Raw genomic sequence first — 57,671 nt, 5'->3', positions numbered from 1 at the left:
AAGTTTCTGCTGCGGATTTGCCTGTTGATGTATTTTACTTTTTAATATATACTTTTATCATTAATGATTCTTATATCATTCCTTTATCACGCACACAAGTAAAATTAAGGCATAAAAAAAGCCTTGCAATATCAATTACAAGGCTTCAAATTATAAAATCAAATTACTTATCTTTTTTATTCCCACCGCCAAATACAGAGAAATGTACATAACGCTTAGGATTGGCTTTTAAATCGATCATCAACTCATCGAGATTTTTTGAAGCACTATTCAGGTTGTTATACATTTTATCATCATTTAACAATAAACCTAAACTGCCTTTGCCATCTTTAATACCGGAGATCACACTTTGCAAATCTGCAATGGCATTATTGGCATTATCTAAGGTTTGTTTAAAATTAGCTGCTGCAAACTTATCAGTTACCGTATTGATATTGGTTAAAATATCACTGATTTTTTTGTTGTTATTATTCAGGTTTGCTGTAATGCCTTCTACATTTTTAAAAATAGCTTCGATACGGGCACTTTCAGAACCTACTAGACCATCAACCTTTTTAGAGGTTGTTTCCAATGAAGCAAGTGTTCCGGCAATACTATTGAAACTTTTATCTACATTTTTCTGAAAATTCGGATTCAATATCGAATTTACACTGCTCAGGATCGAATCCATTTTGCCTATGATCAGTTCAGCCTTCTTTTGAACAGGTTGAACCTGTTCCATCAAACCCTTTTCAACATTGGCATTTAAGGTAAAACCATCTTCAGCAATTTTCTTTGAATTTCCAAGCGACATTACGATGGCTTTACTTCCTAAAAGATCAGTACCTTCTAACCGTGCAACACTATTTTCAGGAATATCATATTTGCTATTAATACTTAAGGTAGCCAGGATTGTTCCACCCGGTTCTAATTGTAGCTTCGCCACGCGGCCAATCTGATAACCATTGATTAAAACGGGTTTGGAAACGGTTAAACCATCTACACGGGTATATCTTGCAAACAAGGTTGTTTCACTGGAGAATATGGAATTTCCCTTTAAAAAGTTATATCCGATAATTAATAAAGCAATGGCGAATGCAGCTAAAATACCGACTTTGGTTTCGTTCTTAATTTTCATGTGTTTCTATTTATTCGCTGCAAATATGATTTGTATTCATCATTTGCCTGAGCGCTATCATTTTTGTAATGCAAAGGTATTATAATTACATAATGTTTGCACCAACGTTTTTGTTTGGTATTTGTTATTATTTTAACAATAAGCTGAATAATATTTAATATTAATCAACTTCAACATCTTTCCTGTATTTTTTAATAGCAGCCAATATGGAATCGGCAATTTCACTTTGGCCGCTACTGGAGTTGATGTATTTTTCTTCTTCCTGATTGGAAATAAATCCAACTTCAGTTAATATAGCCGGCATTCCGCAACGCTGTAAAACCAAAACGCCTTGTTCTTTAACGCCTCTGCTGCCTCTTTTATCACGGTTTACGTAACTGTTTTGCACCAGTTTGGCAAATTTAATGCTTTTATCTCTGAATGTGTTTTTAAGCAATGACATTAAAATAAATGTTCCGGGTTTATTTGGATCATAGCCATCATATTTGCTTTTATAGTTTTTTTCCAGCTTAATATCCGCATTTTCCCGGATGGCGGCATCTTGTTCTTTCAACCGGTGAGAACCAGCAACCAATGTTTCTGTTCCTTTTACATGTTTATTTCCGGATGGCATGGAATTGCAATGCACCGAAATAAATAAATCAGCATTTGCGTTATTGGCAATTTCAGCACGCCTGTACAGGTCAACATCCACATCTTTTGTACGGGTATAAATAACCTTGATCCCAGGCATATCTTCCTGAAGTTTTGCGCCTAGTTTTAAAGCCACCTTAAGTGCGATATCTTTTTCTTTTGAATAACTTCCTGAAGCACCGGGTTTTCTTCCGCCGTGTCCGGGATCGATCACAATGGTTTTGATTTTATATCCCTGTGCGAATAAAACCTGAACAAAAAAGAGGGTTAAGATAAAAACTGATGTTATTGCACGTTTAATCTTCATTTATAGGATATTAGAATGAGGTTTCTGCTATGCGTTTATAGTTTTTAATTGCTTTAATAATACCATCAACAATTTCCTTCTGACCCTCAGGTGAATTCATGTAGTCTTCTTCATCAGGATTACTGACAAAACCAATTTCAGTCAATACGGCAGGCATTGCCGCTCTAGCGAGCACGGCCAGACTTTTCTCCTGTACACCACGGTTGATTCTGCCTGCATTTACATATTCCTGCTGAAGCAATGATGCAAACTTTAAACTTCTATCCCGGTTGGTTTGTTTCATGAGGGATAACATGATATCATTTTCAGGGGTATTGGCAATGAAGCCTTCATAGTTTTTCTGATAGTTATCTTCCAGGAACATGGATGCATTCTCCCGTTTGATCACCTCATCCTGTTCGCCTAAGCGGCCGGTTCCTGAAACAAATGTTTCTGTTCCTTTAGTTGAAGTGCTTTTGGCAGCGATGGTTTTGTAAACAGGAACACTTCTTCCTTTTACTTTTTTGTAATAATCCACCACTCTTGATACCCTTACAGGCATATCATTTAAGTGAATAGAGATGAAAAGATCAGCTTTTGCATTATTTGCAATATTTATCCGTTCATAAAGAGGAATAAAAACATCAGTTTCCCTGGTATATACCACTTTGATATCTTTAATACTATCCTGAAGTGCCTTTCCTAAATTTAATGCTGTTTTCAAGGCAACATCTTTCTCTTTTGAATAAATGCCATGTGTGGCGCCATCTTTACCGCCATGTCCTGCATCGATTACAATTGTCTTAATTTTATATCCCTGTGCAATTGCCTGATTATCAATTGTATTAACAAGCGCAAAGTAAATAATGAATGTTAAAATGGTTTTAAGATACATCAATGGTATATTTTTCACTAATTTTGAACGTTTTTGATTAAACATCTGTGCAAAAATAACATTCAAATACGAATTTGAAACTTCTTAAGAGCTCTATTTTACTCATTTCTGTCATTTTATTAACACATAGTGTTGGTAAAGCTAACGCGTTTTCCCGTTTTTCATTGCAGCAAATTATTCAACAGGATACTTCTAAAAGGGATACTTCTAAAAAAGCAGCAAAAAACAACAGTGGACTGGATCAAAAAGTGGAGTACAAGGCAGACTCCATGAAGTTCAGTAAAGATAAGAGTATCATTTATTTATACGGAAACGCCAGGGTGCTTTATGGTGATTTTGAACTTGATGCAGATTACATCAGGTATGATTCTGAAAAGAAAGTAATTTTTGCCAGTGGCAGAACGGATCCGAAAACAAATAAATATGTAGGGAAGCCAATTTTTAAGTCTGGCCCGGAGGGATCTGCAATAGCCGATTCTATTTATTATAATTCAGAAACCACCCGAGCTAAAGTTTTCGGCGTATTTTCAGAGCAGGAGGGCGGATTTTTCTCTGGCGGACAAAGTAAGAAACAAATTGATGATGAGCTGCACATTAAAAATGTAATGTACAGTACCTGTAACCTGCCCCATCCGCACTTTGGTTTAATGATATCTAAAGGTGTTGTAACAGAGAAGCAGATTATCACTGGTCCGGTTTATATGATTATTGAAGATATTCCTACTCCTTTAGGTTTACCATTTGCCTTTTTTCCAAAGCCCAACAAGCGTACTTCAGGCATTATTTTACCTTCACCGGGAGAAGATGCCACCAGGGGGTTCTTTCTGCAGAATGGTGGTTATTATCTGGGGTTGAATGATTACTGGGATGCCAAACTTTTAGGTAGTATTTACACCAATGGCTCTTATGAAGCCAGTGTTAATTCGCAATATATTAAGCGATATAAATATTCCGGTAACATTGGTATTAATTATGCCAGCGTTAAAAATGGCCTGGAAGGAACTGAAGCTTTCGATAATCCAAAAAAAGATTTTAGTATCAGGTGGTCACATTCTCAAAATGCCAATGCAAACCCTGGAACTACTTTTAGTGCAAGTGTAAATATCACTTCAAGCAGTTACTATAGAAATACGGCGGCCAATCAATCATATGATATCAGGGCAATAGCGAATAATACCACCAACAGTAGTATCAGTTATTCCAGAACGTTTTCTAATAATATGAACTACTCGTTATCGATGACGAGTAATCAAACTTTAAGTACCAGGGATGTTTCAATCAGATTACCTGAATTAACTTTCAACGTACCGACTTTTAGTCCATTTGATTCTAAAACAAGGGTTGGTGAACAGAAGTGGTATCAAAAGATTACTGTGGGATATGCTTTACAGGGAACCAATGCCATTGATACTAAAGATAGCTTATTGTTTCAGAATGATGGTTTAAAAAGATTGAAATCTGGTTTCTCCCATAACATACCTGTTAACATGTCATTCACTGCGCTGAAGTATCTAAACTTCTCTTTGGGTGGAACTTATAACGAGGTTTGGAACTTTCAAACCATTAGAAATCGTTACACTACTTTTGCGGATAATAGCTTCACAATCAGATCTGATACAGTTAGCGGATTTAAAAGGGCAGGGAGTTATAACCTCTCCACCAGCATGTCTACAAAAATTTATGGATTAAAAGTTTTTAAAAACCTGGGGAATATTAAGGCACTCAGGCATGTAATGACACCGAATATGTCTTTCAGTTATTCTCCTGATTTTACAAAGGCAGGTAGTGGACCATTTCTGGCTGCTGTTTCAGAAAATGAATTTGAGAGTGATGGGAGCAAGAAAATCATCAGAGATGCGAATGGTCTTCCTTTAACTTATTCTGTTTTTCAGGGAATGGCTTATCAGGGCTCTTTCCCAGGTAAAACAGCATCTATTGGTTTTGGCTTAGAAAATACCGTTGAATTAAAGGTGAAATCCAGCAAAGATACTACCGGTACAGGCGAACGGAAGATTCCGATTATCCAGGGCTTAAGCATCAGCGGTTCTTATAATTTTTTAGCCACCAGGAATAAACTTTCAACACTTGGCTTCAGCGGACGTTCACAATTTACGGATAAGCTGGGCATTAACTATAATGGTACTTTTGATGCATATGCTTTGGATTATAATCCTGCTACAGGAATCTATACGAGAAGTAACACCTTCGTTTGGAAGAGAGGCAATCTAATTCCCCGGTTAACTTCGATTGGCTTTTCATTCGATTACAGTTTAAATCCGGAAGCATTAAAAAAGAAAAATGAGGCAAATGATAAGCTTAATGAAGCGAAGAATAAAGGATTATCACCTATACAATCCGAACAACTTGCAGCCATCAGTCGCGATCCCAATGCCTTTGTGGATTTTAATATTCCATGGAACTTTTCATTCTCTTATAGCTTTCAGTACTCAAATGATTTAGGTATAAGCAGAACCAGTAATACCTTAAACTTTAATGGCGATTTAAATCTTACTCCAAAATGGAAGATTACCTATAATTCAGGGTATGATTTTCAGAATAATGGTTTAACACCAATGAACATTGGTATTTATCGCGATTTGCATTGCTGGGATATGAGTGTAAACTGGGTACCGTTTGGTGCTTATAAAAGTTACTCTTTAACATTAAAAGTGAAGGCGTCTATTCTCCAGGATTTAAAACTGAGCAAGAGACAAGGTTTTTACAATACTTACCAATAAACTTATGTTAGCCGAAATTATAACCATTGGTGATGAAATACTCATCGGTCAGATTGTTGATACCAATTCAGCCTGGATGGCTAAGCAGCTTAATTTAACAGGTGTATTTGTCAAACAAATCACTTCAGTTTCTGATGATGAAGATCATATTCTGGCTTCGCTTGCACAAGCTGAAGAACGTGCTGATCTTATTTTAATTACAGGAGGTTTAGGTCCCACCAAAGATGATATTACCAAAAAAACTTTAGCGAAATATTTTGGTATGGGTTTCCGCAGGGATGAAGGCGCGCTGGAAATGGTTACATCAATTTTTAAAAAATATAACCGGCCTTTGCTGGATATCAATATTCAACAGGCTGATGTTCCGGATGGTTGTGAGGTCATTGTCAATAAAAACGGCACAGCACCCTGCATGTGGTTTGAGCGTAATGGCAAAATTTTCGTATCCATGCCAGGTGTTCCGTATGAAATGATGTATTTAATGGATGATGAGATTCTTCCCAGAATCAGATCAAAATTTACTTTACCATTCATTGTGCATAAAACTATTCTTACAGCCAATATCGGAGAATCCTTTCTGGCAAAAGAGATTGAGGAAATTGAAGACCGCTTGCCCAAACATATTAAATTAGCTTATTTACCCAAGTTAGGGCAGGTGCGTTTGCGTTTATCAGCTAGTGGAAGTGATGAAACAGCTTTAAAAATGGAAGTTGAATCTTACGCAAAACTGATGATAGCTAAAATTCCGAAGTTTGTGGTGGTAGATGAGGATATTCCTTTTGAAAAAGCTGTAATAAATATCATGAACAGCCGCGGACTTACCTTATCTACCGCTGAAAGTTGCACAGGAGGATACATTGCTCATTTAATTACGCAACATCCGGGTTGTTCATCCGTGTATTGGGGCGGGGCAGTAGCTTATGCCTATGAATTGAAAGAATCTATACTGGGTGTAAAGGAAAGTACTTTAAATAAATTTGGTGCGGTGAGTGAAGAAACGGTTTCGGAAATGGCAGAAGGCGCAATCAAACAATTTAAAACTGATTATGCCATTGCAGTAAGCGGAATAGCCGGACCAGATGGCGGCACGGCAGATAAACCCGTAGGTACGGTCTGGATTGCGGTATCAAATAAAAATAAAACGGTAGCTAAAGTATTTACTTTCAGTAACAAGCGCATTCAAAATATCGAGCGCTCGGCAGCTTCTGCTTTCACCATGCTTTTAAATCTACTTAAAGAAGACGGGTTGAAAGAATAAAAAGCGTATTTTTGTCGCAATACCAATATAATATACTTTAATTTAATATGGCTCAATACGAATTATTGTTACCAAAAATGGGGGAGAGCGTTGCCGAAGCAACGGTAATTAAATGGGTAAAACAACCTGGTGATGCAATCGGTTTAGATGATACTATTTTAGAAATAGCGACAGATAAAGTTGATTCTGAAGTGCCTTCTCCGGTTGCTGGTAAATTGGTTAAACAGCTATTTCAAGAAAATGATGTTGCCCAGGTAGGTGACGTGATTGCTATTATAGAAACAGAAGGAAGTGCTGATCCAAAGATTGAAGATAGTCATCCTGACGCTTCAATTCCTGAAGAAAAGGCTGAATCCATTCCAGGTATTGCACAACTTCCGGCAGAAAACAAAGCAACTCCATCTGATTTTTCATCTTCAGTGCGTTTCTATTCTCCGCTTGTTAAAAGTATTGCTTCTCAGGAAAATATTTCTATTTCAGAACTAAATGATATTAAAGGCACGGGGGCTGATGGTCGTTTAAATAAAGATGATTTATTAAGTTATATCGCCCATAAAAATTCCGGACAGCAAGCTGTGAAAACAGAGGTTGCCGCTGCACCAATTGAAAATAAACCTGTAGCTGCTCCGGTTGTATCCTCAGTACCCAATAAAACATCAACCACCTCAGTTTCTGGCGGAGATGAAATCATAGAGATGGACAGGATGCGTAAACTGATTGCCGACCATATGGTGATGAGTAAAACTACGTCACCGCATGTTACTTCCTTTGTTGAGGCTGATGTAACCAATATGGTGTTATGGCGCAATAAGGTAAAGAATAGCTTTGAAAAGCGGGAGAATGAAAAAATAACCTTTACTCCAATTTTCGTAGAGGCTGTGGCAAAGGCGATCAAGGATTTTCCTATGATTAATGTTTCAGTAAGTGGCACACAAATTATTAAAAAACGTGATATAAATATTGGTATGGCAGCTGCCTTACCTAGCGGAAATCTGATTGTTCCGGTGATCAGAAATGCCGACCAGCTAAATTTAGTCGGTTTAACCAAGGCCGTTAATGATCTGGCTTTGCGAGCAAGAAATTCAAAGTTAAAACCTGATGAAACACAAGGTGGAACATTTACGCTTACCAATGTAGGTTCATTTGGAAATGTGATGGGTACACCAATTATCAATCAACCGCAGGTAGCTATTTTAGCTGTTGGCGCCATTAAAAAGAAACCGGCTGTTTTAGAAACAGAGCATGGTGATGTGATTGCCATTCGGCATATGATGTTCCTTTCCCTTTCTTATGATCACCGGGTTGTAGATGGATCGCTGGGCGGAATGTTTGTACGCAGAGTGGCTGATTACCTGGAGAACTGGGATTTTAACAGAGAGATTTAATCGTAATCAATATTTACTTACAAAGAGTCAGGCTTTCAAAACCTGACTTTTTTCAGTTAAAACCAAACTTATCATTACTTGTTTCTTAATAACATTAATATTAAAGTTATGGCGAAGTTTTCAGAATTAATAAATGGCGATAAGCCTGTTTTGGTCGATTTTTTTGCCGAATGGTGTGGTCCTTGTAAAATGATGAAACCTATTTTGTCACAATTGAAATCGCAGGTTGGCGATACTGTTTCGATTATCAAAGTGGATATTGATAAGAATCAGGCCGCAGCCGCTGCTTATAGTGTTCAAAGTGTGCCAACATTAATGCTATTCAAAAATGGAAAGCAGGTATGGCGGCAAAGCGGGGTATTACAGGCTTCACAATTGAAACAGATAATTGATACACATGCATAATTATACCTCGACAACGGTATTTGGTGTTACGGCAAAAATTTGTTCATTTGTTTTAGGGTAGATATTGTATAACCCTGTGAAGGTGCTGAAAGCAGGTAATATCGCATAGTCCTTTCCGAAATAAAAACATGGAAATTTTAACCGTTGCTTTGCCTTTCCAACTATGGTAACCCCCGGATGAATATGTCCGCTGATCGGGTATAACTCTTCTTCTGTACATTTCGGTGCATCATGTATAAAACAGAATGGGCCAAGGCAATAACTGGTGTCATGTATCTCAATATTCATGGAAGCATAATCGGCATCAGATAACCTGTCGTGATTTCCTTTTACCAGGAGCAGGTTTATATGTTTATACTGCTGTTGCCATTCCGAAAAATCATCAATATCAGTATTCAAGCCATGATGAAACATATCGCCATTAATCAGCAATGTTTGAGGTTGGTATTTTTGAATCAATAGGCCTAATCTTTGCAAATCATTTTGCGCTATAGTAGATGGTACCTGAACACCGGCTGAACGAAAATGAGCCGACTTACCCAAATGCAAATCGCTAATGGCTAAAAGTTGATGTTTCGGTAAATATAAAGCCCTTTCTTTATCTAATATCAGTTCTTCTCCGTGGCTTGTAATGGTCATTTGTATCTATAAAGTTTTACTATATAAGAAATGTGAATTCTTGGGCTTCAACCCTATAATTCTTCATATAGTCAGGGATAAATTATTTTATTTTCTCTGATTCTGCTTTCATCCGGGCAATGCGATGTTCCAATTCTTCTGAACTCATATTTTCACGTAAACTATCAACCTTTATTGGGAACGAAAGTGGCGTAAAGCTTTTAGGATTGGTGATGATGACCGCTCCGTTTTGAATACGTTCCAAGGCAGCAGCCAATCTGGGTTCTTCTAATTGCTGGTAGAAAACCTCATCGTAAGCCTGGCGCAAAAGTAAATTATGTTTGTCATAATCGCTAAAAACGTTAAAAAACAAACCTGCAGATGACTGGAGGTGTTTATTGGCGACATATTTACCCGGATACCCCTGGAAAACCAGACCAGAAATACAGGCAATATCCCTGAATTTCCTGCGTGCCATTTCGGTTGAATTAATACTTAAAGTAATATCTTCAGTTAAGTTTTTTGGTGAAAACACTTCGTAGGCTATGGATTCGTCCATTGGAATTTCAGTTTCACTGAGCAGTTCAAAACCATAATCATTCATGGCAATAGAAAAACTGATAGGCAATAACTTACTTAAGCGGTAAGCCACTAATGCGGCCAGAACTTCATGGACCAGTCTTCCTTCAAAAGGATAAGCAAAAAGATGGAAACCTTCTTTATTGTTGATCAGTTCAATTAATAACTCATCATTTCTGGGTACATGAGAACGCTTTTCCTGCAATAAAAACAGCGGATAAACAGCATCCAGCTCTTCATCCTGATGCGTTTTATCCAGCGCTTCATTGTATTTCTTTCTTAAAACAGAACCCAAATTTGAAGAAAGTGGCAATCTGCCACCGTTCCAGCTTGGTGAAATGGCATTATGCTGTTTACTGTTTCTCACAATCACCGTCATGTCTTTTACATGCACAAATTCTAAAACGCGGCCTGCCAATCTAAAATTATCGCCTGCTTTTAAACGGGTAACAAAATACTCTTCTACCATGCCGATGTAGCCGCCAGACAGGAATTTTACTTTTAGCATCGCATCACTCACAATAGTGCCGATATGCAGGCGATGCCTCATGGCCAGCTGTCTGCTTTTTACCTTCCAAAGACCATCTTCATCTTTGGTAACCTTTTTGAACTCATTGTAAGCACCTAAACTGTCGCCACCTGAAGTGATAAACTGCATCACCCAGTTCCATTCTTCAGGCAGGATTAATTTAAAAGCATGCGTATTTCTTATTTCTTCATAAATGATTTTATCGTCGAAACCATCGCCAATGGCAAGGGTAACAAGGTATTGTACCAGGGTATCAAAAACCATAATAAAGGGTTCTCTGCTTTCAATATTGTTGGTTTTTGCCGCTTCTTTAATTGCTGCAGCTTCAACCAGTTCAAGCGCATGTGTGGGTAAAAAATAGATTTTTGAAACCTCATGAGGAGAGTGGCCTGAGCGTCCGGCGCGTTGAAGAAACCTGGCTACGCCTTTGGGAGACCCTACCTGCACCACTGTATCAACAGGTTTAAAATCCACACCTAAATCTAAAGATGAAGTTGCAATTACAGCCTTCAGCTGCCCCGTATGTAAAGCATCTTCAATCCAGTTTCTCAGTTCGAAATCTATAGAACCATGATGAATGGCAATCCGGCCTGCCAGCTCAGGTTCTATATTTAACAAATGCTGGTACCACATTTCAGACTGGCCGCGTGTATTGATGAAAATTAAAGTCGTTTTACTTTTTTCAATAATGGGTAAAAGTTTGTAGGCTAGCTTTAAACCCAGGTGACCGGCCCATGGTAAGGTTTCAATATCATCCGGCAGAACAGACTTGATGATAATTTTCTTTTCCAGATCTGCCTTTACTATAATTCTTTTGGCTTCCTCATCGGGTTCTAAAACATCCAATGCCTGTTCTATATTGCCAATCGTTGCGGAAATCCCCCAAACTCTTAAAAACTGATTTTTCTCAATTTTCTGCAGACCTTTTATTCTGGAAACGGCAAGTTCTACCAATACGCCACGTTTACTGCCCAACAGTTCATGCCATTCATCTGCAACAATACATTTTAAGTTTTTAAATAAGGTTGATGAGCCTTTCTGCGCCAATAGCAGGTGTAGGCTTTCAGGTGTAATCAATAAAATCTCAGGCATTGATTTCTTCTGCTGAACTTTCTCGGCTTGTGAAGTATCGCCATTTCTAACTCCAACATGCCAATCTAATTCCAATTCCAGTAAGGTTTCACGCATGGCCCTTGCTAAATCTTTAGCCAGTGAACGTAAAGGTGTAATCCAGATGAGCTGCAAGCGGTCTTTTGCTTTCTTATTACTGGCTTCTGATGCATTTAAAGCTTCAATTACCACAGCAAGAAACAAAGAAAAAGTTTTTCCAAAACCAGTTGGTGCATTTACTAAACCGCTATAGCCATTAAGATAATTTTGCCAGGCATCTTCCTGAAATTGAAAAGGCTTACGCTTATTGGCTTTAAGCCATGCTTTTATCTTTTTATAACCTTTGGTTTTGGTTTGATCCATGTATAATTCTTTATTATTATAAAAGGTTTTGAAAAAACTTATAGGTACCTAACCATTTATAAACGTCGATTCCAGCAGTTGGCGTAAATCTTCCAATGTATTAATTTCTATTGCTTTTTTGTCTTTTCGCCAGCGTAAAATCCTCGGAAACCGAAGTGCCAGGCCAGCTTTATGTCTTTTACTTTCGGCAATGCCCTCAAATGCAATTTCAAAGACAAGTTCAGGTTTTACTGTGCGTACCGGTCCGAATTTTTCTATTGCATTTCTGGTGACAAATGAATTTACTTCTTTTATTTCCTTGTCGGTTAAACCCGAATAAGCTTTGGCAATGGTAACTAAATTTTCTCCGTCGCGAACGGCAAAAGTATAATCGGTAAAGAAATTTGCTCTTCTGCCGCTACCTTTCTGTGCATAAATCATAACAGCATCTACCGTGTAGGGATTAATCTTCCATTTCCACCAGTCGCCACGTTTTCTGCCACTATGATAATGAGAACTCAGTTTTTTAAGCATAATACCTTCACTGTTAATGGAACGCGAGGTTTGCCTTAAATCTGCTAGTTCTTTCCAATTCTTGCACTTGATAACGGGTGAGAGGATAACTGCACTTTCGTCCAGATTTTCAAATAACTGCTCTAAAACGGCTCTTCGCTCACTTAAAGGATGATCGCGAAAATCACGGGTTTCATATTCGAGAATATCATAAACAAAAAAGCCGATTGGTGCATCCTCCAGCTGTTTTTTATTAATTGTTTTACGGTTTAATCGCTGTTGTAGTGTGCTAAAAGATAAAACCTGTTTATCTTGTACGGCCAGAATTTCTCCATCTAGTACAACCCCGTCAGGCAAAACATCAATTAAAAAATGGAGCTCCGGAAATTGTTCTGTTACCAGTTCTTCTCCGCGGCTCCAGATAAAAAGCTCACCATTTCTTTTCACTATTTGCCCACGAATGCCATCCCATTTCCATTCGGCCTGCCATTCAGATAGATCACCTAATTTTTCCGGTTCCTGCTCCAAGGCATAAGCCAGGCAAAAAGGATAAGGCCAGGAATTATCGGTATTGACATGAACACCATTAATCAGCTCATGGAAAGTAATTTCATAAGGATTCCACTTCCCCATAATGCTATGCATGATTTGTGCACTATCTAAACTGCTTTGTTTAGCCAGGGCATTCACCAGCATTTTATTTGAAACACCAATTCTAAAATTTCCTGAAATAAGTTTGTTAAAAATGAAACGTTCCTGGGTTTCCAGATGGTTCCAGGCATTTAAAATAAACCCTTTTTTAGTTTCATCATCTTTGCCTTCCAGATCATGCAGGTCTTCAATCCATTTATGCAATTGAAAATCAGATGTGTTTTCGGCAGGGGGCAGGAGCAGTGCAATGGTTTCACTTAAATCACCAACGTTGGAATAACTTTCTGAAAATAACCATTCAGGTGTTTGTGTGATGTCAATTGCCCAATATTTGAGTAAAGCGGATTTGATCGGGCGCTTAGGTTTTTTACCCGTAAACAAAGCAATTACCCAGATTTTATCTTTATCGTCAGCATAATTAAAGTAATCTACCAATGCAGCAATTTTATCATTGGTTTTATTGCTCAGTTCGAGTTGCTGAATCAGTTTTGAGAAACGTTTCATTCTGACTTTTTATTTTCTGTTTCAACATGATGATTTTCAGCATCGGCCAAATCAACTTTATTTTCTTCGTCATCTTCCTGCCCAAACTTGGTCATTACTTCTTCTGATTCAATCCCTTCGTCATTTAAAAACCGACTAAAAGCAGCAGTGAAGCCATGTGTAACATACACCTTTTCTGCACCAGTTGCAGTAATGGCATCCATTAAGCCCGTCCAATCGGCATGGTCACTCAAGGCAAAACCTGCATCGGCACTTTGCCAGCGTCGATGTGCGCGAACCTGCATCCAGCCTGAACAGATTCCTGTTACAGGATGAGATAAGTTCTTAATCCAGCGGCTATCCCTCATGGCTGGCGGAACAATAACAATTCCTTTTTGCAACTCATCTTTTGTAGTTTCTGGTGTAATTCTAATGGTTTCAGGAAGGTTTACACCAGCATCAATAATTACTTCATTTAAATTCGCAATGCTGTTATGAACATAAATAGGAACGTCGCCCGCAAGGTTTTTGATCAGGCGCTGTGCTTTACCAAGGCTATAGGCAATTAATACACTTGTTTTTTGCTGCTGAATATTATCATTCACCCAGCTTTTAATTCCATTGAAAACCACTTCTTGCTTTTGCCATTTATAAACGGGTAAGCCAAAAGTACTTTCTGATACAAAAGAATGGCATTTAACAGGCTCAAATACATCACTAATGCCATCATCTTCGGTTTTATAATCACCTGATATGACACATATTTCCCCTTTATATTCTAAACGGACCTGAGCAGAACCAATAATATGACCTGCCGGATAGAATGAAATGCTTACACCATTCCGGATGATATTTTCACCATAATTTAGTGTCTCTACATTTAAATCTTCACTGATGCGCCTCTTAATGATTGGTTTGGTTAATGTATGACATAAATAATGTTTATTACCAAAACGAACATGATCGCTATGCCCATGTGTAGTTACGGCATAATCTACAGGCCACCAGGGATCTATATAGAAATCTCCTTGTTTGCAATAAATACCCCTTTTCGTAAATTCGATTAGTGCCATAGTAGGTAAACAATAAATCAGAATTTAAGTTTTGAAACAATATCGGCTAATTGTCCGATAAAATGAAATATCGGGTAATTAGCCGATAAAATGAAATATCGGGTAATTACCCGATAATTTTGTTAAATTGAATAATTTCAAATATCTTAGTATTATGATTTGCATTATAACGGGTGATATTGTAGGTTCCAGAAAAGTGAAGGATAGTTGGTTGTCAAACTTAAAAAGCGCACTGAAAGTGATTGCAGGACAATATAAATGGGAGATTTACCGGGGAGATAGCTTTCAGATAGAAGTTGAACCTGAAAATGCAATCAAAGCAGCAGCTTATTTAAAAGCCTGCATCAGGATTAATAAACCAGCTGATGTTAGAATGGGCATAGGAATTGGTGAGGTTAAAATTAAACGTAAAAAGCTTTCTGAATCAAATGGGGATGTATTTGTGAATTCAGGAATTGCTTTTGATAGCTTAAAACAAGCAAAAGTCAATTTGGCTATCAAAACTGATTTTCCAGGATTTGATGAAGATATTAATGTCATGATTAGGCTTGCCTTAATTGCGATGGATAGCTGGGGAATTGTTGCTGCAGAGATGGTAAAACTTGCATTGGAACATGAAAAACTATTGCAAAGTGAGTTGGCTACACTTTCAGGTAGAACACAATCATCTGTTAGTGAGGCTTTAAAGCGTGCGCATTACGCTGAGTTAATGGATATGGATAAACTGTATCGTAAAAAATTGAATCAAATATTTGCTAACTGATGGACATCTATCTAATTAAGCTCATCCTTGTACATTTAATAGGCGATTTCTTTTTGCAACCAAATTCTTGGGTGAAGGATAAGGCGACTAAAAAACTAAAATCAGGAAAACTATATATACATGTAGCAGTACATATAGCATTGATTTTTTTCGTCTTTTTGAGTTTTAGTATATGGAAGATAGCACTTTCAATAGGATTATTACATTTGTTTATTGATGGAGCGAAAGGTCTTTTCCAGACTCGAAAAAATGCCCGCGCACTATTTTTTATTGATCAGATATTTCATTTTTCATCCATTGTTTTAGTCTGGCATCTTTTTTTCAAAGGACACCTGGATGTGAGTTATCTTCATGATATTAGGTTCTGGATTTTAATTTCCTGTGCTTTGTTTTTAACTATGCCCACTTCCATTATTATGAAAGTAATTATTGCAAAATGGTTACCCGAAAGTGATGATGAAAGCCCTAAATCGTTGCAAAATGCCGGAAAGTATATCGGAATTTTAGAACGATTATTAATTTTTATCTTTATTACAACCAATCATTTTGAAGCAGTAGGATTTTTACTTGCAGCAAAATCCATCTTTCGTTTTGGTGATTTAAAAGAGGCGCATGATTTAAAGTTAACAGAATATGTTTTAATCGGAACCTTATTAAGTTTTGGTATAGCCATTATTGTTGCACTCACCATAAACACCTGGATAGGCCGGCTTCTGCTTTAATTCAAGGGTTTAAACTGTTTGTCTAAAAAGTTAATCATGAGGGTATGAACTTGTTCAAACCAAGGGTTAAATAGCCAAAAAGGATGGGGTGTATCAGGTAATGTATGAATTTCTGAATAGATTCCGAAGGGTTTTATTTTGGCAATTAAATCATCTCTTCCGGCATGAAAGCGTGGTAAAGAACTATTTATAAATAACATGGGGACTGTTTGTTTACCGGCATGATAAAGTGCAGAAGCATTGTGCCATAATTCAGGGGCTTGTTTTAAATCAGCACCAAGCCATATCGCAGCAACAGATTTCCGGTTTGGATCTGTACTGACTTCAGCAGACTCAGGATGGTCAAAAGCCAATACGCCATCTACATCTATTACAGCCTGAACATTACTAGAGTGTTTATTAATTTTTTCCTTTTCAAATTGAGGATCATTATTTGTAGTGCCAATTAAAGCTGCCAGCTGCCCGCCGGCCGAAAATCCTGTTATGGCAATTTTGTTGGTATCGATATTAAACTTTGAAGCATTCGCTTTTATCCATCGAATGGTGTTTTTCAAATCATACACAGCTGCAGGAAACTGTGCATGTGTAGATAACCTGTAATCGGCAGTAATAGAAACATAACCACTTTGGGCGATTTTCTGTGCCAATGGAATGTTTTGGCTGCGATGACCTGATCGCCAGCCTCCGCCAAAAACAAATAATACCGCCGGTAATGGTTTACGGTTGTGTTTTGGATAAATAACATCAAGAGATAAATCACCTGTTGGATATTTAGCGTATACCATGTTACTTTTGATTTTGAAATCACCTTTAACCAATGGTTGTGCTATACTGATGTATGGCCGCTTTTTGTGCTCCTTAAGGTAGGTAGTATATACACTAAAGGAGGTATCTGGCAGGATTTTTTGAGCCTGAGTGCTGGTATAAAAAAATAATAGAAAAATGACAAGGCGTTTCATTCAGGTAAATATATAGAATAGTTAGTCGGGGTTTGATCTTATATTTGATTAATTTTAAACCTTCATGCATAACACGATTAATGCGAAAATTTTTACAGCACTTATTTGGGGATTGGGTAATTCGAATGTCAAACAAATTTGGTTCAAGACCTGATCTTCACCGTATTCATGAAGCTTTAAGTAAGCTTTTTAATACTATAAGTAAGGAGCCCGGAAAACGCGGACTGGTGTTTGAAATTTCGGAAAAAGATAAAATCATTATTTTTTCGGATCAGCATAAGGGGGCGCGTGATGATGCCGACGACTTTACGCTGGCGGAAAAAAACTATCTGCAGGCACTTGAATACTACAATGCCAGTTTTTTCCATTACATCAACCTGGGAGATAGTGAAGAACTTTGGGAGAATTTGCTGGAATCTGTAATTCAGCATCATAAGCAAACCTTTGAAAGAGAAAAATTATTTATTCATCGCAATGCTTTCACAAAGGTTTTTGGAAATCATGACCTCTACTGGGACAATGATCCGTTGGCCGGTTTTAACCTGAATCGCATTTACGGTAAAAAGATTCCGATTTATGAAGGCGTAATTTTAAAGGTAAAGTTACAGCATAAAGTGCTGAATATCTTTCTCACCCATGGTCATCAGGGTGATTTGCAAAGCGATGGGAATTGGTTTAGTAAATGGTTTGTCAGCACTATATGGGCACCACTGCAATCATTCTTAAAAATTAATCCCAATACACCGGCTTATGATAACCAGCTAAAAACCATGCACAACAGCATGATGTATAGCTGGCAGGCAGAACAAAAAGATACGGCACTAATTACTGGCCACACACACCAGCCTGTATTTGCATCGCTTACTCACCTGGAAAGAGTTTATTTAAAACTTAAAAATGCAACTATTGCGCATGATCAACCTGTAATGGATAAATTAAATGAAGAACTAAAAAAAAGAGTAAAAAAAGGAGATGAGGTACCTGAATTTAAAGCATACAAGCCTGGTTATTTCAATAGCGGCTGCTGCTGTTTCAGCGATGGTGATATTACAGGTATCGAAATTGAAAATGGTATGATCCGGTTAATTAAATGGTCTTTTCAAAAATCAGGTGATCCGGAAAGAGTTTTACTGGAAGAAATGAAGCTGGCTGATTTACTGGATGCTATTTAAGGGGCAGTTCTATAAAAAAAGTTGTTCCTTTATCTTTGCCCTCACTTGTTGCCCAGATGCGGCCTTTATGCATATCCACAAACATCCTTGCGGTAATTAATCCCAAACCATTAACATTTTCATGTTGGGTTGGCGCAGAACTTAATCGGGAAAATTTCATAAATAAGCTTTCCAGATCCGATTCATTCAGACCTACGCCATGATCTTTTATGGCAATGGTTACCCTGTTTTCTGCCATTTGATGAGAAATCCGGATTTCGCTATCTGCATAAGAGAATTTAACCGCATTATGAAGCAATTGGAAAAATAGCTCCTGCAGTTTAATCTGATCACCAAAAATTTCTACCGCTGTATCAATATTGATGGTAAATGCCTGGTTTTTATTTTTAGAAATAACATTCAGATCTTTTACGGTTTTAGATAACAATTCGCGGAGATTTATTTTATTTTTCTGCGGTTTGAAAGATCCGGTCTCCCTTCTGGCTGAACTTAGTATCTGGTTTAGATTGTCAACCATCCTTTTAGATTGACTGTTGATTTTTTCTGCGATAGTTATAGTTCTTTCATCTGCACCAGGCATTCTGCTTACCAATTCAGATTGAAGGGATATGGTGGTCATCGGATTTTTCAGGTCGTGGATAAGCACATGCAAGCGATCATCCTGCGCCCTCAGCGTTTTTCTGAAGGCCATCCGCGTTTCCAGTTTTTCTGATATCATCACGGCCAGCCTGTTTAACATGTTCAGTTGGTTTTGAGTAGCAGTTTGAAAATGCTGGCCATGTATAATGATGGCACCCAGATTTTGTCCTTCTGCAGATTTAATCACTGCTCCGGCAAAAAATTGGAATAAAAAAGATTGATCATTGGCATGTACAAATTCCGATGCATTGCCGGTAACCACATCTTCATCCGCTGTTTTAATCAGGTTAAAAAGATATGGATTGATTTCTGGCGCTGCATGCTTACCAATTAAAGCTTTTATGAAAGTACCGTGCTTGTCAAAAAATCCGATAGCGGCATCAGTTACTTCAAAAATCTCAGCGGCCAGTTTTGCAAAGTTGTTAAAGCTTTCTTCAGCAGGTGTATTTAAGATCTCATATTCATATAATTTTTGCATATGCAATTCTTCATTAAAACATATATTTTGATCTGAAACCTGATGTAAATGCATTTAAAGGTATGATTAAAGTGGGTAATGGATTAAAGGTAAAGATTCTCATTAAAAGGATAAATAATATAAACAATTAAGTTGTAACTTTAGTTACTATAGCTAATGTCATCGTAAGATGAACATTATAATTATCAAAACATTATTCAAAAATGAGATTATATATAGAACGTAAGCCCGTTAAGGTTAATCCAGATACGAAACGTGTAATTGCCCGTTTTTTTTTTAACGGAGAAGAAAGAGCACTGGAAGTGATCAGAAAAGTTTTGGAGTTTTCTGATGATAAAGTATTTTCACTCATCTCTCCGATTTTACAGGAGTATTCTAAAAGACACCGTAACATTACGAAAATTTTAAACCGGCATTGTAAAAAGCTGAAAAAGCAATTTGCTGTACTTGGAACGGATATAGAAGACCTTGATCCATATACCAGATTACTTATTGGTGCGTATTTTACGCATGAATATTCTATTGAATCGGCTGCGTTTTTTAATCCAAGTATTGTTGACGATCCCGATCAAACTGATCTTGTAGAAGGAGAGAAAAGGGTGATCATCAGTTTCAGGGCAGTAGGTGAAGGACACATTTCATCTATCGTTTTCCGTCGTGCATTGATTGATAAGAATAATAATATACAGGTTTTGCCGGTAGGCAATTATGTGGATGAGGCAGAGGTAGTGAAGAATGCAATTTATGTAAAGAAACTGTTCTTCAAAAAAGCTGCCTATGCACAGATTGATCCATCTGTTATTGAAGAAATAGAAGCAAAACTAGATGATCGTTTTGAATACACCAGTTTGAGTAATATTATTAAAGATTCAAAAAGCCTGCATAATGAAAATCCCTCGCGCCTGGTAGAATATGATAAAGTGCTATGGTTATCAGATACTTATCATACCATTTCTTTTTCTAAAGATACCGATATATCAGACCGGGTAATTTTTCCAATTTCGGAGTTCGAACGAAAAGGTATTGAAGATGCACGCTTTGTAAAATTTGTTAAAGATGACGGGAAGGTATTATATTATGCCACCTACACTGCTTTTGATGGTTCGCTTATTATACCAAAGTTGGTGCAAACAGAAGATTTCTATGAGTTTAAAGTAATCCCTTTATATGGAGATGGTGCCCAAAATAAAAACCTTGCTCTTTTTCCCCGCAAAATAAATGGAAAATACGTGATGATGAGCAGAATTGATGGATGGAACAATTACCTGATGTTTTCTGATAAGGTAAATGTTTGGGAAAATCCTATTTTGCTGAAACAACCGCGTTACGACTGGGAATTGGTACAGATTGGTAATTGTGGCTCACCAATAGAAACTGAAAAGGGATGGTTGGTAATTACACATGGGGTTGGTCCAATGAGACGGTACTGTATTGGAGTGGTATTGCTGGATCTGGAAGATCCGAGCAAAGAAATCGGGCATTTAAAAGAGCCGCTGATTATTCCAAACAATGATGAACGTGAAGGTTATGTGCCAAATGTAGTGTATTCCTGTGGTTCTATTATAAGCAATGGCGAACTGATAATTCCTTATGGATTATCTGATTACAGTTCGTCTTTTGCCACTGTAAACTTGGAATTGTTGCTAAACAAATTGCTTGAAAACGGGAAGGGATAAATAGGATAAAATACTTTTCTATTATGAAACAAGAAGGGCTGATTCAAATGAATCAGCCCTTCTTTATTATTTTGAATTTTGATGTTTTACAAACTCTTCTTCTTCTTCAAATAGCGAAGGAGAAAGCGTTTCATATTCAGCCTCTGCCGCTTTCAAAACGGTAAGATGAGAAACAAAATAGGCTAATGTACTTTCAGCACCCTGATTTCTGTTTACACTATTAAACTGTAAGCCATCCGCACAGCCATGTGTTTCAAAATCATATAAAGGAATGTGCATACTGTTTTTGCCTAAAAACCACTCATAACTGGTATACATTAAACTCAGGTATTTACTGTCTTTGGTAATTTCATAAGTTTTACCGTAAAGCAGTACCATTGCCATGGTTTCAATGGCTTGCTGGTCATAAATTGGATTTTTTCCATGCTTCCTCATCCAGCCCGCATTTCCAACAGGGTTTAAATAACCATTTTCAAAAGAAAAACTATTCAGGAAATTAATGCTTTCCATCGCTATCTGGTAAGATTCATTGTCGCCGGTTGCTTCATAGTGATGTAATAATGCCAGAGGTAAAATCGCATTATCGTAAGTCAGTATATCTTCAAACCAATGCCAGTCTCCATCTTTATTGGCTTGATAAGATAGCTTCAAACTTTCTGCCAGCTGGTTTCCCTCATTTATAATCGGTTTATCGCCGGGATGCGCAAGTAAATAATAGGAAATTCCGATGAGTGTATTTGCCATCCCACGCAAATGCTTTAAGCCTTTAAAATGAGGTACTGCATTAAAGAAAAGTTCTCTTCCAAACTCGCGGTACGAGTTATTAGGCGCAACACCAATTAAATAACCTAAAGACCATATTGTTCGGCCGAAAGCATCTTCAGAACCAATTTCGTCCAGATAATTGCGGTTAAAACTTAAGAAATTTCTAAAGTTTCCATCTTCTGTATGCATGTATTGAATAAAGCTCAGGTAAACAGGCATCAACTTTAATGCTGCCTGATTTTTATTTTGCTCATAAGCCATTAAAGCCATAATTAAGGCTCTGGCATTATCATCAATGCAATAACCTTCTTTCAGATTCGGAATGCCAAAACGTGCATGTTGAATAATTCCGGTATCATCTGTAAGCAAGCTAATATGACTCAAGTTGAGTGCCGGCATGCTTTCCACATCTATAATAGGAGGGGTTACCCTTTCAGGTTTTTCTCCGTCTGCTATGGCTTGCTGTAAAGTAGAAAGATATACATTGCCTATTGCTGGCCATCTTAGTTTTAAGCCATATTGATAAGCATTTGATTTAAGCTCCTGATGTTTAGCTTCATCTGATAGCAATTCATTTACAATGTTGACCAGGGCCTTATCGTTTTTAAAATCAAATAATTTGCCCCGGTTATCTGCCAGTAATTCTTCTGCATGCCAATATGGTGTAGAAACAACAGCAGCACCTGCACCAACAGCATATGATAATGTACCACTTGTAATTTGTGCTTCATTTAAATAAGGCGTTATATATAAATAACAAGCCGTTAAATATTGGTGAAGTTCATTTTCAGATACAAACTTATTGACGAAGGCAATATTATTTTCTACGCCTAAATCTTTAGCCAGTGCTTTTAAACTATCACGATATTCTTCACCGTTATGTCTAACAACTCCGGGATGTGTATTGCCCAGAATCACATATAAAACATCCGGATGTTGCGAAACAATGCTTGGTAAGGCTTTAATCACTGTTTCCAGGCCTTTGTTGCGGCTAATCAGCCCGAATGTAAACAGTACTTTTCTATTTTTAAACAATTCGCTTCGCGAAATTTCATTGTTCGCAATAGGTTCCAGGTTAGGAACACCATGTTCTATTAATTTGATAGAGGTTGAAGGAATTTGGTAAATGCTGGTTAAAAATAACACCGCTTTTTTACTCATTACCACAATTTTTGACGATTTTAATGCAATTTCCTTAATGATGGTCTGTTGCATAAAATTTGGTTCCTTTAACACCGTATGCAAAATGGTAATAAAAGGTTTTTTGAGCTTATTAATGAGCGAAAGCAAAAAAACGCCGCTATTGCCACCATAAATTCCAAACTCATGTTCAATGATACAAGTATCTACATCACTATCATTAATAAAATTAGCAGCTTCAATATAATCCTGCTGATTCTGTTGCCTGATGATGAATTTTACTTCTGAAGGATAAGCATGTTCATTAAGATCATCAGATTCGTTCATCGCAATAACAAAACTTTTATCTGCCTGGTAAGATGGATTGATACTTAACGCATTGATTAAATTGTAATTGAACGTAGCTAGACCGCATTCGCGAGGAGGATAAGTTGAAATATATGCGATTTTCATATTAATATATAAGTTAATGTCCTATTATAACGCACGGATAGCTAAAATGGTTTTGGTTCGGTATCATTTATGAAATTTTGAAACAAACAATATCAATTAAGGGCTTGTTAGTCTGGATAAATAAATGACATAATGAGATCAATTTGGAAAGGCTCAATAGGATTTGGTTTGGTTAATATACCCGTTAAATTATTCTCGGGTGTACAAACTACCCATTTGGATTTGGATATGCTTGATGAACGTGACCACGAAAAAATCCGTTATCAGCGTGTAAATGATAAAACGCACAAAGAGGTACCGTATGAAAAGATTGTAAAGGGGTATTTTCTTAAGGATAAATATATTATTCTGGAAAAACATGATTTTGAAGAAGCTGCACCTGAAAAAACCAAAATTATCGAACTGGAGAACTTTGTTGATATTAAAGACATTAATCCCATTTACTATGAAACCTCTTATTATACCGAACCAGAAAAACAGGGTAAAAAGGCCTATGCATTATTACTGAAAGCACTCCAGAAATCAGGAAAAGCAGGTGTAGCCAGGTTTGTATTAAGAAATACCGAAAATCTTTGTGTTATACATCCAATAGAGAATGTTATTATTATCACGAAGATCAGGTTTGAACAGGAAATCAGGAGCTTAGATGAGATCAATAAGGCAGATGATATTACCATAAACAAAAAAGAGATGGATGTTGGTTTGGCGCTGATCAAACAATACAGTTCTAAATTTGACCTGAGCTCATTTAAAGATGATTACAGCAATGAACTGCTTAAAATTATAAAAGCCAAGGCAAAAGGCAAGCGGGCAACAGTGAAAAAAATGAAGCCACAAAAGGCATCAAGTGATGATTTGTATGATCAGTTAATGCAAAGCCTCGGATCTAAAAAAGGTGCTTAACATTTATAGATGATGTGACTAGTCTTGAAAATTTGATACAGGATTAATAATTAAATAAAATTACAATTTAAATAGTAGTCAGTTCATTCTGGCTGCTATTTTTTCATTTATAAGTCCTGATTTTGATTTTACTCTTTCTGTGCATATATTTAGGTGTATTCATTAAACATGCATGGTGTGGCCTAATATTATTGTAAATATTAATGCTTTCAGAAACTATTTTTTCATCTCGGAGAGTTTGACCCCTTCTCTTATTGTAAGTAACTCTTGCTTTGGAATTCCATTACACGCTCAGCCACAGGTCCTTGTGTTTGCGAAACCTATGGTGAGAATTTTGTGGTAATATGGTAACTGCGCTTTGGTTTAACTAATAAATGATTCGCTTTTAATATCTGAAAGAGATTATCTCTTCAAACCGATAGGGGTTCAAGTGATTCTTTCAATATATGATAAAGTTTCTTGGTTCCAATGCGGGGCATTTTCATGCGCACACATCCATCACCAGTTTTATAATCTTTGCAGATAAATCCTGTTTCTTAGCCCTTCTCTTCTTACTCCGGGAATAGACTACTAACCCCAAACAACCCACAGATAGCACTTAAGCTTTCCTTGTAGGTTTTTTGGTATTGTTCAACTGTTCGGGTGAGGAGTTTTTTCGGATTTCGATATTATATTCCTTCTCTGCAATATCGATCATCATATCGAATATAATTGCTTTTTTATCAGCTCCTGTATTCTGAGCAGCTAGAAAGGCCTTTGTTTCTCCAGAAGCTTAATTTTGGCTTCTAACTCCAGTATTTTCTGTTCGGGTATCTTAGGCATATGAGACGGGGTTTGATTCTCCCAATCAAATTTACCATATTTTCTCAACCAGCCCACTATGGTCGAGCGAGACTGGAGGTGTCGTCCTTAATAGTCAGCCGTTTAAGCCGCTTGGTGAAATCAAAGCATTTGGATACGATCACGTGTACCACTTCGCCTTCTTTTTGCACCTTTCCCTCAACCATCAACAGGCGTGAATGAAGGATTTCTTTTCTGTATGTTTCAAAGAGCTTCTCGAACATTACAAGGTTTGAAAACCCGGTCTCGTCCTCGATGGTGATAAAAGCAGACACCACCAGCTGTTCCAGGTCGCTGTCTGACGATCACCAGTCCCGCTACTTTCGCCATTCTTCCGTTTTCGATATTGTGAATTTACTGCGAGAATTTGACGTTGGAGAGTTTCAGCTTTTCACGGACCAAACTTAACGGATGTGCTTTCAAAGAAAATGGAGTAGAGGCGTAATACTGCATAATGTGTTCACCTTTGCTCATCAGCGGAAGCTGGATCTGTTGTTCTTTGTCCGATTCTGAAGGCTGGCCTTCAAACAGTGCCATAGGTCTGTCTTTTAGTACAGATACTTTCCAAAGCACTTGTCTGCGATCTAATCCCATCGACCTAAAACATCTGCACCGGCAGGCCTTTCCAGAGCGCCCAAAGAAACTCTTGCATGCAATAACGAATGGAGGTTGTGGTCGCCAGAGCCCCGCCCTAGAACCAATGCTTCCACATCATCTTGCTTAATGCCTGATATTTGCCTAAAGCCCAGTCTTAGCACACAATGTCTAAATTGGTTAATGAATTCTGAGTAGGTTTTCCATTTAACAGTTCAATGGTCAATCGTTAGCAATGATATATTCTAAACAACTGGTGCCACAAATTATCGAATGTTGGCCAACTATCATTCAGCCTCCCCAAATAGTGCTGCAACAAGTTTATATTCTCTTATGACATAAAACCCTCAATTACAAGTTAATAAATAATTGGTTTCTAACCATTTCTATATCCTCCTCGTTTAACGGCGGAAAAGTATCATTGAATCGCCGGTTTCAACCTTTTTTGGAAAGGCATTATGATGCAATTTTGTCTGGTTAAAACAATAACAAGATGAACATCAATATTTTAAATCCTTTCATAATGAAAACATTTAAAAATCTGTCTGCAACGTTAGGCTTGGTCGCAGGCATAACCTGTTTTTCAGTTCAGGCACAAACTGTTAAAAGCTTTAATCGTAAAGACTTGAAGCTTACCTACTATAGTGCTACCGAAGCCAATTTTGGTGTTAGCTCCGTACTTGTCAGCGGTAAAACTGATGCGATCCTGTTTGACGCACAATTTTCGGTGCCCGATGCGGAAAGGCTGACCGCTGAAATTAAAAAAAGCGGTAAGCACCTAAAAGCGATTTTTATCACTTACGGTGACCCCGATTATTATTTCGGTCTTGAAGTCATAAAAAAGAGTTATCCTGATGTGCCTGTTTATTCAACAGCGCCGATCATTGAACACATTAAAGCTACTTACAAAGAAAAGTTAACCTACTGGGGAAACTTGTATAAAGATGCCGCACCCAAAACAGCCACTATTCCAACAGTCTATACCAAGGCCGAACTGACCCTTGAAGGTAAAAAGCTGGAGATCGTTAAAGTGCCAGGTGCGCCTGACCGCAGCTTTATCTGGATTCCATCGGAAAAAGCAGTGATCGGCGGCATCAACGTATTTGGTAATGACATTCATGTTTGGACCGCCGATGATGCCACGGCTGCTAAGCGCGCCCTTTGGATAAAAGCATTGGATCAAATAGCGGGTTATAAGCCGGTAATCGTCATTCCGGGACACTTTGGCAACAAAGCGGAATTAAATTTAGCTTCGGTAAGTTTCACTAAGGCCTATTTGCAAACCTATAACCAGTTATTAAAATCAAATAAAACTTCGCAATCGTTGATTACCGCACTCGAAGCAAAATACCCAAATCTGGAGAATAAAAGCGCGCTGGAACTGAGCGCAAAGGTGAGCACAGGCGAAATGGAATGGAAATAGCCGCAGTGGTAAGCCTTCTTTAGCATAAATTATTTATAATGATGTGAAAAAAACATCCTGCCGGCTATCTTTGATCAAAGATTAAACGAATCCCGATCAATGCCGGCAACTATAAAAAAATATGAATTCAAGGAAGGCTTACCTCATGAATTTGAAATTCTGGATTTGGAAACGGTATTCCATTTTGCATCCGATACATTAACCGTACCGCACCGGACTGGTTTCTATCACATCATTTGGTTTGAAAGGGGTGAGGCTGATCATTTGATTGATTTCAATCCTGTTCATGTTTCGGCTAATACCATTTTATTTCTCAATAAAGATATTGTGCATTGCTTTGATCCTGGAGGAAACTTTGCGGGAAAGATGATCTTATTTACGGATGGTTTTTATTGCAGAAACGAACAGGATGCCAGATTTTTAAAAAGTTCAGTACTTTTTAATGCCATTCATGGCACAACCCAGATCCATATTGAGGGTAAGCTGGTTGAGGTGTTAAACGAGCTTATTGTTTTAATGAACGAAGAAGCTGAAAAAAGTAAAGACTCCAGACAGTCTGAAATTATGCAAAATTTTCTACATAACTTCCTGCTGCTTTCGGAACGTGAACAGAGTCATCAACCTACCAGTGAAAGGGCTAAGGGCCCGGATTATGAACTCGTATTGCTGTTTAAGGATCTCCTTGAATGTGGATTTCTGCAACGCAGATTGATTAGTGATTATGCCAGGGAAATGTTTGTAACCGAAAAACGGTTGAACCAGGCCACATCAAAAATATTAGGGAAAACGGCAAAAGCTGTTACCAACGACCGCATGGTTCTGGAAGCTAAGCGCTTGTTATCGCACACCGCTAAAAGCGTTAAAGAAATTAGTTACAGACTTGGCTTTGAAGAGCCTACGAATTTTATAAAGTATTTCCGGAAACATAATGGTCTGACACCTGTTGAATTCAGGGAGAAATATGCAATTAAATAAGCAAAAAGGACATCATGATTAAAGTATTTATAGCAGGAGGAACGGGCTGGGCTGGTTCTGAACTCAGCAAAGCGGTATTCAAGCACCCAAATATGCAATTGACCGGTGTACTATCCCGTACGCATGCAGGAAAAAATCTGGCAGAAATGCTTGATTTGGGTACAGCACATATCCCTATTTTTGATCATATGGAGACCGCACTTCAAGAAGTCGAATTTGATGTTCTTGTAGAATATACCACACCGGCGGTGGCTAAGATCAATATAACTGCAGCAATAAAGAAAGGTAAAAGCGTAGTGATAGGAACGTCAGGATTGATTGCCGATGACTATGTCGAGATTGAAAAAGCAACGGATGAAAACAACGCTTCTGTGTTGGCCGTAGGAAACTTTGCAATTACCGTTGTCCTGCTGCAAAAATTTGCGGAGATCGCAGCCAATTACATTCCAAACTTCGAAATTCTTGATTATGCACACGAAGACAAAATTGATTCCCCAAGCGGTACGGCCAGGGAATTAGCACATCGTTTATCAACGCAACGCAGACCGAATGTTCATATTTCTGAAGACGAATTGGTCGGGGAAAAAGCAAGCCGGGGCGCTGATTTGGATGGCGTGCAAGTGCATTCCATCAGGCTTCCAGGGCATGTGATATCAATTGAAGCTATCTTTGGATTAAAAGATGAAAAATTAACCCTAAGACATGATTCTGGAACTAGTGCAGAACCTTACGTTAAAGGCGCACTACTTGCGATTGAGAAGGTTGGAACTTTTAAGGGATTTAAAAGAGGGCTTGATTCCGTAATGGACTTAAAACTATAGCCTTTGCAAGATTGAAGGCATAGTTGTATGTTTTGTTAAACTGGTCCGTTAATATCCAATTAAACTGAACATCCAAACTGGTCATTTGGCTCTGATTGGGGATCAATGATCTGTCGTTACAGCAGGCTGGTGAAGGGAAAATGGTGGAAGTTATTGCAATGGCAAATTGTAGAATACCTCAATAATTAAATGAGTTTCGGAACTGCAAAGGAGAAAGGTTGGTTTTTGCCTTGAATAATTTGGTGAACGATTGTGGATGGCCGAAGCCAAGTTCATAAGCAATCTGGCTTATTGATAAATCTGTACCTGATAATTTTTCTTTTGCTTTTTCTATCAGTTTACCATGAATGTGCTGTTGTGTACTTTGGCCGGTCAATACTTTTAATACATCACTTAAGTAATTGGGTGAAATATTTAACGCATCTGCAATGAACTGAACAGATGGCAATCCTTTTGCAATCAGATCATCATTACTGAAATATTTTAAGAGCGCGTTTTCCAAGCGACTTAATATTTGATGATTCTTTTTTTTCCGGGTAATAAACTGCCGGTGATAAAACCTTTCTGAAAAATTGAGCAGTGTCTCAATTTGCGAAATGATAATTTGCTGGCTGAACTGATCAATATTAAACTGATATTCCTGCCGGATGCTCTTAATTATATTTACGATTTTTTTTTCTTCCTTAATGGAAAGATGTAGAGCCTCGTTTACTGAATAATTGAAGAATTCATATTGCTTTATGATTTAGCCAAAGTCGTATTCCATATGAAATCAGGGTGAATCAGTATGATCCAGCCCGAAGGTTTCAGTGATTCACCTCTTTCTACCTCAATGCTGAAAACCTGACCAGGTGCCATAAAAAATAATACGCCTTCATCAAAATCACTCTCCAATTGGCCATATTTGAATTTTGCATTGGAGATTCGTTTAAGATAGATGGAATAGAAATCGAATATAAAACTTACCGGTTCATTAAAGGGCCTTTGTATAAAAGCATCAAAATTGGTTACACTTAATAATGGATGTTCAGGTCTTTGCAGTCCCGTCAAGCGATGAAATTCGGATATACTTTTAAGAACATGCAGTTTTGAATTGTTCATGCTATCGTTTTATAAAAAATGTTGAAACAAGAACCAAACATAAAAATAGCTCTGCCACAATTGAACGGATAACACCCGTATTAACCCGCCCGGTCAATAGATCTAAAATACCAGAAATAGCCAGGAATCCTGAGATCGCAGAAATCCCAATTATAATGGTCTGTTCTTTTGACATCCCTGTCAAGGATAAAAATAATAAAACTGAAAGTCCAAGGTAAATGGCACCAAGTCGCCGGGCTAAAACCCCGGTTGAATCTATTGATTCCAGCCCCCATTCCTTGAGTATAGCGTCACTTGCAAATATAAAACGGCATCCCAGACCGATGATGGCTAAAGCGATAATGATTACAACATATTTATAATACATAAGATGGTTTTTTAAAGGGTTAAGGTGTTCTTTTTAATTTTTAAAATCTAAAAAAAACTACTATAAAAGATCGCGCAAATACAATTACTAAAAGAGGTAATATTCTGTAATCCCTCCTTTTAAGACGAATCATATAATCGAAAACATGATCAAAGGAAAAACAACTTCATTACTGCTAAATGCTTGTGGTAATTAAAATATAAAAATAAATAATAATAAACCGGCTTTATTAACCGATTCTCCGAATGACTTAGCCAAAAAGGGGAATAGTGTAAAAAGGCTTGATTACAGCACTTAGTTTTGTTTATCAAAAATACCAAGCTGCTATTTTTCTTCAATTTTCCCAAGTTTATCTGAATCTTCTGAAAGCGCTTTAATTGCATCACGCCAGAATGTATCTTCAGGATGAAGTTTTGACCTGAAATAAGCATAGCTCATTTTTTGAACTAAGCCAACTCTTTCCGGGTTTTCATCGGTTGTCTCCTGGGCACCGTATCCGGTGATACCGCCCAGCATATGCTCGCCATCTGTCAGTGTTAGCAGGGCATCGGCTCCCGGGCTAAGATAGTAAGCTTCCGTAAACCATTCAGGCCCTAACACCGTAAGGGGCGAATGATCATTGTCACCAGCAGCTACAAAGGTTGGGGTCAAAAGTTCGTCGAAGGTCTGATCCAGGTAGGTAAAATGTTTTTTGGCAAATTCGCTGAGTGCGTCGCCGCCACGGCCACCCGCGCTCAGCAGTACTCCAGCCTTTATACGCTCGTCACGCAAGTTCTCACCCAACGCTCCGTCTAAACCGTTAACCCTTGAACCCAATAGCAGTCCTACGGTATGCGAGCCAAATGAATGGCCTGCCGCAAAGACCTGGTTCCTGTCAAAGCGCCCTTCAATGCCGGTCGTCGCCTTTTCAATAGCATCCAATTGATCAAGTACAAGTTTTACATCGGTTACTCGTTGCCGCCAGATAAAGGAAGATGTAGGATTGGCCAGATAGGCGTTGATCGCATCATGGTGACTGGCATCCGGTATACCCAATAATGTTTTGGAATCCAGGAAAGTGGGCTGAATGACTACGAATCCCCGCGCAGCCCAATAATTTACCAAGGGATCATACCCGTAAGCAGACGAGCCAAAGCCATGTGCAAAAAGAATCAAAGGCAACTCCGTACTGGTAACAGGTGCGGTTAACCGCACCTCAAGCGGATGTTCGCGTCCCGGAGCAGCTAAAATGATAGCATTCGTTGTTTGAATATCAAATATTGGCTCTTTCATTTTTTTAAGTTATTTAATTTGTGGAAACTGATATATGAAACTAACACCAGTGAAAGCAATAGTAAAGGCGCGATTAGATTAAATACCGGATCATGGACAAAGAAGTGCGCCAGGAATGCCGAAAAGAAATTGACAAAAAAACCGAAATAAGCCCATTCTTTAACTCGGGCAGGGATTACAGGTATGCCCAAAGCTATTGCGCCAAACAATTTAGCGATGCTCAATTCTACACGGAACCAGTCAGGAAAACCGATGTGTGCGAAGGCAATTTTTAGTGCCGGATTAAAAGTGTAGTTAATAACGGATGCCAGCATGCCTAGAACGACCAGGCCTGTGGAGATCCAATAGATTGTTTTTAGTGACTTCATTGATATTAGTATTGATTTACCAAGGCAAAACTACAGCCATAATAGTATATATTTGTAATGGGTTTACTAAAAGAAACCAGTTACCCGGAGTAAACTATGTCAACTAAATTAAATAAAGAAGATTTTGATCAAGAGATATGCGGAGCACACCATATGGCCATACGTGATACCATGGATATTTTGAATGGTAAATGGAAGATCCGTATTATCGGTATGCTCAGCTTCGGCCCAAGAAGGTTTATGGAACTCAAGAGTGGCATTGAGGGTATTGCAGCAAAGATGTTATCCAAAGAATTGCGGGATCTCGAAGTTAACGGTCTGGTTACACGAACCGTATTGAATACTAAACCGATCACTGTAGAATATGAACTGAGTCGTTACGGATATTCCCTCAAACCTGTTATTGATGGAATTGCTGCCTGGGGAATCGAACACCGAAAAACAATCATTAATATGACCAAAGGAAGGGTATCTGAACATCACAAATGTTAGCTATGACAAATAGCTGGATAGAAGCAGCCATTGGTATTCCCACGTCTTTAATTAAATGACTGCCTGAACTCAAGAGGTGAAACGTTTGTCTTTGTTTTAAAAACTTTGCTGAACGACTGTGGATGTTCAAAGCCTAACGCATAAGCAATTTCCGAAACGGATAAATTTGTAGTTGACAATTTTTCTTTGGCTTTTTCTATGATTGCATGTTGAATGTATTGTTGTGTATTCAGCCCCGTTAATGCACTCAACATATCACTTAAATAGCGTTGGGATAGCTTTAATGTTGTGCTGATATGTTTCACGGATGGTAAACCGTTTTTCAGACTATTTTCGCCTTCAAAATACTTGCCTAGAAGTTGGTCCAAAGCACTTATGATGTCATGATGGATGGCTTTCCTTGTAATAAATTGCCTGTTGTAAAAACGATTGCTATAATTCAACAACAATTCTATTTGCGAGACCAACACATCCTGGCTAAAATTGTCAATATTGTTATTTAATTCATCGGCTATTGAAGCAAATAAATTCGCTATAACTTCTTTTTCTTTTGCCGACAAAAATAAGGCTTCGGAAACATCGTAAGAAAAAAAACCATATTGATTCATTGTACTTCCTAATGGATAATTTCTGATAAAGTCTGAATGAAAATATAAAGCAATACCCTCATAGCTTTCTATATCTTCTGGTGGATAAACAATTTGTTTTGGCTTAAAAAATGCTAATCCGCCTTCTTCAAAATCATAATATGCCTGTCCGTATTTTATTTGTCCTGCAAACGTCGGTTTAAAGGAAATTTTGTAAAAATCTAAACTCGTTTTTTGGCCTTTTGGAAACCTATCGATCGAAACGTTATTGTAATCCACCAATGCAATCAAGGGCTGCAAGGGAGCAGGAAGTCCCAATACCCTAACAAGTTGGGATATGCTTCTAATCTGATTTATATTTTTTTGTCTTTGCATTTCTTTGGTTACAAATGTAATTACTTTGTTTTGATGGATATATGCTGATGTCCGCGTTATAAAATTTTATGTGCAAGCTCACTATTGGTCTTGCACACAGAATTATTTTCGCTCACAAAATGTTTTGCCTGATTATCTGTCTATTTGTTTTTCTAAAACTTCGGGATAGCGTTCGCCCACAAGTTTAATCTCATTTACTGTTGTGTTAATTTTTGCAAGTTCATCGGCGGTAAGGACAATATTTGTACTGCCAATGTTTTCCTCCAAACGATGTAGCTTTGTAGTCCCTGGTATTGGTGCTATCCAGGGCTTTTGAGCTAAAAGCCAAGCCAAAGCCAATTGGCTCGTGGTAACATTTTTATGTTTTGCTATCTCCGTGAGTGCGTCCAGTAGAGCCATATTGGCTTTTATGTTCTCTTCGCTGAAACGAGGAATTATATTTCTACGGTCGACATCAGGTAATTTTGAAGTTATTGCACCCGCGAGGAATCCTTTCCCAAGCGGACTAAACGGAACGAAACCAATTCCTAACTCTTCTAATGTTGGTATGATTTCATTTTCAGGTTCACGCCAAAACAAAGAGTATTCACTTTGTAACGCTGATACAGGTTGAACTGAATGTGCTTTGCGGATAGTTTTTGAACTTGCTTCGGACAAACCGAAAAATTTTACTTTACCTTCCTGTATCAAGTCTTTTACCGTACCTGCAACATCTTCTATAGGGATATTGGGATCAACTCTGTGCTGATATAGCAGATCAATGTAATCTGTTTTTAGTCTTTTTAATGACGCCTCGGTTACTGCCCTGATGGTTTCTGGTCTGCTGTCTAACCCTGTTGTTGGTCTGGCATCTTTACAACCAAATTTCGTAGCTATAACAACGTCTTTTCTATGTGGCTGTAATCCTTCGCCGACAATTTCTTCATTTGTGTAAGGTCCGTAGGCTTCAGCGGTATCAAAAAATGTGATTCCTCTTTCAACTGAGTCGCGCAGTAATTTTATGGCATCTTTTTTATCAAGGCCCTTACCGTCTAAAAAGTTTAAACCCATACAGCCAAAGCCTAACGCTGAAACTTTAAGCCCACTGCTCCCTAAAATTCTTTTTTGCATAATTCTTTTGAATTGTTTTTAAGACTGAATAAATATCAGGAACAAAATTCTTAATTGCCGTTCTACAAAAAGTAGTTGGATTGGTAATTGTTGTAGTCAAATTTTCAAACGTTTTTTAAAAACTATAATTTAATCGGCCACATTGATTTAATAATTTCGGAGTCAAGCCCAATCATTGGATTAAGTTCGGAAGCGTCATAATTGTCTGGTGCAGTGAAATAAAACCAGAATTATTAACAAAAGCCTCACAGCAGTTCGGTTTTCGTCTGTTTTTTCATTTGTATATTGCGCGTAAATCCTTTGGTATTTCAATTTTATATTATTCCTCTAATTTGTCCAATTGTGAATAGTCCAAAGGGTAATTAAGTTCCAAATAAAATTCAGGTCTTAGTGTCGACAATAGCTGTCTAATTGTTCGATTATTATGTCCATCCGTGTTGTTTATGTTTCGGCTTCTGCAATTGATTGGGATATTTATTGAACTGTAACAGATTTAATGCAAACAAGTTTCATTGCTTACTTAGATGGTAATCAGTTATTATTCAAGTCACCTATTTATTTTTTTTGCCAAATTAGAACTATAAAGTCCTTTACCTTTTAAGTTGCATGCTATGAAAAAATTCAAAAACACCAGCTATTTAATTTTATTGTGCATAACACCGCTTTTTTACGCTTGTTCTTCCTCAGGAGATATGAAAAAAGATATTGAAGGGAAATATGCTTCAGCAGGGGAGAATTATATGACCATTTTAAGGATACCCTACAGGTGAAATCCAATGACGAAGGTAAGTTTGATATGCAAATAGTAGCCAATTGGTCAGCAGCAAAACACGATGATCCTGAAAGGCCAAACAAAAACAAAAAAGCGGGGTCTGGAATTATTATGGTTCCGATCCGGTGGAAGTAGCAACATTTCAAGCCAGTGATACTACATTAAGGATTACAGAGCAAATAACAGGTAAAGTTAGAATATTTAAAGTCAATACTCAATAAAAGATCATCACTAAAGCTTTATTGGACGGCTCTAAAAAGATTTACAATAAAATCTCTGACTGATTTTTAATTTCACCCAATGCGTGTTGGTACATTAATTATTTAGAGGTTAGATACCATTGTAAAAAAGCATCTGCCCGCCCATGCTCATCTTGGAATCCAATCGGCCATTTTCCCGACTGAAATAATTTTAATTATATAGGTGTTACAAAATGAGTCAGGTAGGTTGAGCCTTAATTGATTTGTCAGGATGGTTATCCACCCGTTGAAATAAGAGGATAATATCGACTGGCTGTAATTCCCTGGCTCCCCTTACCTGAGTTTTTGAAAAGGTCAATGGGAATGTATTTTCAAATCCTTGATCGTAGAATGCCCAAGCGGTGCCATTATCCGCTTCACGCTTTTTACGAAATTAATATCTGTCGCTTTGATCATGATATGGGTTCTTTGTTATTACTTTTTCTGGCGCTCCGAAAATCTCTCAGCGATTCTGGAATTTTTAATCCCTAAATAATATTTTATAATCCAGGTAAGCCCGCTTTTCACCTGCCTTCTTCGTATCCTTAAACAGAGAAATGACCTCGGCAGCATTTAGGATAGAGAATTCTCGTTTCGCTTAGGGTAATCTACATGAAGATTGACAAGTAAAAAAATATCCTCGGTAATTTTTGTTTTGTAGACTGTCCAGCATAATGATGCGGAACTCTGGATGCCCTTTACGTTGTAGCCTAAGCGGCAAAGCTCGTCTGCCGCATAGAATTCTCTGGCGATACCAGTCTGTATTTTTTCTAGTTTAATGGCCATAGTCTTTTAGATAGTCTTATCTATGTGAGGCATAAGAATCCCAAAACTTTAGTGTCTGAAATTTACCATTTTGGTACGCCACAAGATATTTTCTAACCTTCTGATGATGTTCAATATGCTCGATACTTTTGTTGTGCATACTGTTGCGCTTAAAAAGTTCGACAAACCATACAAGTTCCAAACCATTCTTCTTCAATTTCTCCAAAAACAGTTTTTTCTTAATGACCACCATTTCTTGAATATTGTGACTTTCATCTTTATTCGCATGCAGGAATGCAATGACTTGCTCTTCTTTATTCAAGAACTAATTCTATCTATTTACACAATATCAGATAGTTGGCTTATTAATGCAGAAGTAATTTTAAGATATTCTTCGCCATTAATTGTGTTCTTTGTCACATCGGTGAGCGAATGCATTATTTCCTGCTCATCGTCGGTCTGATCATAATAATAAGTCGCTTGGTTGGTCTCGCCGATCCAGTTTATTCATGCCAAATCTGATGGATTGCTATGTGTTTGCGTCTGTGGAGCTGCCTGAAGCTGGTCGAGTCTCTCTAAAAAAGAGATCATTAGGGTGTTGTTGAATTTGGTATATCCAATTCATCTAGCTGTCCATTTGATGATGCATGCCCTTGCTTCAAGCATCTAAACACTAACACTTTAGATTCGTGAAAACCTGAATAATTATAAATGGCCAATTGTTCTATGGCGTCTCCATCAATGTAAAAATCTGATTCGTTGAATTTCAACTATGACTTAAAATCAAAGTCAGGCTCCATTTCAATCTGACTCTTTATAAATTCTGCAGGAGATTCACTTTCCTCCAATTCTTTAATGAGGGAATCTTTCAATACCCAGGAGAGTTGTTATAACGTCGAATTTATATTTCTTAAGCTTCTATCCTGATCTTCAATGATTTTTCAGCTTCAGCATTTCTTTTTTTACCGAGGTTGCTTTGTTCTTTCTCAATTTTGGTTTGGTAATCAAAAATTTCCTTTTCTTTCTTAGCAATCTTAGATTCTATATCTGCTATTTTCTAAATTTGGCAATTCCCTAAAAGCAAAAACCCTGCTAATCGTGCGATTGCAGGGTTTTATACGTTTTGATAGTCTTTGGTGTGAACCTCACTGACATTTTCTCGAACACTTTTGTATCCGATTTAAAACACATAATTGATTTAGTTGATGAATTGGATGATAATCATTGAAAGGTGTCTACTAGAGTTTTTTGTGATTTCAATACTAGAGTGGATAAACCAATTTATTGACCCCGTTCTACCAATTTTAGCTTTGGAGAAATCAGTTGTAAGTCCGTAGGTTATTGCTCCCTTAATTTTGGTGAGATGGGATCAATGACTTCTGGTTTTTTCAAGTTAAGCAGATTTCGTTAAAAGTCTATAACTATTATATAACCTTATATTAATATTGAATAAATATCTACTCATTAGATTAGCAAACTAGAAACTAGTTGAAATGCGAAGTCTTAACGCTACCGAATCCCATATGAGCAGTGGAACGGCTAAGTAAATTTAGGCGTAAACTTTTTACTTATAATATAATCAATATTTTCTTCAGCATGTGGTATATATGGACTTCTTTAAATAATAATCGAGTAGCTTTCAAAGTACCATTTAATATAGTAGATAATATTGATGCTCCATTTTCACTGATCGTTAAAACAATCATGGCCAATATTGTTAATAAATTATTTTTTATGTAATCAAGATATGAAATCACTATTAATTGCCATAACATTACTAATCTGTACAGTTCACTATTCTTTTTGCCAGAAAAAGGTTACCAAATTCTGCGAAGTTACAACACGCATAGGGGGACTTTCTGGAAATAAATTAAAGATTGAATTTATTTACGGAAAATCAGATTCACTGACGTCAATCAAGGGATCAAAGTTTGAAGAAATGCTAAAAAAGTTAACGGCAATGTCGGCTGTTCCAGATGTATTAGATTACATCTATTCTTTAGGATGGTCATTGGTTGGTGAAACTGCCGTTGGACCTATAAGCCACTTTTACTTCAAAAAAGAATTTGATGAATCAGAACTACTTAGTCATTGATTGGGTCTTATTCTTCTTGAATGGCCATGCGAAAGGATAGTGGTATTATGCATGGCTTGTTAAAGTTTCTGGTCTGTTAACAACCCTTCTGCGTTGTTTAAAATAAACTTGGCGATATAGGCGGTATAGTGGAAATGCCGAGTTTTCTACAAAGCTCGTGGCGCAGGGGTGCTTCATTAACCATATACCTATGATCTGGTCATTTTAAATTTGTGTGCAGCAATAATAAATGGATTATTTTTTACCTAGCCATATTCCGTAGAACATCAGTATGGATCCTACAAAAAAAACAGTTCTGTACATCAGCTTGATTCCAGACTTATTGTTTAATGCGAACCTGATCAGATTTCGGCTGGTATTCACCGCATTTTCTGTTTCCTGAAAATGAAACAGTTTTCGGGTCATCACCTCTGCGGAGATCATAACCAGATTCTGTAGCATCATGACCACCAGGCTAAGCATCACTGCAAAATAAATATCCTGAAACTGTTGATCTGCTTGAAAATCAAGAAGTCGTAACAGGTAAACACCTGCCAGCATCAGCACAGGAACCATTAATAAGCTGATAGCATATGATATAGCTGCAGTTTTTGGCTTAAGTAAATTATTAACTTTAAAAATAAGGATGAAGTTGATGATGATGCAGAGTATAAAAAACAAGGTTTTCATCCATTTTTTTAGTTTGGTGCAAATTAAGGTTTAATATTCACTATTTACCAATTACCAGATCATACGGATAATGGATTGTATCCGAATCAATAGTATATTGTTTTTAAAAAAAATACGCTCTTGATTAATATCCTTTCCACTGTTACTTTCTGAGCCTTGTTCTGATTGGGCGGTGGCAGGTACCCAAATAATGAGTTTGCCCTACACAGTAAAGTAAACTTATGCAATAAGCTAGCAGAACGTATTTGCATTACCAACTGGCTTATTTAATAGTAATTGGCAACGATGCGGGAGTTAGGCCATTGGCAGTTGCTGTTATCGTTACTGTGCCTGGTTTGTTTTTAGCACCAATAATCGCCAAGGCCAGCCCATTGAATGCTTTACGATGATCGGCTTTGAACGATTCTTGGCTGGTTTGGCTTCCATTATCAACACCTGCCAAGAAGCCATCGGCCCCTGATAATTTGAATTTGACATCATTATCAGCATTAGGCACCATTATACCGTTCTTATCTACAATTTTAACCGTGATAAAAGAAAGATCATGATCGTTTGAAAGTATGCTGCTCCTGTCGGCACTTAATTCGATCCTGGCTGGCTGGCCAGCGGTTTTAACTTCAGTGGTTTTTACAACTTTTCCATTTTTGCGTGATATGGCCTTTAAGGTACCCGGCTTATAGGTTACTTTCCATGCAATGTGCAGGCTGTCTCCTTGTTTTGATTTTGTACCCAATGATTTGCCGTTTAAGAACAGTTCAACCTCATCAGCATTACTGTAATAGGCCCAAACATCAACTACTTTGCCAGGTTGCCAGTTCCAGTGCGGCAAGATGTGTAGCACTGTTTTATTTGTCCATTCAGCCTGGTACAAATAGTAAACATCTTTAGGGAAGCCAGCCAGATCTACTATACCGAAGTATGAACTGCGGGATGGCCATTGGTAAGGCCATGGTTCGCCGATATAATCAAACCCGGTCCAAACAAACTGGCCAGACAGAAAAGCATGTTTTTTATATATTTTCAGGGTTTCTTCGTGGGTGTGACCCCAGGGTGCCGAAATATTATCATAAGCATTAACGGTATTATCGGCATTCATGGTCCAGTTTATCTTTTTGCCATTCACTACCCCACCTCCCGGCCACCGTTTAATGGTATCGGGCGAAGTATTGTAAACACCGCGGCTTTCCAGCGCTGAAGCAGTTTCGGTACCAATGAATTTTTTACCGGGGTAATCCTTCTGAAAAGCTGCGAGTTTATCGTTATGGTAATTGTAGCCTAAAAGGTCAACAGCGCCCGATTCGACAATTTTATTACCAGGGCCGGGTTCGTTATTACCTGTAGTGATTGGCCTTGTGGTATCCAATTCGTGGATGATACCGGCAAGCTCGCGGGCTATACGTGTCGCGCTGGTATCTCTTTGCTCGGGTATTTCATTTCCGATACTCCAGATCATTACTGAAGGGTGGTTCCTGTCGCGCAGTATCTGATCGGTCAGATCGCGCTTGTGCCATTCGTCAAAGAAAAGATGAGAATCATATTTAGGTCTCTTATGAATCTGCCATACATCAAATGCTTCATCCATAATTATAAAGCCCATGCGGTCTGCAAGGTCTAAAAACTGGGGTGCGGGTGGGTTGTGCGAGGTGCGTATCGCATTTACGCCCATTTCCTTTAGTATTTTAAACTGCCTTTCCAGCGCGTGCACATTAAATGCGGTGCCCAGCGCACCCAGGTCATGGTGTTGGCAAACGCCATTTATTTTCATGTAAACACCGTTTATGCTGAAGCCTTTATCCACATCAAAATTGAAATAACGAATACCCAGCGGTGTTTCATACTGATCAACAACAACATTATCCACCAATATTTTGGTTTGTACTTTATACAGGAATGGTTTGCTAACCGACCATAATACCGGGTTATTCACACCGAAATTTTGGCTTACAGTAGTAACTGTATCCTTTAAACTAATGCCTGTAAGGGTTTTGCTTGCTACCACTTTACCATTGGCATAAATGCTGCTAACAACAGTGGCAAGTTTAGTGTTACCTGCAGCGTTTTTGACGCTAACGCTCAGGTTAACATCGGCATGGCTGGCGCTTACCTTTGGTGTGGTTACAAAAGTGCCCCAATGGCTAACGGCAATTTTGTTGGTGCTGATCAGCCAGACATTGCGGTAAATACCAGAACCGGAATACCAGCGTGAATTTGGCTGCAATGAATTATCAACCTTTACAGTTATCACATTTTTTTTATCGCCATAATTTAAATGCGGTGTAAGCTCATATCTGAAACTTATATAACCGTTTGGTCTATAACCTAAATGATGGCCGTTGATCCACACCTCGCTTTTTTGATACACACCGTCAAAAGCAATATAAATCAATTTGCCTTTATCCGTTTGGGGGATGGTGAAGGTTTTACGGTACCAGCCTATACCACCTGGTAAAGCACCGCCTTCCACGGTGGCCGGGTTTTCTTTTTTAAATTCTTCTTCTATGCTCCAGTCATGAGGTAAATTTAATTTTCGCCAGCTGGCATCATTAAAATCAACATTTTGGCCGTCGGGTACGTCGCCCAGGTTAAACGTCCAGTTTTGATCAAAATCCATAACAGACCGCCCACTTTGCGCATGCACAATGACTGATAAACTGATCAGGATAAACAGGTATAATAATTTTTTCATTTTGGTTAGAAATAGTTATTAAATGTATCTATAACATTTATACTAACAAGTATTTTAGCGTAAATTATGTGTTATATTAGATTCATGCTTCTTGACCACCTTTTTCCGAGAAATAGAAATGCCAATTCTACAGCGGGGAAAACTACTCCTTAAAGCCTTACTGGCTGAAAAAGGAAGACAAACAAAGATTTAGCAGATGCTTTAAATATAGCAGCCGAAAGTGTTTCCAGTTGGTGTACGAATTCTGCTCAACCTTCAATAAAGAAATTATTTGAAGTTGCTACGCATTTAAATAGTTAGGAGGGAGATTTACTAGATTCTTCTAAAAATTATAATGTTATTAAAATTGTTTCTGTTTGTTATACATTGGCTTCGTTTAAAAAGAATTGATATCATTCTTCAGGTAGAAGGCAGACTGAAATTAGTTTTCATAATCGACTGATTTAAAGTTAACCTTGCAATCTAATCGTATCAAGTCGTTCAATGATTTAACTTTCTGTAAACTTCAGGGGTATCGAACAATATGAAAGCTGCTTCTTTAAATTCTCGCTTTAAGGATGAGTAACGGAATAGCAATAACAGTTAGAAAGAAATAGGCGATAAAATAAAATGCGTTTGCTGATTTAAAAAAACCTATTGCATCAAAAATAACGAGGGAAAATAGTGCAGAGGTTATAATAGCGGTTATAGCTAGAAAAATTTGCATTTTAAAATAGGCAGATTCCTTATTTTTATCTGTGATATCGGCAGGATAGTTTAACATTTCAGGCCTTTTTAACAGGTAGCCAATGGCACCGACGATCACTATATTGAAAACAATTGGTACCCAGATGAAACTTTTTTCGGTATAACCATCAATTTTGCCAGAGAGGTCCCGGTGGCCAACGATGATTTCAGGTAGTCGAGGGTAGTAATATAAGTAGATAATGGTGTAGCATAGAATAATGGAAGGACTAAGCCAAAACACCACGTTTAAACGTTTTTTCATAAATATGTCTGAAATTGATAGGTGTGTAAAAAGGATAAAGATAGATGACTAATCCTGAGCTTATGGCAAAAAAGAAAGAGAATATCCCATGATAGAAAATAATCAGGATGTGAAATGTGATCGCAAATACTAATAGGTTTTTTTTGAACCTACTCCCAGCAAGCAAACTCATGCACAATATGATTTCAAAAAGAATGGAACCGTAAGTCAGCGCTGAAACAAAAAAAGAATTTTTTAAGAGTGGATTAGTAATGTGTGACAGCCATAAGGGCATACCGAATGCGCTATGGTTAAGCCAATAATAGATTGCTGTTCCGTTGATCCATTCAGTTACATTAAGTTTTCCTACAGCGGCATGAAAATAGATTACAAAAACCTGAAGTCGTATTAGAATAATTGAAGTGATGCCTATGATATTAGATGGACGTGGAACTGCTTCTACTTTCGTCCAGTGACTTTTCCTGCTATCAGTGAGGCAATGCGGGATTAGTAAAAGAGTGATAATGGCTCCAATCTGGTCACCACCGTCAATGATTGAAGCAGACAGCATAAAACTGGTGGTTACCCACCAGTGCAGTATGCCGCTAATTCTGATGAATCTTCCGGAGATTACTAAAATTAATATTAGAATAGCTGCGACTTTCGTATATATAACATTCTCAAAACCAAATAAGGTGAAAAAATTATAATCATTAATCGGAATGTCTCCGCTTAAAAGTGGGTTGACTACCTTCCCGTTTTTGATTGTATTAAAGAGTGTATATACCGGATTGCAGATCAGGGTAAGCAGTGTACCCACAGCGATTAACGTTCTAGCGAGGCCGATAACATTGGTGTAGGGAAAATAGTCTACCGTAAGCGACTTAAGCTTTTTTTCTAAACGTTTAATCATTTGGTGATATTGAGTTTTATTATTTTAGCGGGCATATCAATATTTTCATTGGATCTGTACCAGCTCCAGGGAATTGCTTTCTGGTATACAACAACATATTGCCCCATCAATATGGGATAATCCATCTGGTTCTTTACTTCGACCACATGACCAGGTACACCTTGAATTTTCCCAGACTGATAATTAAACTTGGTGTCCGCATATTGATAGTCTTTGATTTGTCGTTTTATAAACTGGAGCTCGCCAAATAATTTTGTCACCCTTCTGTTCAATCCCAGAAGATTTCTATAAGAGGAATGACGGTGTTCCAGTAAAGTGAGTTTATTTCCCTGACAAGCATAGATCAAAATCTGTGCTTCTCTGGGACTGCGTGTAAAAAAAGCCCAGCCCTCTGGAACCAACGCTAAAAACGCCTTTGGTCTTTTAAGAGCAAGATTCATTGGGTTGCTTGGTAGGGAAGAGAAAAAAACGGTAAGGATAAGAAGTCCAGCACATAAAATGGAGCACAAGGTTATTAGGATGTACTTATACACACTAAGCTGCTGTTGCGATGTTATCTATGAAGACCTCAAATTCCAAAGCGGGATTAACCATACCTGGTTCAACAGGCTGAAAAATTTTATTGGTATCAATTCTTAACGAATCCGGATCTACAGGAACTGGTACATCACTACCTCCGCCTTTGTAAGAGCTGATATTAGGACCCCAGAAACCCACTTTTAAATAAACAGATAGTGCAACTGCTACATTTGCGGTAATCGCAACGGTATTGTGTATGGCAAGTGCTGCATAGTATACACATACAACTGCCCAGGAACATGCAACTAAGGGATCATCAACATCAAGACTTAGCGGTTCTGGCTCGGATTCACTGGATATCATATTTTGATGAATCAAATCCTTATTAATAACGGCAAGTTGTTTATTTTTCAGTAGGCTTAATTTTTTCTCGCTATTGAAATTTGCACTTGTTAATTTACCTTTTTTGATATCGTCTTTAATGGAATTAATGATGCGGTCCATTTTTGGGAAAATTACCCTTATATTGTCGTTTATCAAACTAAATCCCTGGTTCACTGCGATAGCAATCACCTGGTGATTTCTGGTCATGAGGCTCAATTTGAAATCATTAAAATAATTAGGTTTGCTTGCTTTGATTGACTCTTCAAGTTTTCTGAAGTTGCTTTCACTTATTTTTTTTTGTTCCGGTGTGAACTTTTCAACGACGTCTATTAGTTCCTTATGAATAGATAACGATTTTGCAAATTTTCCGTAGCCAAAATAAATTCCTTCGAATAACTGCTCTCCAGTTTGGGTAGACATATCGCCATCTTTAGATTGTTTGTCTTTGGAACACGAGCTTATTACAGCAAAAAATAGTAGCAGGTAAATTGTATTCCTGAGTTTTGGAGCGTTCATAATGAGATTAATTTAGTTTTTATAAAGATGTGTAAATAAAACTAAATCTACAACTAGAAGTGGTTTTTTTTATGTTAAAAAATGTATTTTTTATATTCTTCCATTGAATTATTCAACATGTTGATAAATGGAGGATTATGGGATATCGATGTATGTCATTGAAGTCAGTTAGTCAGCTGTAAAGAGCCTGCAGAATACCTCCGGTAATGGGCACAACAATGTAGCGGTCTGGTGATCAGCTTGATAATTTTAAAGAATGTAAATAAGGATGCTGGTGAGGCCTATGGAGAGTCTTGTTTGACCCCCCTGGACTTTTAAAGCTGTGATTTCATGAATTTTATGGATACACTATTTAAATGTTCTGCTGGTTCGAAATGATGTGATGATTATCAGGTCGGTTTTGTTAGGCTTTACGGGATTTCTGAGTTTTTAGTATGCCGAAGGGTTGCGTGCTCTGACAACCTTGAAGCAACTTGACAGATGTGGAGAAATGTTTTTTATTTGCCTGAGTTGTCTGCTGTTGAGTGTATGATGCTGTTGAGTGTATGATGCTGTTGAGTGTATGATGCTGTGGTTGTTTGGGTTAAGGTTTACTGTTTTGTGCTGTGATCACGACCTGTTGGATAAGGGCAGGGGGGGCAGGCGAGGGTTTGATGTTGAATTTAATTTTTGGATTCATGAATAGGATGGATGCGCTTTTGGATCTTTTGTCTAAAATACATCAGATTCTGGTGTATAACAGTAGATATCATGGGAACATTGCTTTTGAGGAAGATCCGCAAATGAACCGCCAGCAGGTGAAGGACTATTTGGGCATTAGTGAGAGTACGGATAAGCGGATGGTGAAGCAGGGCCGGCTAAGGCCGATGAAGCTTCCCGGCGGGGATAAGTTTTATAAGAGTGAATTGCCTTCGGAGTATCAGGAAAGCAGGAGAAGGGGCAGGGTATGATGTTGATCGTATCGTAGCTTTCCGGTTGGTTGTACCGCCCTGGAGATTCCTGATATGCATTCCAGATATCCCTCATTTGATCAGTATGGCAAAAGTAACCTTGATATTTTCCGTTTTCTTATTGCTATCATCAGGTCATGGACAGGAAAATTCAATTAGTCGGATCACTGATTATGACTCGCCTGAAAATCTGGCCTATATAGAACATGAGCAAGGGAAGTTTTTGGTCAAAAATAACTATAGCTATTTTAAGAATGTAAAAAATACCAGGCATATGTTCGCAAAAGGAACAATCCAGTGGCTTGAAATCATCAGGCAAACAAGGATGCAAAATTTATCACTAAAACTTAAATCATCAAAATTAAAAATACCTCTTTCTTGATCATGGGGCAATATGATCAGGATGAATTTGCATATAATATACTTTCGGAAACAAAAGGTAACACTGATTTAAGTATTCAAGTGCAATTTGAAAGGGATCAGAAAGAGGGTGCTGAAAAGCTGATGATGTAATTACTTACCGGAATCAGCTTCCACCCGCCTGCGATGTTTAACAATTGACATTTAAGCATTCAAATTTAAAAGGTCTGTATAATGAAGTGAACCTCAAAAGAAAATAATGTGATGAGCTTGATTCGCTATGGGGCTCATTTCATATAGGCCAGGTTTAATTCATTCATTGCTGTACCTGTTTTAATGTCTCTATTTATCGCTAATATTGTTTTATTGACGCCGCGCTTTTCTCTGCAATTTCTCATGAAATGAGGCAAAACTACTTTTTTGTTTTTTATTCTAGCAGATTAGATAAGATTTGGGTTATGTCCTCAGAAGAGTTTTGCAACGAAAGTAACCTGAATAAAACGGGTAAGAACGCCGGTAAACGATCAATATGGTTTAATGGAAGAAGTAAGAAAACTATGACTGAGCACGCATACCCAAGGTTTGACAAATATTTTGATGTTGATTTTTCACGTTTTAGATAGATTATTTATGAAAGGGATATGCAAAACTTTAGTATAAAACTTCATACAAAAACTTAATCTCCTCCCCCCGAGAGGTTTTAAATAACAAATAATTGATTTATAATTATTATGTAAAAAACCGACCAATAACAAGCAATTTAGACCACCGCAATTTGAACTATATTGCTATATAATTGTCAATTTGCGATAGTCAGACTTCTTAAACACTTCTATTTTTGTCTCTAACCATTTATATAAACCGAGTTCAGAAAGAGTGAGTAGGAATTAATCAGTGACTAATTGCCTTACTTCGAAACCGACTTTTTAAAATTTTTTAAAGGCCTTTCATCCGCTGCATTAATCGGTTGGCAAACTGGCAGGGTATGTTTGTAGCCGTACCCGTTTTGAAAGGGTTAGGCAAAGGCAATCTGTGTTAAAATAGAGTGGTTAAATAGAAAATGCAATTTTTTACACTTTTAACACAAATGCCTATGTAAATTATCCACAAGACTAAAGCGGATAACCGCGAGAATCCAACTTGATAAAGTGACCACTTTAAAATTAATAGCAAGTTGTTGAAATAGCGACCTGCTACTATTTACCTTAGAACAAAAATTATGAAATTTTTTATATTCTCCAGGAATGCGGGGGCTAAATATCACCTATTTAGGCAGCCGCTAACCATGGCATTTACCATACTAAACATTTTTTTTTTTAACGCCACCGCATTTGCGGATATCCTTTCACCTAAATTAAGGGCAGCAAAAAAAATATCCCATGTCTTTAGTGAAATCGTTATAGAAGCCCGGGAAAATGCGCGATTGGCTGATTGGAATAACGGCATCCATAACGCGCAGCTAAAAGCTACCGGAACGGTGCTTAATGAAACGGGGCAGCCGCTTCCAGGCGCTACTGTTACTGTTAAAGGAACGCAAACCAGCACGGTAACAGATAAAAGTGGGCGCTTTACCTTAGAGGCGCCTGATAATGCAATATTGATTGTAAAATTTTTAGGATATGTAGCTCAAGAGGTTGCTGTTACGGCCCAGCCTATGACAATACAATTGAAAGCTGCAGGAACTGATTTGGGCGACATTGTTGTAGTGGGTTACGGAACGCAAAAGAAAGTTGACCTGACTTCAGCAATATCAACGGTGAATACCAAGGACCTTGTTAAAGTTCCGGGTGGTTTTCAGGCTGCGTTGCAAGGCACTGTACCCGGTGTGCAGGTTACAAATGGTACCATTCGTATAAGAGGCGTGGGTTCTATCAACAGTACCGATCCGCTATACGTTGTTGATGGTATGATCGGCGGGGCAGTTCCTGATGATAACAACATCGCCAGCATACAAATACTTAAAGATGCTGCATCAGCTGCCATTTACGGTTCAAGGGGTGCTAACGGTGTAATTTTAATTACCACTAAACGCGGGCAAAATGGGCCGGTTAAAATAGACTATTACGGCTTTGCAGGGTTAAAGGATCTCACCCATAAAATTGATGTGCTTAACGGGCAGCAGTTGGCAGAACTAATTAACGAGGAAATGTATAATCAGAACCCTGCCCGTACCGATTATCTTCCGGCTTTATCAAACCCGGCAGCAATAGGCGAGGGGTATAATATGATGGATGCTGTGATGCGTAAAGGTAACTATCAAAGGCATAACCTTTCTGTTAGCGGTGGGTCGCAAAATGCCAATTTCCGTTTAAACGGCATTTACGGCACAGACAAACCAGTTTTTATCAGAGACGGTTCAAAAAACTACGGCTTACAATTTTTATCTGATTTTACAAAAGGCAAGTTAAAGGTTGGCGAAAGCATGAGTCTTAACCTTTCTACACGCAACTGGAGTGACAAAAATGTAATAGATGCGCAGCGATGGTCATCAACTTTGCCCTTATACGATCCTAACAGCACTACAGGTTTTGCTGGCGCAGGTAACGGCACAGACGGTGCCAGCCCATTGGCCAACGCTTATCTTAACGAGAATAATAACGAGTCGCTATCCCTTAACGGCAACGTATGGGCATCATACGAATTTATACCTGGATTAAGGTATAAAATCAACGTCGGTATTGATTTGAACAGAACTCGCACGCAAAACTATAACTCTGCCTATTCTGTTGGTCAGTATCAAAACCATGATCCTGATGAGTTAAACATATCAACTACTCAAAATAACCGCTGGTTAATTGAGCACACGGTAAATTATGACAAATCATTTGGTAAGCATAATTTCAGCGCTGTAGCTGGTGTAACCTCAGAAGAATCAAAATATAAAGCACTGAATGCAGGCGCCAGAGCTTTGCCAAGCCCAGACGTTTTGATCCTTGGCTTAACTACATCTCCAAATTCTAAAGTAATAGGCTCTGGAATAGGTCAATCGGCAATGTACTCTATATTGGGCCGTATCAATTATAGTTACGACAGCAAGTACCTTTTAACGTTCAACTTCCGCCGCGATGGTTCAGCCAACTTTAGCGAAAAGTACAGATATGGCAATTTCCCATCTGTATCAGCCGGATGGAGACTAAGCCAGGAAGACTTTATGAAAGATGTATCTTTTATAAGCGATTTAAAGCTAAGGGCCAGTTATGGTGCATTAGGTAATTCTGATATCGCGCAATACCAGTACCAGAGAACAGTAAGTTTTGATCACGTATGGTATTATTTAAATGGCGTGAAAGTAACGGGGGCATTACCGCTTACTCCATCAAACCCGAGTGTTAAATGGGAGAGCCAATACTCAACGGATTTTGGTTTTGACCTTGCTATGTTTGATAATAAACTCTCATTGACTGTTGATTATTATAACAAGAAAACCGAAGATATGCTGGTAAATGTACCTATCTCCTATACAACAGGTTATATAGATAACTTTCCGGTTTTAAATTCGGGCAGCATACAAAACCGGGGTGTAGATGTATTATTAGGTTACAAAAACAGCTCAGGCAAATTTACCTACGGAGCATCGGCTAACTTCTCGGTGGTAAAAAACAAAGTATTAAGCCTTGGTAACAATAACGAAATTTTGTGGGGCAATGTAAACCCTAGTGGTTCAAACGTTTCAAGAACAGCAGTTGGGCATTCTATTGGTGAATTTTGGGGTTATACAACCGATGGACTTTATAAAACAAGCCAGCAATTAGAAGCCGATAAATCATTTGCTCCAAATGCACGTTTAGGAGACATACGCTTTAGGGATATTAATGGCGATAAAGCCTTGAATGATCAGGATAAGGCATTTATTGGTAGCCCTATACCATCTTTTAGCTATGGTTTCAATTTTGATGTTAGCTATGCTGCTTCATTCGGTACGCTTGATATGTCTATGATGTGGCAAGGGGTTCAGGGCAACGAGATCTATAACAATAGTAAATATTGGGGTGAGGGTATGTATCACTACTATAATAACTTTGCTTCAACCCTTAACAGGTTCCGCGAAGCGGATTTAACTTTCGTAAACCCGGCATCAGGAGTGACAACCTTTTATCCTAAAAACACCGAAACCAATATTCCAAGAGCTGTGTTGGGTGATCCTAACCAAAATTTAAGAGCTTCTGACCGTTTTATAGAAAATGGATCTTACCTGCGTTTAAAAACCTTAAATATAGGTTATACCTTGCCTGCAAACACGCTGCAAAGATTAAAAATAGATCGCTTGCGGGTATTTATTGGTGGCAAAAACCTGCTGACATTTACTAAATACAAAGGTTTTGATCCCGAAGTTGGATCAGGCGATAACAGATATAACCTGAGCCGCGGTATTGACGCAATTACACCATGGGGCCTAACATTTTCTAACACCAGGGAAATATTTATAGGAACACAGATCACATTTTAATAGCAACTGAAATAATTATGAAAAATATATTTAAAATAGGGACACTATTCATTGCTACATTGATAGCGGTGCACTCTTGCAAGCCTGATTTAAATCTGGTAAATCCGCAAGAATTATCAACCGATACATATTACAAAACAGCAGACCAGTTAGAGGGTGCAATAATACCCGCTTATGAGGCATTGATAGGAAGAGTACAAGGCGGATATGCACGATCATTCTACTATGAATTACTTGCGCCGGGCGATGACTTTAATCATACATTTAAGTGGGAGCCGATGTACTATGATACTTATAACACGCCTTCCAGCGATGGCATGCTAGCAGGAACATGGAAAGATATGTGGAACGGTGTATTTGCATCAAACCTGGCTATTTCTAAAATAAGCGAGTTTACCGGACCAATAGACCCTGCCCGAAAAAGCAGGATGCTAGGCGAAGCTTATTTTTTACGTGGTGTTTTTTATCTGCACCTGGGCATGATGTTTGGCGAAACCATCCCGCTTATTGATAAACCGGTTACTTCTGATGCTGATTACTATTCCAGCAATTCACAAAAAGGCCAGATATATGCTTTGATAACAAGCGATTTAGCTAAAGCAGCAGATTTGCTGCCCCTTAGAAGTGCATTGTATGCTAACGCTGCTTTTAAAGGACGCGCTACAAAGGGCTCTGCTCAGGCTTATTTGGCCAAGGCATACCTATACAGGCCAATACTTGAATTAGGCCAGCCTGCTAATTTTGCCGGTGCTGAAGCTGAATTGAAAAAAGTAATTGATAGCAAAGAATATCAATTGGTAAGTGCTTATAAAGACAATTTTTCTGAAGCGACAGAAAATAATGCTGAATCTGTTTTCGAGGTACAGATGTTTAACGGCCCCGGGTGGTTGGGCGACGATTTATCATGCTCATGGCGCTGGCAAGAAATAGGTATGTTTGACGGTACTGGTGGAGCATGGTGGAACCTTGCGCCGAACAAAAAAACTTATGATGAGTTTGAGACAGGTGACCCGCGCAAGTTTATGACGCTTTGGTGCGATAACGGTGCTAAGTTTACGCAAATTGATGGTACAGTTACAGATTACGTCTACTGGATGAGCAAACTGGCCACCAACAAAGATCTGTACGGAACACGTAAATACTGCCCTGATGTGCAGGTTTCTGATTTTGATAATGGCATAAACGACAGGTTAATCAGATATGCTGATGTATTGTTGATGTATGCTGAATGTTTGAACGAAAAGAGCGATATAGCTGGCGCAAAACAATACATAAACATGGTTAGATCACGTGCCAACAACGTAGTGCCATCAGAACAGCCGAGTTTATGGTATCAGCATTCTCCTGGCACCATACCTGATGTTGATGGACTATTGGCGCAAAATATTACTAAAAACGGCGTGCCACTAAACAATATCAAAAGCATAATAGTGCACGAGCGTTTTGTTGAGTTAGCCGGTGAATATCTTCGTTACTTTGACCTGTTACGCTGGGGTATGGCTGATGCTAAATGGCTTGAGCCGCTTAAGGCGATAGGTTGGACGCAGCGTGCAATGTACTATCCTTTCCCACAAGCGGAGTTGGATAACAACAAAAATCTGCGTGGCAATGCCATGAATAATTAGAAATTAATTTAAAGGGTTGTTTTCGTCATAGGGAACAACCCTATTTTGAAGGCTATGGAAACTTAATTAAATATTATACATTTTTGTTTTTATAAGGCGCATTATAAAATGCATTTACTGGCTAATAAAATAAATCCGTTTCGCCTTATTCATAAGTTGCCGTTTCAGAAAAAAAGATATGAGAAATTGGGCATAGATATTAATAAGGAGATAGACCGGTCCTCTGGAGATAAAAAATTCGGGCTGAGTATAATGGCAGCTGGAGGAATACTCTGGGGAGTTTTGGGTATTTTCTTTTTCTCTCTTCTTATCCTATTTAACTTAATAAGTTATGCAGCCATGCCACATATTGTTATTTGCAGTGTACTGTCAGGTATTGTTTGCTATTTTTTTGTATTTAAAAACGACAAGTATCTTAAATATTTTGATGAATTTGAAAAGCGCTCAAAACTGGAAAAGTGGAAATACGGTTGGCTCACTTTAGGGTCTATTGTTGCCCTCTCTCTCCTTTTTTATATACGCCTTATAACTTGAAATAATCCCTAAGCTGTTGTAAGCATAGCCAGAATGCTAGTTCGAGTTCTGTTATTCGGAAGAGAATGAACCTATTGAGCAATTTTTAAGAAAGGTTAGTTCGGCTGAAAACAGATTGGTATCTTTCAATCACGAAATAGGTTTTGATCCGAAGTGGAAGCAAGTTAATACCTAATTAACATATAACCTATTTTGGTTTTATTGAAGATATCAATAAATAATTGAGCCCCAATACCTAAAAAGAGCGATTATACTATGAAAACAGAAATCGACATTTTATCTGATAGAGAATTAGAAATTTGGGACTATGCTGAATCTCAAAATGGAACAATGGACTTTGTAACCGAAAAACTTTCCACAGAAGGAATATTTGAACAATATCGAAATATCCATAGATCTTATCTTGAACTTTATCTTCGTATTGATAATGAAGCAGCAAAGCTTGAAATCTTAAAGCGGCTAATATTTTTAAATTGGTACGCTCTCGTGGAGCCAAATTGTTATACAAGGATTGAAGATCTTGACAAGGAAACGGTATCTAAATCATATTCTATTTTAAATCAATATCTAATCAATGGAAAAATCGATACCGAATTTAGGTGGATGTTGTATTTTTATTCCAGTTGGGATTACACTATACTTCCATTTTCAGAAAATAAACTTGAAGCATTAACTACATTTGTAAAAGATGTGGAAACTTCAATTTCAAGCTATCCTAAAAATCAGTTGCCAAAAGGCGTAATGGATAACAGGGGGCAAATGGGAATTTACTGGATAAGCATGTCAGTTGAAAAGAAGTTCGACAAAAGGAAGCCAAATGAATAGACCTACCGTAAGAATAATTGTACTCGAACCAAGTGATTGGAACCAAGGTAATCTGTTCGGTGAAATTCTTTCCGACCGCGGTGGTGAAAAACTCAAGGTTAAGCTCACTCAATCAATTAAAGGGGGGATGTTTTCTAGCGATATTTTGATTTTAACTCCATTCATTAAAAATGAAACCTTTAAACCATTACAGCAATATTATTCAGTGAGTATTAATGGAAGCATCATAAACGAGCAGACCAACGAACAAGAATTTGTCATTATTGGCAACGTAACTTATGATTAATTTTCCGCATAAAGTTATTTCGACTTATAGGGTCTTGATGAAAAAAGCTTTTAACGAAGATATCGATGAAATGTGGGTGGAGTGGGCTTTAGAAATGATCCAAGCAGGCTACGAATCTGATAATCTATATATACTTGCAGGAATCACCAGACCTTACCATCAGTTTGAACTTCAAAGATTAACAGATAAAGTTCTTGCTGATCTAAATCTCGATTATGAGGATAAGTTATTGATGATTAGAAATTATATCTATTATATTATTTCAACTGCTATAAACGAACCATCCAAGTACCTTTCGACCTTAAAAGATATCAAGGACATCTGTATAGCACTGGATATGGAACAAGAATACATGGACTTTTATTTGCTATATTTTGCAAAAGATGACCTTAATGAGTCAGAGGTACAATGGTACTGGGATGGTGCAGACAGGACAAATATAGACCGAATAATTGAGGAGGTATTTGAGAATTATCTAAATAGTAACAATAGCAAACAGTAAAAATCGGAAAATCGCATTCCTTCAACAGCAACTCATTTTGTCTTTTGAGCCAATTAAACTACTTCATATCTTAAGGTGCCAATTTGGTACCTTAAAATAAGATAGGTTATCACGAATTGTGATAACCTATCCCTGTTATTTGTGTAAATCTAACGACTCATCCCTCTGCCACGGTCATTTTTTTTTTGGCTATTTTTTGTTGCCTGAAGCTTACGGTACAATTCCCTGCTTTCTAATAGATTGGTGTATTCACGTACTGCCTTTAAAATGCTTTTCTGCACATCCTGCCATTTTAGCTTTGTGTCCATAAGTTTTACGGGAACATTAAAGTCGATATCGTTATGGTACATTAGAGACGACTTAGCAGTGTTAGAGTCGACATTTGGATATTTCTGGCAGTAGTAATCCAATATTTCATCTAAAGGCATTTCCATTAACAGGTAATGCATATCGATAAAATCTTTTATCCGTTGCCCGCTATTCACAATTGCATTGATCTTCATTGCCGATATATCCTGATTGGACATCATCCTTATGCCTTCGATTGTTTCTATTGGCCTGATAGATGGATACTTGTGCGAGATAAAATCAAAATCAACTTCACCAATGCTACCACTTACATAATTGCCCTTGTGGCGTTTTACATCTGCGCCATAGCTGTTCCTTAAGTGTACGGCGAGTCCATCACCATCAAAGTCCGATGAGCTGAAAAGGTCGATATCTATGGATTCCCTGTGGCCGATCCTCAGGGATAATGCGGTACCGCCTACAAGGTAAAAGGAGTTGAGCTGATGGTCTTGCATCAGTGTCTGGATCAGATCCAGTGTCCCTGGTGTAACTGTTTCTTTGTGTAACATTTGAGTTTTTCTTTGCTCAACTGAAAATATTTACAAACGGCCTCCATGGTCATATCAGAAAGGTAAGTGATGTCTTCTTTGAGGGCTCGGATTACGTTTTCCTTACCATAAAACCTGATCATCTCTTCCCAATCCATTGTATTGCCTTTATCAAGCACCCGTTCGATAACGGTTTTGTAACTCCTGCTCCAATCCAGTTTTTCGAAATCAAAGTCCCAGAACAGTACCTTTGGAAGGTCTGGTCTTCTGACTTTTTGTATCAGTGGATGTCTTTCAATTTTGATTTCATCGTTTTCGAATGGAACCTTTTTTTTCGAAAGATAGTTGTTCAATGTATGATAGTTATAGGTTGGGTAGCTGTCGCAAAATCCTTTCAGACTTGAAAACACATCGATATCTGTACTGGCAAATCTTTTCCAATGGACAACGATTACTCTTTTGTTCAATTCCTTTAACATCCTACAAATCTAACTAAAACAGGAATTAATGCCTAATATTTTTAAATATTTGTCAGTTGACTGTGATTATTAAATTTATTAGTCTATATCATAGCTAGCTTTTTCTTTAGCATTGCCATGTCTTCGCTTACCTTGATATCCAAAATTTTCGCGTAATGCTGGGTAGTCCTGATGTTGGTATGCCCGAGCATCTTTGAAACGCTTTCAATCGGCACGCCATTCAACAGGGTAACCGTAGTGGCAAAAGTATGGCGGGCAATGTGTGAGGTGAGTTTCTTTTCAATTCCGCACAAGTCGGCAATCTCCTTCAGGTATTCGTTCATCTTTTGGTTGCTCGGAACTGGAAGAAGCAAGCCTTTATTGAGGCAAACTTTGTTGGTGGAATATCTATCTACAATCTCAAGAGCTGTTGACAGTAGCGGAACCGATGACCTTGTTTTGGTTTTCTGCCGATTGGTAAAGATCCATCGGTCGCCATCAATTCCCTTTCTGATATTCTCCTGTTTCAGTTTGAAGACATCGACATAAGCCAAACCAGTAAAACAGCAGAAAATAAAAACGTCTCTTACCTGTTTCAATCTCTCCGATAAAAACTCTTTTTCTGCGATATGAGCCAATTCCTCCTTGTTCAGATAAAAGCGGTCAACATTCTTTGTTTTGCCTTTATAAGCGGTAAACGGCGATTTATCTATCCATTCATTCTCCATACAGATGCGAAGGATTTTTCCGAGGTTTTTGATGTTTTTTACCACATAGTTGTTCGCGCAGTTCTTATCACACCTTAGATAATGGTCAAATCCGTTCAGAAATGCTTGGTCGATAGTTCTAATGTCCATATCGGCTAGACCATATTTCAAAGGGATAAAAACCTTAAGGTGCCTTTCCAAAACTTTATAACGGTTCAATGTGCCACGCACATAATCTTTACCCACAAGCTGCTCCATTTTTAGGTTATGGTCGGCAATCGCTTCTAATAGGGTATGCGAATTGGTGAGCGTACCAAGGTAACTGGATTTAATTGCATCTGCTGTAATCGGTAACCCCATATCGAAAACACGTTGATGGGCATAATAAACTGCATTCTGCAAGTGGTCAAGATGGGTATTCAACACCTTGATCTCTTCTTTTGAGCCGATGGCTCGGCCGCCCTTGGCGTTCCATCGTTTGGGATCGCAGTTCCGATTGGTGGCCATCTCCGCACGGTTTCCTTCTACAGTAATCATCATTTAGATCGGCACATTTCCACTTACATAGTTCTTTTGCTTTTTCAGATAGAAAAGCAGGCTAAAATTGGTCTTCATAATCTAACGATTAAAGTGAAACAACCCGAGAACCGACTTTCGGTTCGAGAGCTGCATCGCCGTTAAAAAACAATAAATAACAGTGATGCAAACATAGCTTTGCTTCTTAAAACATACAAGATGTTCAGTTTATAACAACCTGTACAATAAATGATTATGTACAATTCGGTGAGTCAATTTTAACCGTTTTGCCTTACTCACCGAATCACTCACCAAAGTTTTGTGAATTCGTGCGATTTTTGGCAATTCCCTAAAAGCAAAAACCCTGCTAATCGTGCGATTGCAGGGTTTTATACGTTTTGATAGTCTTTGGTGTGATCCCGCTGGGATTCGAACCCAGGACCACTACATTAAAAGTGTAATGCTCTACCAGCTGAGCTACGGAATCATT

52 protein-coding genes, 1 tRNA gene and 2 pseudogenes are annotated in these 57,671 nt (G+C 38.0%); 23 read left to right on the top strand and 32 right to left on the bottom strand.

Annotated features, from left to right (window positions below; genetic code table 11):
* Positions 1-163: 163 nt before the first annotated feature.
* The 3 genes from CBW18_RS11165 to CBW18_RS11155 form a co-directional block, all read right to left on the bottom strand.
* Positions 164-1,117, bottom strand: coding sequence for an MlaD family protein (locus CBW18_RS11165; protein WP_088301422.1), 954 nt, complete (start codon positions 1,115-1,117; stop codon positions 164-166).
* A 160-nt stretch (positions 1,118-1,277) separates the two neighbouring features.
* Positions 1,278-2,057: an N-acetylmuramoyl-L-alanine amidase gene (locus CBW18_RS11160; protein ID WP_088301421.1), complete on the bottom strand. Its 780-nt coding sequence runs from the start codon at positions 2,055-2,057 to the stop codon at positions 1,278-1,280.
* A gap of 10 nt (positions 2,058-2,067) precedes the next feature.
* Positions 2,068-2,976, bottom strand: coding sequence for an N-acetylmuramoyl-L-alanine amidase (locus CBW18_RS11155; RefSeq protein ID WP_253249016.1), 909 nt, complete (start codon positions 2,974-2,976; stop codon positions 2,068-2,070).
* Between the two features lie 29 nt (positions 2,977-3,005).
* Here CBW18_RS11155 and CBW18_RS11150 point away from each other — a divergent pair, with 29 nt between their 5' ends.
* The 4 genes from CBW18_RS11150 to trxA all read left to right on the top strand — a co-directional run bounded on the left by CBW18_RS11150 (position 3,006) and on the right by trxA (position 8,717).
* Positions 3,006-5,669, top strand: a complete 2,664-nt coding sequence (locus CBW18_RS11150; RefSeq protein ID WP_088301420.1) for a putative LPS assembly protein LptD — start codon at positions 3,006-3,008, stop codon at positions 5,667-5,669.
* A 4-nt stretch (positions 5,670-5,673) separates the two neighbouring features.
* Positions 5,674-6,927: a competence/damage-inducible protein A gene (locus CBW18_RS11145; protein ID WP_088301419.1), complete on the top strand. Its 1,254-nt coding sequence runs from the start codon at positions 5,674-5,676 to the stop codon at positions 6,925-6,927.
* A gap of 47 nt (positions 6,928-6,974) precedes the next feature.
* Positions 6,975-8,312 (top strand): dihydrolipoamide acetyltransferase family protein, encoded by a 1,338-nt coding sequence (locus tag CBW18_RS11140; RefSeq protein WP_088301418.1) that lies wholly within the window; start codon positions 6,975-6,977, stop codon positions 8,310-8,312.
* A gap of 108 nt (positions 8,313-8,420) precedes the next feature.
* Positions 8,421-8,717: a thioredoxin gene (gene trxA / locus CBW18_RS11135; RefSeq protein WP_088301555.1), complete on the top strand. Its 297-nt coding sequence runs from the start codon at positions 8,421-8,423 to the stop codon at positions 8,715-8,717.
* On the opposite strand, the gene pdeM is transcribed toward trxA, so the two are convergent.
* The 4 genes from pdeM to CBW18_RS11115 all read right to left on the bottom strand — a co-directional run bounded on the left by pdeM (position 8,718) and on the right by CBW18_RS11115 (position 14,615).
* Positions 8,718-9,356 carry a ligase-associated DNA damage response endonuclease PdeM gene (gene pdeM, locus CBW18_RS11130; RefSeq protein ID WP_088301417.1) on the bottom strand — a complete coding sequence of 213 codons (639 nt, stop codon included), beginning with the start codon at positions 9,354-9,356 and terminating at the stop codon, positions 8,718-8,720. It abuts the gene before it with no gap.
* Between the two features lie 82 nt (positions 9,357-9,438).
* Positions 9,439-11,916: a ligase-associated DNA damage response DEXH box helicase gene (locus CBW18_RS11125; RefSeq protein WP_088301416.1), complete on the bottom strand. Its 2,478-nt coding sequence runs from the start codon at positions 11,914-11,916 to the stop codon at positions 9,439-9,441.
* Between the two features lie 48 nt (positions 11,917-11,964).
* Positions 11,965-13,563, bottom strand: coding sequence for an ATP-dependent DNA ligase (locus CBW18_RS11120; protein ID WP_088301415.1), 1,599 nt, complete (start codon positions 13,561-13,563; stop codon positions 11,965-11,967).
* A complete protein-coding gene (locus CBW18_RS11115; protein ID WP_088301414.1) occupies positions 13,560-14,615 on the bottom strand; it encodes a ligase-associated DNA damage response exonuclease in 1,056 nt (351 codons plus the stop codon). Before CBW18_RS11115 ends, CBW18_RS11120 begins: the two co-directional genes overlap by 4 nt.
* 127 nt (positions 14,616-14,742) lie before the next feature.
* Here CBW18_RS11115 and CBW18_RS11110 point away from each other — a divergent pair, with 127 nt between their 5' ends.
* The 3 genes and pseudogenes from CBW18_RS11110 (at position 14,743) to CBW18_RS21670 (ending at position 16,100) form a co-directional block, all read left to right on the top strand.
* Positions 14,743-15,378: a SatD family protein gene (locus CBW18_RS11110; protein ID WP_140418667.1), complete on the top strand. Its 636-nt coding sequence runs from the start codon at positions 14,743-14,745 to the stop codon at positions 15,376-15,378.
* Positions 15,378-15,710 (top strand): annotated as a pseudogene (locus CBW18_RS21675) (DUF3307 domain-containing protein); the annotation flags it as partial. The gene CBW18_RS11110 and the pseudogene CBW18_RS21675, both read left to right, overlap by 1 nt.
* An 84-nt stretch (positions 15,711-15,794) precedes the next feature.
* Complete coding sequence (locus CBW18_RS21670) at positions 15,795-16,100, top strand: hypothetical protein (protein ID WP_253249021.1); 306 nt, start codon at positions 15,795-15,797, stop codon at positions 16,098-16,100.
* Here CBW18_RS21670 and CBW18_RS11100 read toward each other — a convergent pair.
* The gene (locus tag CBW18_RS11100) at positions 16,097-17,059 is read right to left on the bottom strand and encodes an alpha/beta hydrolase (protein ID WP_088301411.1); all 963 of its coding nucleotides are present in this window, start codon (positions 17,057-17,059) and stop codon (positions 16,097-16,099) included. The two genes, CBW18_RS21670 and CBW18_RS11100, sit on opposite strands and share 4 nt — an antisense overlap.
* 125 nt (positions 17,060-17,184) lie before the next feature.
* Between CBW18_RS11100 and CBW18_RS11095 the strand changes: the two genes are divergently transcribed.
* Positions 17,185-18,231 (top strand): metallophosphoesterase, encoded by a 1,047-nt coding sequence (locus tag CBW18_RS11095; protein WP_253249015.1) that lies wholly within the window; start codon positions 17,185-17,187, stop codon positions 18,229-18,231.
* Here the strand turns inward: CBW18_RS11095 and CBW18_RS11090 are convergent.
* A complete protein-coding gene (locus CBW18_RS11090) occupies positions 18,224-19,348 on the bottom strand; it encodes a sensor histidine kinase KdpD (RefSeq protein WP_172406501.1) in 1,125 nt (374 codons plus the stop codon). The genes CBW18_RS11095 and CBW18_RS11090 overlap by 8 nt on opposite strands.
* 203 nt (positions 19,349-19,551) lie before the next feature.
* Here CBW18_RS11090 and CBW18_RS11085 point away from each other — a divergent pair, with 203 nt between their 5' ends.
* Positions 19,552-21,024, top strand: coding sequence for a glycoside hydrolase family 130 protein (locus tag CBW18_RS11085; protein ID WP_088301408.1), 1,473 nt, complete (start codon positions 19,552-19,554; stop codon positions 21,022-21,024).
* Positions 21,025-21,090: 66 nt separating this feature from the next.
* On the opposite strand, the gene CBW18_RS11080 is transcribed toward CBW18_RS11085, so the two are convergent.
* A complete protein-coding gene (locus CBW18_RS11080) occupies positions 21,091-23,382 on the bottom strand; it encodes a glycosyltransferase (protein WP_088301407.1) in 2,292 nt (763 codons plus the stop codon).
* A 132-nt stretch (positions 23,383-23,514) separates the two neighbouring features.
* Between CBW18_RS11080 and CBW18_RS11075 the strand changes: the two genes are divergently transcribed.
* The gene (locus CBW18_RS11075) at positions 23,515-24,285 is read left to right on the top strand and encodes a Ku protein (protein ID WP_088301406.1); all 771 of its coding nucleotides are present in this window, start codon (positions 23,515-23,517) and stop codon (positions 24,283-24,285) included.
* A gap of 878 nt (positions 24,286-25,163) precedes the next feature.
* On the opposite strand, the gene CBW18_RS21865 is transcribed toward CBW18_RS11075, so the two are convergent.
* The 3 genes from CBW18_RS21865 to CBW18_RS21380 all read right to left on the bottom strand — a co-directional run bounded on the left by CBW18_RS21865 (position 25,164) and on the right by CBW18_RS21380 (position 25,883).
* A complete protein-coding gene (locus tag CBW18_RS21865; protein WP_371566750.1) occupies positions 25,164-25,400 on the bottom strand; it encodes an OB-fold nucleic acid binding domain-containing protein in 237 nt (78 codons plus the stop codon).
* A 79-nt stretch (positions 25,401-25,479) separates the two neighbouring features.
* Positions 25,480-25,662, bottom strand: a complete 183-nt coding sequence (locus tag CBW18_RS11060; RefSeq protein ID WP_088301404.1) for a hypothetical protein — start codon at positions 25,660-25,662, stop codon at positions 25,480-25,482.
* A gap of 47 nt (positions 25,663-25,709) precedes the next feature.
* On the bottom strand, positions 25,710-25,883 hold the full coding sequence (locus CBW18_RS21380) for a hypothetical protein (RefSeq protein ID WP_172406500.1): 174 nt from the start codon (positions 25,881-25,883) through the stop codon (positions 25,710-25,712).
* 359 nt (positions 25,884-26,242) lie between these two features.
* Between CBW18_RS21380 and CBW18_RS11055 the strand changes: the two genes are divergently transcribed.
* The 3 genes from CBW18_RS11055 to dapB all read left to right on the top strand — a co-directional run bounded on the left by CBW18_RS11055 (position 26,243) and on the right by dapB (position 28,938).
* Complete coding sequence (locus CBW18_RS11055) at positions 26,243-27,142, top strand: MBL fold metallo-hydrolase (RefSeq protein ID WP_172406499.1); 900 nt, start codon at positions 26,243-26,245, stop codon at positions 27,140-27,142.
* Positions 27,143-27,241: 99 nt separating this feature from the next.
* Positions 27,242-28,117, top strand: coding sequence for a helix-turn-helix domain-containing protein (locus CBW18_RS11050; protein WP_088301402.1), 876 nt, complete (start codon positions 27,242-27,244; stop codon positions 28,115-28,117).
* Positions 28,118-28,131: 14 nt separating this feature from the next.
* Positions 28,132-28,938, top strand: coding sequence for a 4-hydroxy-tetrahydrodipicolinate reductase (dapB, locus tag CBW18_RS11045; RefSeq protein WP_088301401.1), 807 nt, complete (start codon positions 28,132-28,134; stop codon positions 28,936-28,938).
* A 178-nt stretch (positions 28,939-29,116) separates the two neighbouring features.
* Here dapB and CBW18_RS21860 read toward each other — a convergent pair whose 3' ends face one another.
* The 5 genes from CBW18_RS21860 to CBW18_RS11025 all read right to left on the bottom strand — a co-directional run bounded on the left by CBW18_RS21860 (position 29,117) and on the right by CBW18_RS11025 (position 32,046).
* Positions 29,117-29,440 carry a helix-turn-helix domain-containing protein gene (locus CBW18_RS21860; protein WP_371566744.1) on the bottom strand — a complete coding sequence of 108 codons (324 nt, stop codon included), beginning with the start codon at positions 29,438-29,440 and terminating at the stop codon, positions 29,117-29,119.
* Positions 29,441-29,676: 236 nt separating this feature from the next.
* The gene (locus CBW18_RS21855; protein WP_371566741.1) at positions 29,677-30,039 is read right to left on the bottom strand and encodes a hypothetical protein; all 363 of its coding nucleotides are present in this window, start codon (positions 30,037-30,039) and stop codon (positions 29,677-29,679) included.
* 1 nt (position 30,040) lies between these two features.
* Positions 30,041-30,406, bottom strand: a complete 366-nt coding sequence (locus tag CBW18_RS11035; protein WP_088301400.1) for a hypothetical protein — start codon at positions 30,404-30,406, stop codon at positions 30,041-30,043.
* Positions 30,407-30,730: 324 nt separating this feature from the next.
* Positions 30,731-31,678: an alpha/beta fold hydrolase gene (locus CBW18_RS11030; protein ID WP_088301399.1), complete on the bottom strand. Its 948-nt coding sequence runs from the start codon at positions 31,676-31,678 to the stop codon at positions 30,731-30,733.
* On the bottom strand, positions 31,675-32,046 hold the full coding sequence (locus tag CBW18_RS11025) for a DoxX family protein (protein ID WP_088301398.1): 372 nt from the start codon (positions 32,044-32,046) through the stop codon (positions 31,675-31,677). Before CBW18_RS11025 ends, CBW18_RS11030 begins: the two co-directional genes overlap by 4 nt.
* Positions 32,047-32,142: 96 nt before the next feature.
* Here CBW18_RS11025 and CBW18_RS11020 point away from each other — a divergent pair, with 96 nt between their 5' ends.
* Positions 32,143-32,538, top strand: coding sequence for a helix-turn-helix domain-containing protein (locus CBW18_RS11020; RefSeq protein ID WP_088301397.1), 396 nt, complete (start codon positions 32,143-32,145; stop codon positions 32,536-32,538).
* A 47-nt stretch (positions 32,539-32,585) separates the two neighbouring features.
* On the opposite strand, the gene CBW18_RS11015 is transcribed toward CBW18_RS11020, so the two are convergent.
* From CBW18_RS11015 to CBW18_RS11005, 4 genes are all read right to left on the bottom strand, one after another.
* On the bottom strand, positions 32,586-33,500 hold the full coding sequence (locus CBW18_RS11015; protein ID WP_088301396.1) for an AraC family transcriptional regulator: 915 nt from the start codon (positions 33,498-33,500) through the stop codon (positions 32,586-32,588).
* A 132-nt stretch (positions 33,501-33,632) separates the two neighbouring features.
* Positions 33,633-34,610: an aldo/keto reductase gene (locus tag CBW18_RS11010; RefSeq protein ID WP_088301395.1), complete on the bottom strand. Its 978-nt coding sequence runs from the start codon at positions 34,608-34,610 to the stop codon at positions 33,633-33,635.
* Positions 34,611-36,194: 1,584 nt separating this feature from the next.
* Entirely contained in the window at positions 36,195-36,407 is a 213-nt protein-coding gene (locus CBW18_RS21245) for a hypothetical protein (RefSeq protein WP_140418666.1), read from the bottom strand.
* A 16-nt stretch (positions 36,408-36,423) separates the two neighbouring features.
* Positions 36,424-36,708 carry a hypothetical protein gene (locus tag CBW18_RS11005; protein ID WP_088301394.1) on the bottom strand — a complete coding sequence of 95 codons (285 nt, stop codon included), beginning with the start codon at positions 36,706-36,708 and terminating at the stop codon, positions 36,424-36,426.
* A 1,425-nt stretch (positions 36,709-38,133) separates the two neighbouring features.
* On the opposite strand from CBW18_RS11005, the gene CBW18_RS11000 reads away from it, so the two are divergent.
* Entirely contained in the window at positions 38,134-38,481 is a 348-nt protein-coding gene (locus CBW18_RS11000; protein WP_088301393.1) for a hypothetical protein, read from the top strand.
* A gap of 234 nt (positions 38,482-38,715) precedes the next feature.
* Here the strand turns inward: CBW18_RS11000 and CBW18_RS10995 are convergent, their stop codons facing one another.
* Together CBW18_RS10995 and galB are read right to left on the bottom strand one after the other, a co-directional pair.
* Positions 38,716-39,150, bottom strand: coding sequence for a hypothetical protein (locus CBW18_RS10995; protein WP_088301392.1), 435 nt, complete (start codon positions 39,148-39,150; stop codon positions 38,716-38,718).
* A gap of 262 nt (positions 39,151-39,412) precedes the next feature.
* Complete coding sequence (gene galB / locus CBW18_RS10990; RefSeq protein ID WP_088301391.1) at positions 39,413-41,836, bottom strand: beta-galactosidase GalB; 2,424 nt, start codon at positions 41,834-41,836, stop codon at positions 39,413-39,415.
* Between the two features lie 186 nt (positions 41,837-42,022).
* Here galB and CBW18_RS21850 point away from each other — a divergent pair.
* Positions 42,023-42,136: pseudogene (locus tag CBW18_RS21850) on the top strand (transcriptional regulator); the annotation flags it as partial.
* Between the two features lie 238 nt (positions 42,137-42,374).
* On the opposite strand, the gene CBW18_RS10980 reads toward CBW18_RS21850, so the two are convergent.
* From CBW18_RS10980 to CBW18_RS10965, 4 genes are read right to left on the bottom strand one after another with little or no spacing between them, the layout of a single operon-like run.
* Positions 42,375-42,824 carry a DUF1648 domain-containing protein gene (locus CBW18_RS10980; protein WP_088301390.1) on the bottom strand — a complete coding sequence of 150 codons (450 nt, stop codon included), beginning with the start codon at positions 42,822-42,824 and terminating at the stop codon, positions 42,375-42,377.
* Positions 42,790-43,716, bottom strand: a complete 927-nt coding sequence (locus CBW18_RS10975; protein WP_088301389.1) for a sporulation-delaying protein SdpB family protein — start codon at positions 43,714-43,716, stop codon at positions 42,790-42,792. The genes CBW18_RS10980 and CBW18_RS10975 overlap by 35 nt, the downstream gene beginning before the upstream one ends.
* On the bottom strand, positions 43,713-44,249 hold the full coding sequence (locus CBW18_RS10970) for an SdpA family antimicrobial peptide system protein (RefSeq protein ID WP_256387663.1): 537 nt from the start codon (positions 44,247-44,249) through the stop codon (positions 43,713-43,715). Before CBW18_RS10970 ends, CBW18_RS10975 begins: the two co-directional genes overlap by 4 nt.
* Before the next feature lies 1 nt (position 44,250).
* The gene (locus CBW18_RS10965; protein WP_088301387.1) at positions 44,251-45,135 is read right to left on the bottom strand and encodes a hypothetical protein; all 885 of its coding nucleotides are present in this window, start codon (positions 45,133-45,135) and stop codon (positions 44,251-44,253) included.
* A 677-nt stretch (positions 45,136-45,812) separates the two neighbouring features.
* On the opposite strand from CBW18_RS10965, the gene CBW18_RS10960 reads away from it, so the two are divergent.
* The 7 genes from CBW18_RS10960 to CBW18_RS10920 all read left to right on the top strand — a co-directional run bounded on the left by CBW18_RS10960 (position 45,813) and on the right by CBW18_RS10920 (position 54,664).
* Positions 45,813-46,085: a helix-turn-helix domain-containing protein gene (locus CBW18_RS10960; RefSeq protein WP_088301386.1), complete on the top strand. Its 273-nt coding sequence runs from the start codon at positions 45,813-45,815 to the stop codon at positions 46,083-46,085.
* A 1,645-nt stretch (positions 46,086-47,730) separates the two neighbouring features.
* Positions 47,731-50,892 carry a TonB-dependent receptor gene (locus CBW18_RS10945; protein WP_088301553.1) on the top strand — a complete coding sequence of 1,054 codons (3,162 nt, stop codon included), beginning with the start codon at positions 47,731-47,733 and terminating at the stop codon, positions 50,890-50,892.
* Positions 50,893-50,909: 17 nt separating this feature from the next.
* Positions 50,910-52,517, top strand: coding sequence for a RagB/SusD family nutrient uptake outer membrane protein (locus CBW18_RS10940; RefSeq protein WP_088301383.1), 1,608 nt, complete (start codon positions 50,910-50,912; stop codon positions 52,515-52,517).
* 108 nt (positions 52,518-52,625) lie between these two features.
* The gene (locus CBW18_RS10935) at positions 52,626-53,051 is read left to right on the top strand and encodes a chloride channel protein (RefSeq protein ID WP_253249014.1); all 426 of its coding nucleotides are present in this window, start codon (positions 52,626-52,628) and stop codon (positions 53,049-53,051) included.
* 255 nt (positions 53,052-53,306) lie between these two features.
* Positions 53,307-53,876: a hypothetical protein gene (locus CBW18_RS10930; protein ID WP_088301382.1), complete on the top strand. Its 570-nt coding sequence runs from the start codon at positions 53,307-53,309 to the stop codon at positions 53,874-53,876.
* The gene (locus CBW18_RS10925) at positions 53,869-54,162 is read left to right on the top strand and encodes a hypothetical protein (protein ID WP_088301381.1); all 294 of its coding nucleotides are present in this window, start codon (positions 53,869-53,871) and stop codon (positions 54,160-54,162) included. Before CBW18_RS10930 ends, CBW18_RS10925 begins: the two co-directional genes overlap by 8 nt.
* Positions 54,163-54,199: 37 nt before the next feature.
* Complete coding sequence (locus tag CBW18_RS10920) at positions 54,200-54,664, top strand: hypothetical protein (protein WP_140418665.1); 465 nt, start codon at positions 54,200-54,202, stop codon at positions 54,662-54,664.
* 149 nt (positions 54,665-54,813) lie between these two features.
* On the opposite strand, the gene CBW18_RS10915 is transcribed toward CBW18_RS10920, so the two are convergent.
* The 4 genes from CBW18_RS10915 to CBW18_RS10900 all read right to left on the bottom strand — a co-directional run bounded on the left by CBW18_RS10915 (position 54,814) and on the right by CBW18_RS10900 (position 57,668).
* Positions 54,814-55,521: a nucleotidyl transferase AbiEii/AbiGii toxin family protein gene (locus CBW18_RS10915; RefSeq protein ID WP_088301379.1), complete on the bottom strand. Its 708-nt coding sequence runs from the start codon at positions 55,519-55,521 to the stop codon at positions 54,814-54,816.
* Positions 55,479-55,967, bottom strand: coding sequence for a hypothetical protein (locus CBW18_RS10910; protein WP_140418664.1), 489 nt, complete (start codon positions 55,965-55,967; stop codon positions 55,479-55,481). The genes CBW18_RS10915 and CBW18_RS10910 overlap by 43 nt, the downstream gene beginning before the upstream one ends.
* 95 nt (positions 55,968-56,062) lie before the next feature.
* On the bottom strand, positions 56,063-57,205 hold the full coding sequence (locus tag CBW18_RS10905; protein ID WP_371566729.1) for a site-specific integrase: 1,143 nt from the start codon (positions 57,203-57,205) through the stop codon (positions 56,063-56,065).
* 390 nt (positions 57,206-57,595) lie between these two features.
* Positions 57,596-57,668 (bottom strand) — tRNA-Lys (locus CBW18_RS10900).
* Between the last annotated feature and the right edge of the window lie 3 nt (positions 57,669-57,671).

It is taken from the genome of Pedobacter sp. AJM (assembly GCF_002197755.1).
In the GTDB taxonomy this organism is placed as follows: domain Bacteria; phylum Bacteroidota; class Bacteroidia; order Sphingobacteriales; family Sphingobacteriaceae; genus Pedobacter.
This window is presented reverse-complemented; position numbering and strand designations above follow the sequence as displayed.

Coding starts and splice junctions, on each gene's coding strand:
- CBW18_RS11165 (WP_088301422.1), bottom strand. CDS start 1,117: ATGAAAATTAAGAACGAAACCAAAGTCGGTATTTTAGCTGCATTCGCC.
- CBW18_RS11160 (WP_088301421.1), bottom strand. CDS start 2,057: ATGAAGATTAAACGTGCAATAACATCAGTTTTTATCTTAACCCTCTTT.
- CBW18_RS11155 (WP_253249016.1), bottom strand. CDS start 2,976: ATGTTTAATCAAAAACGTTCAAAATTAGTGAAAAATATACCATTGATG.
- CBW18_RS11145 (WP_088301419.1), top strand. CDS start 5,674: ATGTTAGCCGAAATTATAACCATTGGTGATGAAATACTCATCGGTCAG.
- CBW18_RS11140 (WP_088301418.1), top strand. CDS start 6,975: ATGGCTCAATACGAATTATTGTTACCAAAAATGGGGGAGAGCGTTGCC.
- trxA (WP_088301555.1), top strand. CDS start 8,421: ATGGCGAAGTTTTCAGAATTAATAAATGGCGATAAGCCTGTTTTGGTC.
- pdeM (WP_088301417.1), bottom strand. CDS start 9,356: ATGACCATTACAAGCCACGGAGAAGAACTGATATTAGATAAAGAAAGG.
- CBW18_RS11125 (WP_088301416.1), bottom strand. CDS start 11,916: ATGGATCAAACCAAAACCAAAGGTTATAAAAAGATAAAAGCATGGCTT.
- CBW18_RS11120 (WP_088301415.1), bottom strand. CDS start 13,563: ATGAAACGTTTCTCAAAACTGATTCAGCAACTCGAACTGAGCAATAAA.
- CBW18_RS11115 (WP_088301414.1), bottom strand. CDS start 14,615: ATGGCACTAATCGAATTTACGAAAAGGGGTATTTATTGCAAACAAGGA.
- CBW18_RS21670 (WP_253249021.1), top strand. CDS start 15,795: ATGAAAGTAATTATTGCAAAATGGTTACCCGAAAGTGATGATGAAAGC.
- CBW18_RS11100 (WP_088301411.1), bottom strand. CDS start 17,059: ATGAAACGCCTTGTCATTTTTCTATTATTTTTTTATACCAGCACTCAG.
- CBW18_RS11095 (WP_253249015.1), top strand. CDS start 17,185: ATGTCAAACAAATTTGGTTCAAGACCTGATCTTCACCGTATTCATGAA.
- CBW18_RS11090 (WP_172406501.1), bottom strand. CDS start 19,348: ATGCAAAAATTATATGAATATGAGATCTTAAATACACCTGCTGAAGAA.
- CBW18_RS11085 (WP_088301408.1), top strand. CDS start 19,552: ATGAGATTATATATAGAACGTAAGCCCGTTAAGGTTAATCCAGATACG.
- CBW18_RS11080 (WP_088301407.1), bottom strand. CDS start 23,382: ATGAAAATCGCATATATTTCAACTTATCCTCCTCGCGAATGCGGTCTA.
- CBW18_RS11075 (WP_088301406.1), top strand. CDS start 23,515: ATGAGATCAATTTGGAAAGGCTCAATAGGATTTGGTTTGGTTAATATA.
- CBW18_RS11060 (WP_088301404.1), bottom strand. CDS start 25,662: ATGGCACTGTTTGAAGGCCAGCCTTCAGAATCGGACAAAGAACAACAG.
- CBW18_RS11055 (WP_172406499.1), top strand. CDS start 26,243: ATGAAAACATTTAAAAATCTGTCTGCAACGTTAGGCTTGGTCGCAGGC.
- CBW18_RS11050 (WP_088301402.1), top strand. CDS start 27,242: ATGCCGGCAACTATAAAAAAATATGAATTCAAGGAAGGCTTACCTCAT.
- dapB (WP_088301401.1), top strand. CDS start 28,132: ATGATTAAAGTATTTATAGCAGGAGGAACGGGCTGGGCTGGTTCTGAA.
- CBW18_RS21855 (WP_371566741.1), bottom strand. CDS start 30,039: ATGAACAATTCAAAACTGCATGTTCTTAAAAGTATATCCGAATTTCAT.
- CBW18_RS11035 (WP_088301400.1), bottom strand. CDS start 30,406: ATGTATTATAAATATGTTGTAATCATTATCGCTTTAGCCATCATCGGT.
- CBW18_RS11030 (WP_088301399.1), bottom strand. CDS start 31,678: ATGAAAGAGCCAATATTTGATATTCAAACAACGAATGCTATCATTTTA.
- CBW18_RS11025 (WP_088301398.1), bottom strand. CDS start 32,046: ATGAAGTCACTAAAAACAATCTATTGGATCTCCACAGGCCTGGTCGTT.
- CBW18_RS11020 (WP_088301397.1), top strand. CDS start 32,143: ATGTCAACTAAATTAAATAAAGAAGATTTTGATCAAGAGATATGCGGA.
- CBW18_RS11015 (WP_088301396.1), bottom strand. CDS start 33,500: ATGCAAAGACAAAAAAATATAAATCAGATTAGAAGCATATCCCAACTT.
- CBW18_RS11010 (WP_088301395.1), bottom strand. CDS start 34,610: ATGCAAAAAAGAATTTTAGGGAGCAGTGGGCTTAAAGTTTCAGCGTTA.
- CBW18_RS21245 (WP_140418666.1), bottom strand. CDS start 36,407: ATGGCCATTAAACTAGAAAAAATACAGACTGGTATCGCCAGAGAATTC.
- CBW18_RS11000 (WP_088301393.1), top strand. CDS start 38,134: ATGAAATCACTATTAATTGCCATAACATTACTAATCTGTACAGTTCAC.
- CBW18_RS10995 (WP_088301392.1), bottom strand. CDS start 39,150: ATGAAAACCTTGTTTTTTATACTCTGCATCATCATCAACTTCATCCTT.
- galB (WP_088301391.1), bottom strand. CDS start 41,836: ATGAAAAAATTATTATACCTGTTTATCCTGATCAGTTTATCAGTCATT.
- CBW18_RS10980 (WP_088301390.1), bottom strand. CDS start 42,824: ATGAAAAAACGTTTAAACGTGGTGTTTTGGCTTAGTCCTTCCATTATT.
- CBW18_RS10975 (WP_088301389.1), bottom strand. CDS start 43,716: ATGATTAAACGTTTAGAAAAAAAGCTTAAGTCGCTTACGGTAGACTAT.
- CBW18_RS10965 (WP_088301387.1), bottom strand. CDS start 45,135: ATGAACGCTCCAAAACTCAGGAATACAATTTACCTGCTACTATTTTTT.
- CBW18_RS10960 (WP_088301386.1), top strand. CDS start 45,813: ATGAATAGGATGGATGCGCTTTTGGATCTTTTGTCTAAAATACATCAG.
- CBW18_RS10945 (WP_088301553.1), top strand. CDS start 47,731: ATGGCATTTACCATACTAAACATTTTTTTTTTTAACGCCACCGCATTT.
- CBW18_RS10940 (WP_088301383.1), top strand. CDS start 50,910: ATGAAAAATATATTTAAAATAGGGACACTATTCATTGCTACATTGATA.
- CBW18_RS10935 (WP_253249014.1), top strand. CDS start 52,626: ATGCATTTACTGGCTAATAAAATAAATCCGTTTCGCCTTATTCATAAG.
- CBW18_RS10930 (WP_088301382.1), top strand. CDS start 53,307: ATGAAAACAGAAATCGACATTTTATCTGATAGAGAATTAGAAATTTGG.
- CBW18_RS10925 (WP_088301381.1), top strand. CDS start 53,869: ATGAATAGACCTACCGTAAGAATAATTGTACTCGAACCAAGTGATTGG.
- CBW18_RS10920 (WP_140418665.1), top strand. CDS start 54,200: ATGAAAAAAGCTTTTAACGAAGATATCGATGAAATGTGGGTGGAGTGG.
- CBW18_RS10915 (WP_088301379.1), bottom strand. CDS start 55,521: ATGTTACACAAAGAAACAGTTACACCAGGGACACTGGATCTGATCCAG.
- CBW18_RS10905 (WP_371566729.1), bottom strand. CDS start 57,205: ATGATGATTACTGTAGAAGGAAACCGTGCGGAGATGGCCACCAATCGG.